Here is a 57,671-nt window from a genome sequence, read left to right as displayed (position 1 = left end):
GCAGACACCCTGACCACTGTGGAGGCTGCTGTGGAGACTGCTACAGATCTTGTTATCCAGGGCTACAGCGGTTCCCTGGCTCCTGTGGTTGCAAACTGTTGGGGGAGAGCCACCCAGCTGGTGTTTTTCTTGCCGGTGGGGGCGGTGGTGCGGCTGATTGCGCCCTTGCTACAGCATAAGGCCCAAGACCCCGGAGTAGTGGCCATTGATGACACGGGGCAGTTTGTGGTCAGCGTTAGCGGCGGACACCAGGGGGGAGCCGATGCTCTCACCCGGCAATGTGCAGCTCTATTAGGGGCTGAGCCGGTGATTACGTCGGCATCGGCAGGCCAACAGTTGCCAGCTCTAGATCTATTGGGACTTCCCTATGGCTGGCAGCGCGGAGCAGGAGACTGGACTGAGGTGGCCGCTGCCCTGACACAACAACGGCCGATCGTTGTGTACCAAACCTGCGGCGGGCACCTGTGGCGACAGCTGTTGTCGGCAGATGCTCCTTTTCATTTTTTAGATCAAGAGACTGCCAGCACAGAAGCTGGATTGGAGCTATCTCCTAAGCTGTGGATTTCAGATCAGCTGCCCCCTGAGCAGAGCTCAGAAAAATCTCTTCAAGTCTGCTGGCATCCACGTACCCTGTGGCTGGGTCTGGGCTGTGAGCGAGGCACCTCAGCAGAGTTAATTGAGACGAGTATGGAGCAGGTGTTGCGCGATCGCAACCTGGCCTGGTCATCCATCGCTGGCATCGCCTCCATTGATCTAAAACAAGATGAAGTCGCCTTCCAAACCCTGGCAGAGCAGTACCAATGGCCCCTACGTTGTTTCAGCGCCGCTCAACTGGCAGCTCTTGCTGTACCTAACCCATCGGATGTGGTAGCCCAGGCGGTGGGTACCCCCTCTGTCGCTGAAGCCGCCGCCTTGTTATCCGCCCAAAGCCAGGAGTTGTTGGTCACTAAACAGGTATTTAAGAGCGATCAGGGAGCCTGCACCGTGGCCGTGGCCCGTGCCACCCAAGCATACAATGCTCGACCGGGTCATCTGTATCTCATTGGCTCGGGTCCGGGGTCCTTGGCCCAGCTCACCGCAGCAGCCCGTACAGCCCTTTTAGACTGCGATGTAGTGATTGGCTATGGTCTATATCTAGAATTGTTGCGACCCTTGTTTCACCCCAACCAGGTGATTGAAACCAGCAAAATCACCCAGGAAGTACAGCGAGCAGAGCGGGCCGTTACCCTGGCTCAGCAGGGATTAACTGTCGGGATGGTTTCCTCCGGTGACTGCGGCATTTACGGCATGGGGGGACTGGTGTTGGAATGTTTGGCCCAGGGAGGTTGGGATGGTCAAACGCCCGGTGTTTCTGTCCTGCCAGGAATTACAGCCCTTCAGGCGGTGGCGGCACGGGTGGGAGCTCCCCTGATGCATGATTTTTGCGCCATTTCTCTATCTGATTTGCTGACCCCTTGGCAGGTGATTGAAAACCGGTTGGAGGCAGCTGCTCAAGGAGACTTTGTGGTGGCATTATATAATCCGCGATCGCAAACCCGCACTCAGGGAATCAAAATTGCCCTGGAGATCCTGGGACGGCATCGATCGCCAGATACTCCAGTTGCGATCGCTCGTTCTCTCTACCGTTCAGGCGAATCAGTCCACTGTCTTACCCTGGCAACAGTGGATGTCACCACCATTGATATGCTCACCGTAGTGCTGATCGGCAATTCCCGCACATTTTTGCATCAGGACCACATGATTACGCCCAGGGGGTATCAGGTTAGTACTACATCCAAGGTTAAGCCCGGATAGTGGGTCGTAGATAAGAACAGGAGGTTGAGTCTATGTTCGAATTTCACGCGTGGGCGACTATCCGCATCAATGACGACGACGACCCAAGGATGGATGTCCTCGCTGAACGCGAGGACCGCGCTATCGAAAGACTGCAAAATGTTATTGACATGAACACGGACAATTTTTCGCACTTCGACTTACGGAGAACGAGCAATCGGCTGATTGTTTTCCTCGCCCATGGCTTGCGTAACCATGCATTTTTGCAAATTAACAATATCTTCCAATGGATTGCCGACAACTTCCCCAACTCCTACGGACTGCTCTATACTTTCGACAGTGACCACGACAACCATTTTGTGGTGCAGCGACTTGCCTCCGGACAACTGTCCGAACATCACGACCAATTGCTTTCTCCATGCATACCAACAATTGAAAAACCACTTGAACCTTAGCAACTACCGTCTGGACCTTCATGGCCGCATAACAAAGCGATACACCAGAGCAGAAAACATTGTGTCCTGCTCGCTTCGCTCGGTCTAACCGGACGTTTTCCACCCCCATTATCTCAACTGTAAAACAGATATTCAGATTTATATGCGAAGCTATCAATGGAATGAGAGTTTAATAAAAGTAGAATTACGTCCTTTTGGCGCTTTTCTATGGCTAGCATATGGTATAGAAGTATGGGTAGATCAACGCAGATTCTTACCCACAGTTGATTATGTTGGGTTCACAACCCATACGAATTTTGAAATTGAGCGACGAGATGGTTCACGCGTTAGTGGTGTAGTTCGAACACTAGCGCCAATCTGGTTCTTGCCACGTACTAAATGCTCTATCACCATCAATCAAGAAATCATTGCACGAGATACTTTTCTGCTTCGTAGGTGGTATTTAAGCTATCTTGCATGGTTTCTCCTAGGGCTGTTTCTTCTTATGGCATTGTTTGGCTTTCTCATGTTCGTACTTCTTATTTACTATTTACAGCAAAGAACATAATAGCTCTCTGAAAGTCTCTCTGCTGCTGGAGTTGAGTCAAAACCAGTGGAAAGGCAATCCCTAGAGTTGTTATTATCTTTTGATGTCCATGTACGCGGCCACTGAAACCCGGCGTTAACTAGCTCCGCGTTGAGTCTTTGCCTTAGGGCTGTGAGCCATCGGTAACGTCGTCAAGGCATCGGGAAAGTTTTTGGGTAGGATGGCGGGAAGATTTACTGGGAGAGGCGATCGCACCCTCTACCACCCTCTACAGAGGTGAAAGAGAGAGAGTGGGGATGAGGGGTAATTCGTTGCTGAATTCAGCAATATCATTCTGCTCAATTCAGCAATACTATTCCAGGGCTAGATGCCTTCCTGAAAGCGTTATCAGTTCCTTTGACGGCAAACTGCCCCACCATCAGGATTGGTGATGGAAAAGGCATCAAATTCACCCGCGTCAAATTCGCCTGTGACCATCAGGCGATCGCCCACACTAACATGGCTGGCCATAAAGTCACCGCAAAGCTCCCAGGCATCGACCCGGAGGTTGCGATCGCCTGTATTCAACTGCAAACCATCTTCCCACACCCGCTCTACGGTTCCAGTAAATGCAGTGCCTGCTGCCTGAGGAGCAGCAGGGACTACTTGAGCATTGCCATCGCTAGGAGCATCAGGAATTACTTGAGCATTGCCATCGCTATCGGTAATCGAAAAAGCATCGAATTCACGACCAGCAAACTCACCATTGACGGTGATCTGGTCGCCAACCATGATATAGCTGGCCGTGGAGTCACCATAGAGATCCCAGGAATCGACCCGTAGAGAGCGATCGCCTGTATCCAATCGAAAGCCATCTTCCCACACCCGTTGCACTGTTCCGGTGAAGGAGTCGCTTTGCTGCGCGTGAGCATCGAATACCACACTCACGACAGCTAAACTACTGACAGTCATTAATGCTGCTGTTGATAATTTCATTAGGATAATCCTCCATTGACTGGGTCTACTGCGTTGAGAATGAAACAACTTTCCTGACAGCCTGGCATCAAGGCAATGCCTGGAGATAGCCAACTGTTCCATCCGTCTGTTCAGCCTGTACTGGCGAACTGAACTCAGTCTAGAAGTCGAGTGGTAAGAGAATAGTAGGAAAACGGTAAGAAAGCTCTTACGATGTCATTGATGGAGCTTCGCACTGCTTGTATGCTGTCGTCTTAGCCAATCTAACGATGGTTGTATTTGGGAAAGGTAACTGTAAAGGTTGTGCCATGTCCAGGCTGGCTTTGGACTGCGATCGCCCCGTGATGACGATGGACAATTTCCTGGGCGATCGCCAATCCCAAACCCGTGCCGCCTATGGTGCGAGAACGCGACTTTTCCACGCGATAAAACCGTTCAAATAAATGGGGCAAATGTTTCGGTGAGATACCGATGCCGGTGTCACTCACGTTGATCTGAATGCAGTGCCCTTGCACCATTGCCCTTAACTGAACCTTACCCTGAGCAGACGTATGTTTGACGGCATTATCCAACAGATTCAGGAACAGACGAATCAGATGATCCGGGCTACCCTGAATCTGAAGGTCGGACGGAATATGAGTCGAGAACTGAAGCTGCTGAAGATCGGCTAGCGGTTGGATTTGTTCTGCGATCGCAGCTAATAAATCACTCAGATCGATAAGTTCCAGATGCATATCCTGATGCTGTTGCTCCAGCCGAGAGAGGAGTAACAGATCGCTACTGAGACGAATCAACCGATCCACTTCCTGTTCAATCCCTTGCAGGGTTTCCTGATATATCTCTGCGGTACGGGGTTGACTCAGTGCCACATGCAATCGCCCCTTCAGCGTAGTTAAGGGAGTTCGAAGTTCATGGGACGCATCAGCCGTAAATCGCTTTTTATGCTCAAATGTTGCCTGTAATGAATCCAGCATCTCATCAAACATCGTTGCCAGTCGCTCTAACTCATCATCCGTAGTGCCTTGATAACGAATGCGCTGAGTCAGATCGCCACTGACGCTCACTTGCTCTGCAATTCGAGTGATTTGACCAATCGGTTTCAGGGCACGGTTAGCCAGAAACAACCCTCCTAAACCCACCATCCCGAGGAGTAGCGGCACCTTCAGCAGATGTTGATTTAACAGGTTTTGTAAGGTGATATCAACAGGTTGCAGAGAGCGAGCCACTGTTAACCATCCGGGGGGTCTGTCTGCGCGGGGCAGTATTTCCTGCGTATACAGTCGCCACCGTCCATTCTCGGTCACAAGTGTTTTAAAACCGGGCTGCAAACCTTGCTGAGTCGGTAACGTGAGTGAATCCCCAAAGTATTCTTTTAAAGAGCCATCCTGTGCCAGCAAATAAATCTCGACGCCGGCATCGTTCAACAATGAGGCAAGAGCTGGGGCTTCCTGACGAGGATCAAACATCAGAGCATCAACTTCATCATCGAGATTTTTCAATGCTTGAATAGTGGTCACTTCTAGCGCATTGTCAATCTGATCAAATAGTGTCTGACGAAACCTAAGATACATAAAGCCATCGGACACGAGCATGGAAAGCCCTGCCAGCAAGCTATACCAGGCAACTAGGCGTAATCGCAAGTTATACCAGGGTTTCCGGTACTTCATCGTTAAAGAGAAAAAGAGACTAATCAGCCATGGAACTCTCACCGTCTGCACTGAGCCGGTACCCTACCCCCCTTACTGTTTGGATCAAGGAGGAAGGGGTATTCCGATCGATTTTGCGCCGGAGGTATCCGATATACACATCAATCACTTTGAAATCCCCGTAAAAATCAAAACTCCAGACATGTTGAGCAATTTGAGTCCGACTGAGAACCTGGTTGGGATGACGCATCAAGTATTCTAGCAGGGAAAACTCGCGGGGGCTGAGTTCAATGGAGCGATCGCCCCGCTTTACCAAGCGTTGAACAGTATCCATCTCCAGATTCCCGACCTGGAGCAAGACATCGCTCTGGAGGGGAGGACGCCTCAACAAGGCCCGCAACCGAGCCAGTAGTTCTGTGAAGTCGAATGGTTTAATCAGGTAATCATCTGCTCCTGCATCCAGCCCTAATACCCGATCCTGTACCGTGTCCAGTGCGGTTAACAGCAGCACCGGGGTCTGCAAGCCTCGTTGACGCAAATCTTTCAATACGCTCAGCCCATCCACTTTGGGGAGCAAGACATCTAGCACGATCACGTCGTAATCAGCAGCGATCGCATAGTTGATGCCTTCACTACCATCGGCAGCAAGATCTACGGCATACCCTGCTTCGTTCAACCCCTGATGGATAAACCTGGAAATCCCCACATCATCTTCCACAACTAATACACGCATACCCAGCTAACTGATGCTCCGCAATTTATCTATGTTCACAGTTTCCCTGAAAAGGAGGTAAATCATCCATGCCTGCTTTGGGGGACGCTCGTCTAAAATCACTTGCCGCCGTTGCTCTGTACCGTTATCTAAGTACAATACTTGCTTCTAAACAAAGGAAAAGTATTAAAATTTATCGGGATGCCAGTAGCAGAATAAAATGACAGCCGATCAAATTAGTAAAACTCTTAGAGACCTGGCTGATCCTGCCATAGCAGAGCACTCACAACGCTTCTTTAAGACAGGCAAAGGAGAATATGGTGAAGGCGATCAATTTCTCGGTATTCGCGTTCCTGTTCTCAGAAAACAGGTCAGACATTATCAGGCAACACCACTGTCAGAAGTTCAAGAACTGTTAAAGTCACCTTTTCATGAAGAACGCTTATTGGCGTTGTTACTCTTGGTGCGTAAATTTAGTAAAGGTGACGACGAAGAGAAAACAACGGTTTATCAGCTATATCTGGACAACACTCAATATATCAACAACTGGGATTTAGTTGATAGTTCAGCCTATCAAATCGTGGGTGCTTATCTGGAAACAAGAGATCGGCAGGTTCTATATCAATTAGCCCATGCTAAAAGCCTTTGGGAGAGACGAATTGCCATTATGGCCACGTTTCATTTTATTCGCAACCAGCAGTTTGACGATACGCTGCAGCTATCAGAGCTATTGCTAAACGATACAGAAGATTTAATCCACAAAGCTGTGGGCTGGATGCTGCGAGAAGTTGGTAAACAAGATGTAGCTACTGCAAAAGCTTTCTTAAAGACCCATTACCAAACAATGCCTCGCACCATGCTGCGTTATGCCATCGAAAAATTTCCCAAACAAGAACGGCAACAATATTTGAGCGGTGTAGTATGAGCGCGCACCTCTGATGCACCATCTACTTTTCCATGGCATCAATCTGCCTCACTGCTGTCAATGCCCCATAGCTGACTCCGGCTGTACCTTCTCCCGGATGCACGCAATCTCCCACCAGCCATAGTTTGGGCATCGGGGTGCGGGTTGCAAACCCAAAGGGGCCAAAGGTGGATAGCCGCTGACCGATGCCGCCTACCATGCCCTGGTGTCGGGCTGTGTAACGTGCAAAGGTGCGGGGCGTGCCGGACTCTACATGGATAATGTGCTGTGGGTCCAGGTTGAAATATTGATTGAGTTTTGCGATCGCATCCCGCTCATATTCAGCCTTTAAAGCCCCATAATCATCACACTTTTGCCACGCCTGCACATCTGTAAATGACGATGCCACAATTGTTGCCTTACCCGCTGGTGCCCGACCATCTCCAGGGCGACTAACCGACACAAACAGCGAGTTATTTTCCCCAATCGGTCCCTCATAGTCATAGAGAAACTGCAGGTGGGGCGGACAGTCCTCAGGAATCGCCGCTTGATCCACACCGATATACACCACAAAGGCTCCTGATGACGGTATCAGTTTATCCACCCGCCGCTGATAACCTGCAGGCGTTTGCTCACCTAGCAGCGCTGTTAAATTTTGCACAGTCACATTGGCTACCACATGATCCGCTGGCTCTAACCAGGTTTCATCGGTTTTTCGATGGCGAACCTGCACAAACCGAGGCCGGTTGTCCTCCATCTGAATCTGCTCAACGGTATGTCCTAAAAAAACTTGACCGCCAAACTGTTTAATCGCTTTAACCAGGGTATTACTGAGGACCTGCATACTACCCTGCAGATGAAACAATCCCTGGGGTGCTTGGGACACACCCAAAGCAGTCGCCGCATATAATAGAGCCGTTTCATCGGCACCTACCTGAGAGTAGAGCTTCAGCTGCAAATCCAAAAACGTTTTCAGCCGCCGATTGCCATAGAGACCGTATCCCTTCAGCAGTTGACCCACAGTTGAAAACGTGTAAGGTACGGTCAGCAGCGTATCAGGCCGCAACGAATTACCCAGCTGCCAGCCATCCCAAAGATTACGTGGCGGCAATACCGGCTGTCTGGCCTGAAACCGCCAGCTGTAGTTAAACAACTCACTCAGCTTTTGCCAAAAGGGTTCACTGCCTGGAAACTGTTGCTGACGTTCGGATTGCCATTGCTGAGGATCGCGCCAAACATTAATTGGTGTCGTTTCTCCAGGTAAAAAGACCGCACAGGCTGGGTCGCACTCCTCAGCTGCAGGTAGCTCCAGACCTAATTCTGAAAAAATGTGATGATGGATACCTCCAGGCTCCAACCCAGCAACCTGAGTAGCACCCACATCAAAGGTAAATCCCTGCCGTCGAAAGGTTGATGCACAGCCACCGGGTACCAGAGCCTGCTCAAAGACACAAACACGATACCCGCGTTTGGCCAGCAGTGCCGCAGCGGTCAGCCCGCCAATACCCGCTCCGATGACAAGCACCTTGGGTTGAGTTTGGGAGCGGCGGGATCGGATCAATGGGGCCATGTTTACATTTGTTAACCTGACCCTAGTGTAGCGGTCTGTGCCTTTTGCTAGAAACCTAGATTCAAAAGTCGCTGCCTGTTATCGATAGCGAGATAGTGCAGCTGGCCTGAAAATACGAGCGTCAGTGCATTTCCCTTGGTGTCGTCAATGACTACAGCGGTTTGATTATCAAGGACAACATGCTCTGCATTTAAAATACGGCGAGGTTGCTGATCGGGTTGGGGCAAGGTTCCTGTCGATAGAGAAAGACCCAAAGTGTTGGTAGCTTTAATCAACAAAAAGATGGGTTCATTTGCATGTGCCTGACCGGTAATAGATTTGGGTAACCACAGCGCATCCCATAAAAAGCAGAGAACAGTTTCGCCATGGCTGTCTGCACTTTGATAAGTACCTAAGAGATAGGCATCATGCAGTGTGTAAACTTCGCTGAAATGACTGAAGGGCTGACATTTGCCATGGTGCCAGGGGAGTGTCCCAATCAAAATGTTTTCGCAGAGCCAGCGTGGCAAGGTGGGTTTGGTGCTAACGAATACCATAGTCAAGTCGTATGGACTAAAGAAACGGCAATGATGGAAATCCCCCAGGCACTTCAAGACCTTTTGCATAGAAGCTTTTCCGGGCTGAACTTTAGCACTTGAAAATCAAGCGTCGAGTTGCAACCTGGATGCGATCTATGGGCACGAAAAAATCCTATGAAGCATGTGCTCATAGCATTATTCCTGCTAACTTCATTGATTCAGTGGCTTCTTAATAAAAACTTTTTGATGAGTTTTATTTCTATCAATGAAATAAAGAGTCTTATAGTTTTTAATGGTTAAATCACCCTACCTACATCTTTGTTCAGTATCAAGAGGACTGTAGGTAACAAACCTGTTGATTGGGGTCTACAGCGAGAACATATAAGAGTGGGAACGTAAGATAGTAACAACATCTCATAGCGATCCCGTGGTTGCACATGTGGACGGGGCCAATAAAAAAATAGGAACAGTCCGACGATTAAAAGATAGGGACTGAGTGTAATAGCGTCGTATTATCCCCGTCCTTTACAGAAACTATGCCGGAATAACATAAAGATAGTGTGGTCCATTTTTAAAATTTGGGCTATGTTGGACACACATACGGTTTATTACTAACGCTTAGTGCTTCAGATCATTCATCTACTCTGACTTCTAAGACTCCCTAAGAATCTTTGTCCCATACATTTATTCTCAGGTATGGTTGGTAATCCTACTTTTAAGCTAAGAGTTTTCCCAATTACGTTAGATGTAGCCTGTTGCAGGTCTCCACGTTTTGAGTCGATTAGTTGTGGATGCCTGAACAGTTGAGTATAGAGGGATAACCTTACTCTATAGGCAAGCTTGTGAAGGCTTACATTGTATAACTTTGACCTAAGTAGGAATTATAAGTTGTAGTCAACGATGAAACTTTGACTAAGGGACAATTTAGTATTATCTTTACATTGGCTAATATTAACTTTACGTTAGCTATACTAGTTTCCCTGTTTAAGCACGTGTCCCCATGTGCTGATTTGAGTCATAGTTTCCTGGACGGTTAGATAAGGCTAGATATTATTTGTGCCCTGTATTTAAGTTTGTGAAAGACCTCGACCTATATCTATAGTGTGTAACCCATAGAAAATTGAGCATCGTACTAGATGGCAACGTTCTAGCTAACTAGTGATGAACTGTTTATAGATAGGCTAGCTCTGGCCGATGCCAGGGTAAGGTTCTTGGTGGCTTTCTCAAGTTTATATTTCTCACTGCCTAAAGGCTCTTGCTCCTGTTAGGAGCGAGTCTGTATGTGGTTTTACATCTGTAGCGAGTAATTTTTCAATCGCTTAAGTGGTTCAGATGTTTGTATTTCTGGTTGGCAGTAATTATGAAAAAGCATTTTTTAACTGTCTTTATGGATGCATCTAAAGGGGTATTTTTAGTTAAACTGGCGTTGATTTTTCTGGTGTTAGGAGAAGCCAGGGATGCGATCGCTCAGTCGACGGACGCCGTTGATGCATCGCTTCCATCGGTGTCTACTCAATCTGATCCAACCCCCTCACCGGCAGGGGTTGAGCCTCTAGGGGGAGACTCCTATATTCTGGGGACTGGTGATTATTTGCGAGTGGATGTCTTCAACATTCCCGATTACAGTGGTGAGTTTCGCGTCTTGTCTGATGGGCATTTAAATATGCCCATTGTGGGGGCTATCAACATTGAAGGGTTATCTCTGCAACAGGCAACAGCCCAGCTTGAGAGATTCCTTGAACCCTATGTGCAGCGTCCTGTGGTCACCCTTAGTCTGCTCGAAGCCCGCCCAATTCAAATTGCCGTATCCGGTGAGGTCAATCGGCCCGGTTCTTATCGCATCTCTACCGATGAAGCTGCCAATGGTGCAGCAACCGACATTCCCACCCTGACTCAGGCCATTGAACTGGCGGGGGGGATCACTCAGCTGGCAGACATTCGGCAGATTGAAGTGCAACGTCGTTTGCCACGCACGCCATTGGCGGATGGACGCAATAAGGAAAATAAATCTCAAGTAGTTGCCGTTAATTTATGGGAGTTGCTGAAAGCAGGCGACTTGAGTGAAGATTTGCAGCTGCAGGATGGCGATCGCATTATTATTCCTACTGCTACCAGTCTAAATGCGGATGAGATTGCCGAATTAGCGACCGCTAGTTTTTCTCCAGACGAGATTTCTGTGAATGTTGTGGGCGAGGTAGAATCGCCGGGTAATATTCGGGTTCCGCCTAATACCCCCATGAACCAGGCGATTTTGGCGGCTGGCGGCTTTAATAATCGAGCCAGACAAGGAACGGTTAGCCTGGTGCGCCTCAATCTCAATGGGACAGTATCCCAACGAGATATTGAAGTCGATTTTTCCCAAGGTATTAACGAAGAAACTAATCCATCGTTACGCCCTAACGACACCGTTGTGGTTAAACGTTCGGGTTTGGCACGGGCGAATGACACATTTGGTGCTGTTTTTTCACCCTTGAATTTCATTTTCCGTTTGTTTGGCATCTAAGAACCGTTGGTTTTTTATTTGGAAGAATGATCTTCAATAGTTTGAATAGGGCTAATAAAAAGACCTTATTCTGTTCCCTCTAGATTGTTACTAATTTTACTTTGTTGTCCTTTCTAGAGAGCATGTGAAATGAAAATTGCTTTGGTGCATGACTACCTGACGCAGAAAGGTGGAGCGGAGCGGGTATTTGAACTGCTTTGCAGACAATTTCCAGAGGCTGATATTTATACGTCATTGTATAGCCCAAGCGATACAATTGATATTGGTGATCGGCCCGTTCATACCACTAAACTACAAGCGATTCCAGGGGCGAGCAAAAATTTTAGGCTACTGGCACCGCTATACTTCCCAGCTTTTGAAGCATTAGACTTGCAAAAATACGATCTGATTATTAGCAGCACAACTAGTTTTGCCAAGTCAGTCATCAAGAGACCTGATGCCTACCACATTTGTTTTTGTCACAATATCACCCGTTTTCTTTGGGATACGCGTACCTATATTGATCAGTACAAAAACTATAAGGCGTTGCTCCCAGTTATTGAACCAATCTTTGACAAGCTCAGACAAGTCGATTTTGTCCATGCGCAGAAACCAGATTTGTATATTTCAAACTCGACCATTGTGACTGAACGTATTGAGCAAACCTATCAACAACCGGCGATTACCGTTAATTATCCAATCGATACGAGTCAGTTTGAGTTTTCGGACCAAAAGGATGATTTTTATCTGGTTTCATCGCGTTTACTCGGGTATAAACGTGTAGACATTGTGGTAGAAGCCTTTAACTGGTTAGGGTGGCCCCTCATTGTTACTGGAGATGGACCAGAGAGAGAACGATTGGAGTTAGCTGCACTGCCAAATATCTCATTCCTTGGCCATGTTAGTGATGAACAGCGCAAGAATTTAATGTCGCGGGCAAAAGCAGTGGTGGTGGCGGCGTTAGAAGATTATGGGCTAGTGCCGATTGAGGCTAATGTCAGCGGTACTCCTGTGGTTGCCTATGGTGCTGGGGGAGTACTGGATACGCAAGTTCCTGGGAAGACGGGTGTTTTCTTTTGCCGCCAATCTCCAGAAGCCGTCCATCGCGCCCTGATTGAGGCTAACTCAACCCAGTGGAACTATCGTCAAATCCGGGAACATGTTCTGAAGAATTTTACAGAGGATGTTTTCTTTGAGAGAGTTTTTAACATTATTGGAGAGGCTTATGAGAAGCATAAGAGCTGCGCTGTACGCTCTCCCGCATAGTGGCTAAGGCCATGAGTGCGTCTAGATAAACTGATGGTGAACAAGGATACACATATGCGGACAACACAACTTTCACCGAGTGAAGAAAAATCAGAGATTGGATATGGGCAGCTGCTGAATATTCTTTTAAGACGCTTTGTCTGGTTTGGTGGCGCTATTGTGGGCACCGTGGGAATTGCGATCGCACTCACCCTCAGAGAAGATCCTGTCTATCAAAGTTCAATGCAGTTATTGGTTGAACCAAACTATCGTCAAACTGTTGATATCACCAATGGACAACAACAAGGACGCCGCTCATCGTCGTCTCAAACGGACTACGCCACTCAATTAAATTTAATGCGGAGTAAATCATTTGTTGAACAAACGGTTGAACAGCTGCAGGGTGACTACCCAGAGGTGTGTGATCCATCCGAACCTTTAGCGGACTGTGCTAATAGTTTTCAAAACGCCTTGACCCTTTCCCAGGTGAGTGAAGGGGATGCCAAAACAGGAATCTTCAAAGCAACATTTAAAGGAGAAGATCCAGAAATTGTGCAGTCATTTCTAGAAAACCTGGGGGATGTTTACTTAAGCTATAACCAGGAGCAGCAAGAACAACGACTTAAGCGGGGTCTAGCCCTGGTAAATCAACAGATAGACAGTGTACAAGAGAGTCTTGCTGTATCTCGTCAAGCCTTAAAAGATTTTCGTGAATCAGAAAACTTGATCGATCCAGAGCAGCAATCACTCACCGTTGCTGACTCGCTCAGACAAATTGAGCAGTCTAAAGTAGAGGTGGAAACTCAATATCTGGATGTGCAGGCTGAGTATACTGCCTTGCAAGAACAGCTGTCAGCCGATCCCCAATCAGCAATGATTGCCTCACGTTTAAGTCAGTCATCGCGCTATCAACAGCTCTTAAACGCCTTGCAAGAAACAGAGCTGGCCCTGGAACAGCGGCGATCGCTTTATGCCGAAGCTGATCCGGGCGTGCAAGATTTACTGAGTCAGCGACAGGGAAATGTATCCCTCTTACAGGCAGAAGTGGAACGAGTGTTAGGGGATGTGCCTGCTCAGGTCGACTTAGATGAAACCGCGTTGCTGACCGAAGGTCAACTCAGTGAAATTGAGCTGGGATTGGTCAGTAATCTTGTCCAGGCTACGGTCGATTTACAAAGCATTCGCGCCCGCAGAAGTGGCCTAGACCAAGCGGCCAATCAGTTGAGAACTGAACTTGCCAAGTATCCCAGTCTAATTGCAGAGTATGATCGGATTCAACCTGAGGCCCAAATCCAGCAACAGTCCCTAGAACAACTCTTGCAGCTACGTCAGGAGTTAAGTAACGAATTGGCCCAAGGGGGCTTTAGCTGGGATATTGTTGAACCCTCTCAGCTAGGTGAGAAAATCTCTCCTCAGCCCAAACAAAATATTATGTTAGGGGTGGTAGCCGGGGTGTTTCTCGGCGGCGCGCTCGCCTTTGGGCGAGAAGCGATAGATACGGTGGTGCGTACGTCGGATGAGTTAAAGAAACAGGTGGCATTACCGCTGCTGGGTGTGATTCCAGAAATCCCCACCCGCAAAGCCGATGCCCTGCTGTCTATGTTGGATAGTGAGCGTGTCCCTAATGACTCTCTATCGATTAGTCAAAGCCAGCCCTTCCGAGATGCTGTCGACTTGATCTATAAGACAATCCAACTCACCCACTCTCAACCCCTGTCTTCGCTCTTGGTGACATCAGCCCTGGTTGAGGAAGGAAAAACAACATTGTCTATTGGCTTGGCATTAAGTGCGGCGAGATCGCATCAACGGGTTCTATTAATTGACGCTAACTTCCGTAATCCATCCCTGCACCAATATTTAGGACTCTTAAATATTCAGGGATTATCAACGCAGCTACACCCTAATCTTTCCCAATGGAACAAAACAAAAATTTCTCCAGTTTCCTTATCTTATTCAGGCACCAGTGTAGATGTTCTATTGGCTGGAGCAGTGCCTGAAGACCCCATGAGTTTGCTCAGTTCCCGGCAAATGCGACAAGTGCTAGAAAAAGCTGAGAAGACCTATGATCTAGTCATTGTTGACGCTCCGGCTATTTCAGGTTTAGCTGATGGTCTCCAGCTGGCATCCATGTGTGATGCCTCAATTCTGGTGAGTCGTTTAGATCGAATTACCCAAACTGATTTAACCCATACTATGGCTATGCTTGATCAGGTGAATACAATTGGAATTGTCGCCAATGGACATCGAGAGAATCATCGTTCCATGAGACTCTATGAACGCAACGGTTCTTCAAAAATCTCTAAAGAACCGGCAATGCTTTGGCGTAGCTAGGGTGTGTCCCTTAAGCAAAAAAATAATTTGCATAATTGTAGCCAATTGGACACCCATTAACAGATTTATTTGTTATAAATCTATCTAAGACAAGTTTTAATCTCAGGCAACAGACTTAACTTGTATCAGGCTTTCTATTCAGAGACTCCACAGACCTATGACAGCATCCACAGTTTTGTTAAAAGCTCCCATCCTATTTCAAGTACCTTCTGCACAGCGTGAGCTTTCTCCATTCGAAAATTGCACGCTAATTTGGGAACAAGATGCATTGATCGTAAAATCCCGCTCTTCAAAAATGGAGCCTGAGATGCCCGCTCTTCAAAACAAAAAATGGTTGAGTGATTGTTTACGGCACTCCCCTGTGAAGCGGGTATATCTTGATCCCAAGTTAGCACCGTCAAAGTTTAAGGCCTGGGCAGATATCTGCAGTGCTAGCAACAAACAGGTATATCTGAGCGTACCTGCGGCTCCTGACCTTCCTCAGCTACGCCAGCCCAAACTCTGGCGAGTGAAGCGACTGGCTGACTGGATGGCTGCCTGCATATTACTCACTGTGCTCAGTCCTTTAATGGCTCTGCTAGCTCTGTGGGTGCGGTTGGACTCACGCGGACCGATTCTATTTCGACAGTGGCGAGTGGGCTATCAAGGCAGACTATTTCAGATCTGTAAATTTCGTAGTATGGAAACGGATGCCGAGTTTCAGCATCATAGGGTAATGGGAAACCAGACTGGTTTACATAAGCTTGAACAAGATCCGCGAGTCACCCGAGCAGGACGCTGGCTACGTAAATTCAGTTTGGATGAGCTACCTCAGCTGTTAAATGTACTCAGAGGAGAAATGACCTTAGTGGGGCCTAGACCCTGGGCTCTGTATGATGCAGTCCGGATTGAACCGGTATTGCGACGACGTCTAAGTGCATTACCTGGCATAACCGGCATGTGGCAGGTGACCACAAGATCCCAAGGGTGTGATTTAACCTCTGTCAATCGGATGGATTTAGACTACCTGCGACAGTGGACCTTTCGGGAAGATCTAAAACTGTTGCTGTTGACACTGCCTAAAGTGGTTACTGGATTTGGTGCATACTAAACCGCCGTGTGGTCAGCCAGTGCCGCAGGATTAGTGAGTCATAAAATTGTCCTTTTGAAGATGTGAGTGATTCTTTATGAGTTTACGGCAGCAGGCAATTCGAGGAGCAATGTGGTCCGCCATAGAAAAATGGGGTGCTCAGCTTGTCTCAACGGCAATCTTTTTATTGCTGGCTCGATTGCTTGGTGCCGAAGCGTTTGGCCTGGTGGCGCTGGCCAATGTGTTCATGTACTTTATGCAAATCTTTTTAGATCAAGGATTTGCCCAAGCCATTATCCAGAAGGATAGGCTGGAGCCGGAACATCTGGACACAGCTTTTTGGACCAGTGTATTGATGGGTGCATTGTTCCTTTTAGCTGTTTTAACTGGAGCTGGAACTGTTGCAAATTTCTATAGTGAGCCAGAGCTAGCGCCGATTATTCGATGGATGTCCATCAGCTTTCTGTTTGCGGGACTAAGTAGTGTGCAGGCTGCAATCTTGCAACGCAATATGCAGTTCAAGGTTTTTGCAGCACGTTCTTTAGTGGCAACAGCCACCTGTGGGGTAGCCGGAATTGGGGCTGCCTTGATGGGTTTGGGCGTCTGGAGCCTAGTCATTAAGGAAATAGTCTTTGGTTCAACAAGTGCCTTGATGCTGTGGAGTTCGAGCGATTGGCGACCAGGATTTAGGTTTTCTCCTCAACATTTTAGAGAACTCTTCTCGTTTGGCATCAATATCATTGGCTTTAACTTTCTAAACTTTTTGAACCGCCGTTCCGATGACTTGTTAATTGGCTACTTCTTAGGAACAGTTGCTTTAGGCTATTACAATGTGGCCTATCGATTGCTGTTAATCATGATTAAACTCCTAACAAATGTCACAGCTCAAGTTGCATTACCTACATTTTCTCGACTTCAAAAAGAACCAGAGAGAATGAGAAATGCTTTTTATCGAGTCACTCGATATACAAGCTTTATTTCGTTTCCTGCTTTTTTAGGGATGGCAGTGCTTGCTCCAGAACTTATCCAAACTTTGTTTGGTGCTGAGTGGTTACCTAGTGTGTCAGTCATGCAGATATTGGCATTAATTGGCATTCTACAATCAGTGCAGTATTTCTCTGGGACAGTACTTTTAGCGATGAATAAACCCCTGTGGAGACTTCGAGTAATCTTCATGATTACGGTGTGTAATGTTATTGGCTTTTTCATAGCTGTACGCTGGGGAATCAACGCAGTTGCCGCATCTTATGTCATCTGTGTATATGTATTTTCTCCTGTATTCTTAGTTTTGATAAAAAAACTTATCGATATAGACTTTAGAAAATATTTCTCCCAATACATAACTCCATTGCTAAGCAGTCTACTAATGATGGCATTCATCCTAGGTGCAAAGCGAATATTTTATGACTGGAATAATGCATACATAACCTTAATTACATACATGGTGATAGGAACATTCGCTTACTTGTTTGGAGTCATGCTTTTATCACCAAATTTGCTTAGTCAGACATACCGTCTCACATTATCTTCTTTGCCAAATTCATTGCAAAAGAGAAAGTAAGCATTCATATTGAGCATAGTAATATGTTTGAATTAATTAAGAGAATAAAATTCGCATTAGGGAAAGAGATTGTTAAGCTTGTATTTTGGGCTGAACCAGCTATTTTAGAAGAGAACAATCGACGTACAATTGCTCAAATCAAATATTGTGGAAAGGCAGTTAGGCTTAATGGTCGTATTGCTATAGTGCAGCCCCAAAAACTAGAAATTCATGACAATGTTCATATTGGTGACAATGCATATATTGATGCTCGTGGAGGTATTGTTATTGATGAAAATACCCATATCAGTCGTAATTTTGTAGTACACTCTGCCAATCATAGATATGAAGGAGATTACCTTCCCTATGATGAAACCTATGAATTTAAGCCAATCACCATCGAGCGAAACGTATGGATTGGAACAAATGTAGTTGTAGTTCCAGGTGTAAGCATTGGTGAAGGAGCAATCATTGGTGCGGGTGCTGTTGTCACCCAAGATGTGCCGTCGTTTGCTGTTTTTGGTAACCAACCGGGAAGAGTTATTAAGTTCAGAGATCAAACACACTACCGATGCCTTGATAATGCCAAAGCATATTCAGGTGCAAAAGGTAAGCCAATATGAATTGAAAAAGTAAAGAGTAAATTTTATGGGGAATTGCAATATTTTTATCTTAATTCAATTCTTCAAGTAAAAATATATTTTCTAGATTTTGTGAATATAGTTTGATATTCAAAGAGACTTTCGGAATTAAAAATGATGTTTACCTCAAAATCTATGCCCACACTTAAAGAGCAAAGTAAAAAGAATCATGACTTAGACCGACAGGACATACATATCTTCTATGAAGCCCGCACACAATATGGAAATTTAGGGGATCTGATTATTAATAAAACTCTCTTAGAAAGGTTAAGAGGCTATGGCCAAGTAGTAATCAATGATCATGGGGTTCCCGATTGGTATTGCCAAGAGCTAGGAATTGAATTAGATGAGCGAGCAAGTTTTTATGAAAACGGATTTAGTCGTTTGATAATCAAATCAAAGTTAAAATCGTTATTTCAGTTGAAATCCCCAAAAACATATCTGTTTTTGGGGCCAGGACATCTTTCTGATAACAGTCGATATTTAGGCTCAAGAAAATGGATATTATATTTTCTATTGCTTCGTATATTAGGAGTTCGACTTTGTCGATTAGGATTTTCTATTGGTGAATTATCAGATCATAATCAAAAAATCGTGAAATGGGTTTCACGTTTTTCATATTTCTATGGGGTTCGAGATAGTATTTCTGAAAGCCTGGCCCACCAAATGAAGATGTGCCAGATACAACATTTTCCCGATCTGGCTTGGTTGTTTCGGTCTGGCTTCCAAACAGCCATAAAGCCTTCTATGGATGGAGAATATATTGTTTTCAGTTTTAGAGAGTCTGCCCATGCTTGTGATACTTCCAATGCCTATCAAGAAAATCTTATTGTTGTATTAGATAGGGTTGTAGATTTGGTTTGTAGACAATGGTCAAAAAGACTAGTTGTGGCTTATCAAGTTGATCGTGATTCTGATTTTTGTCAGCGATTAGTACAGAGATATGTTGGGCCTTATGATGTTGAGTTTGTTGATCAAAAACTCAATGTTCAAGCTGCACTTGAATTATATTCCAATGCACTGATGGTATTTAGCAATCGATTACATGTGCTTCTATTTACCATTATGGCAGGGTCATTGCCGCTTGCTGTTATTGATAGCAACAGACAAAGTAAAGTCACCGGTATTTTCCTAGATGCTGAATTATCATCACTGGTTTTAGATATTCATAGTGATTCAGCTCAAGTTATGAAGCTTAATAGACTGGTTGATGAGATGAATCCTATTAAAGAGAAAATTGAAAGATATCGTAAAAATAGGGAGCTTTTAGGCCAGAATCTACTTGCGCAAATGATGGCTGGCTAAAACCTTAAGTGATTAAGTGGTGTTGATGTCGAAGGATTCTTCAAAACCGACTTTGATTTTGTATCCATAATCAATTGTGAGTTTAGCTATGAGCAGTAAATCCAGAACTGTGTTGTCGATATCTCAAAAAGTTCCACCAGAAACAAATCCAACCGCAATTCGCTCTAGCAAAACACTCAAATATCTGCCAAAAGATTGGCAAATTCATGTGTTGTCTGGCAATCAGGAAGCTAGCTTAGAACAAGCGCATATTCATTTTGCTCGTTCTTGGTATCCAGGCAAACTACTTAGGTTCATTCGGGGCATTAAGTTTGGTAAGCTCTTAGACTGGCTCGTTTGGCCGGATGAAGATATTTTCTGGCTGTTGCCTGCTGTTTTCAAAGGCGTCAATATCATTAAAACCTATGATATTGATCTGATTATTGTTTTTCTCAAGCCTTATTCTGCAGGCATCATCGGCATCTTGCTGAAATGGCTTACGGGTAAACCACTGGTCATTAATGTTTGTGAACCCTCAACCTGTGATGATCTCTATGGGGTTTTTCCAACTAAATTTCACTACTATCTCAGTCGTTGGCTAGAAGACATTTATGTTAGACAGTCCGATGCTATTATTTATGTCTCTCAGCTGAGTCTAGAACTAGTACGCTCTAGACAGGCTAAAGATCAATATTCTAAATTTCATCTTATCCGTGGTGGAGCCGACCCTCAAGATTTTCAAGGGATGATTAGCGGTAACACTGTCTCAGATGATTTTGAAATTGTTTTCACAGGCGGTATGACGGGCTGGGAAGAGTTTTTAGAGCTGCCGAAGCAGGGCTTTGTCAAAAGGCTACGTCATGCATGGATGAACTGGGGCCGGTATTTTAATGTCAATGTAAATCCGGCTAGTTCAAGTCCTATCTTTATCGGTCGTGCTATTAAACAGGTGATTGCTCAGCATCCTAGGTGGAGCGGCAAAATTAAACTAAAGCTCTATGGTAATCAGTTTGAGTCAGCAGCAACAGTTCTAGAAAACCAGAATCTATCTGATGTCGTGAGCGTAACTGGACCGATTCCATATTTTGATGCGCTACAGAAACTGCAAACAGCAAATTTGCTATTTATGCCGTTACCAGACCGTCTTGATGGGACTCCTGGTGATCGGATATCGCTTAAGACCTATGAGTATTTGATGACAGACAGACCCATTTTAGCGGCTGTACCTCCTGGGGAGAATCAAAACTATTTGCGTGAGAAACCGGGTGTTTATTTGGTGAACCCCTTTGATATTGAGGCCATGGCGCGGGTGATTGAGCAGCTGGCTATTAAGCATATGGCGGGTGAAACCTTGGTAGTAGATAGGGTCGAGACACAAAAAAAGATTAGTTATTCTAAGCGAGGAGATGAACTGACCACGCTAATTCTTGATGTTTTAAACCAGGCAGATGATGGCAAGTCCTTTACAGGAACGCTAATAATGGGGACGACAAAAATTTCTGGACAGAGATGAATCTTTTACCAGGCGTGGGTTAGAGAATTACTTAGGAGTATTATTGCATCGATGGAATCTAGTTCTAAGAAGCTACTCATGATTTTCCCGTCCACATTACGTGGGGGTGTGGAGCAATATAACCTCACTGTTTCCGGAGGGGCTGTAAAGCATGGATGGGATGTCCATGCTGCGTTTCCTAATGTGGATGGGACAGCTTCACTAGTTCAAGATTTTTTGGAAAGTGGAGTAACCTATCACCCACTCGCTATCGCTGAAGACAGGAACTGGCTGCCAGGCATTGCTCGACATGTGCCGCGTTTTTTTCGAACACTACGGTTGTTAATAACGCTTAAGCCTGATGTTGTGCAAATTACCTTGCCTGCTCCGGAATATTGTTTTGCGAGTATCCTTGCCTGTGGACTGTTGAAGATTCCAACGGTTGTACGATTTGGACTGGTTTTACCACTGGAGATACCGGTTAATCAGTGGCGAGTTAAGCTTTATAACTGGGTGAGAACGCGCCAGCAACGGTGGGTGGTGATTTCGCAAAACAATCGACGTCTATTGTCTAACCTGTTTCAAATTCCTGAAAGTGAGCTTACTTGTATCTATAATGGTGCCAAATCAGACGCTTCTCAGACTCTCAGCACCACTCAACAGCAAACATGTCGCCAGCAAATTCTCGACGAGCTAAAATTGCCTGATACGGCCAAGTTACTCATTACTGTTGGTCGATTGAATTTTCAGAAGGGCCATTGTGACTTAATTCCAGCGATTCCCCATATTATTCGAGATTTTCCGGATGTGCGATTCATTTGGGTTGGTGATGGCGATTTGCGGGAGACTCTAGAGAATCAACTAAATGAGTATCAAGTTACAGATAATGTTTTTCTTTTAGGCTATCGTTCAGATGTGTCCCGACTGCTGCAAGCATCTGATCTATTTGTATTTCCAACCCACTTTGAAGGGGGACAATCATTTGCGATCGCAGAGGCCATGGCCTCTGGCTTACCAATTATTACCTCAGATGCCAGTGGGATTCCGGAGGTGATTCTTCATCAGCTTCATGGCCTTGTATTTCGCACGGGGGATAGCTGCGACTTGCTGGAGTCTATGCGTTGGGCGCTGAAGCATCCTGACGACATGAGAACTATGGCACACCAGGCCTATGAGCGGGCTCAGGACTTTACTGAAGAGAAAATGATTCAAAATTATATTGAGGTGTGGCAGCATCTTTATCAAGGCTCTCGGCAAGTGCCCCAGAAAATTTTTCCGTTGTTAAATACAGATCGGGCGTAACCCTATGAGAATATTATTAATTTCCTGTCGGTTTCCCACCGATTTACAAAAGGATGTTCAGGGAACGTTTCGGCGGTTTAATTTATTTCTGGACGCCTTTAAGGCGATGGCGCAGCTTGATGTTTTGTTTTATGTGCCTGCTGATGTGGACTGTGATGCGATCGCAGCCCACCAAAAAGCCTTATCAGAACACTGGGACACCCCGATCAATCTGTTTTTGTGCCCCCAACATACAACCACCAGCACGGGATCTAAATGGCAGCAGCAGGTTGCACCTATTTTTAACTTTCGTGCCCAGGGAAACTTTGTCACCACCAGTGCTAACCAACAGACAGAGGCCTTTGCAGCCTGTCTAGAGCGGCAGCCAGACGCCATTTTCTGTCATCGTCTAGAGTCGATGACACCCATTTTAAAGATCCAGCGTCCGCTGCCTCCGGTTTTCTTTGATCTCGACGACATTGAACATATCTCCTTTGCCCGTCAGATTCGTCAGCCACCTACACGCTTAATCACCAAGCTCTACTACTTACAAATTCCAGCCCTTTGGTGGGGAGAGCGGCGGAGTGTACAAACTGCCCTGCGTACGTTTGTTTGCTCTCAACTGGATCAGAATTATCTAACACAGCAACGACTTAAGGGAGTGGTCAGCGTTCCCAATGCTGTTTCAGTGCCGGCAATGTCACCCCCCTGTGGTGAACCGACCTTGATGTTTCTGGGTGGCTATTATTATTTTCCTAATTTGAATGCGGCCAACTTTTTAATTGAGCAGGTCTGGCCTCGTATCCAAAAGGTGAGACCGGATGCCAAGCTGATGATTGCTGGCACCCATCCTGAAAATATTCGCACCTATGGGGACAAGATTCCAGGGGTGGAATTTACCGGTTTTGTAGATCACCTAGATGAGCTGTATGCCCGCACCCGCATTGTGTGCTGTCCCATCCGCTCAGGTGGGGGCACCCGCGTCAAAATCATAGAAGCTGCCGCCTATGGTAAACCCATTGTTGCGACTCCCATTGGGGCCGAAGGACTCTCTCTGCAGGATGGAGAGGATGTGTTGATTAGAAAATCGGCTGATGAGATTGCCCAAGCCTGTTTGGATTTGTTGAGTAATGAGAGCCTCTGTCAGCGATTAGGGGCAGCTGCCCACCGTAAAGCGACGCAACAATACGACCGCGCCCATGTCATTCAGCAGATTCAGACCCACGTAAGGGATGCTTTTGAGCAAGATTCAACAGTTAATGTGCATTCATTGGCCACTTCTTAATTCACCGTTTTCTTAATTATGGACATCCCTCTGGAAATATCTCTGAACTCAGATCCACCGCTGATTAGTGTGATTATTCCCACCTATAATCGCCCGGCTTATTTAAAAGAAGCGATCGCCAGTGTACTCAACCAAACCTATACCAACATTGAAGTCATTGTTTCGGATGACTGTAGTCTTGAGAGCCCTGAGTCCATTATTGAAGCATTTCAAGATCCACGACTACGGCTGCGACGCAATGCTAGAAACATTGGAGTTGGCTTAAATACCACCTATGCTTTTGTTGAATCTAATGGTAAATACGTTGCCAGCCTTAATGATGACGACAAATGGGACGAACGCTTCTTAGAAAGATTAGTATATCCCCTGGAAATAGATCCAAATTTAGTATTGGCTTTTTGTGATTACTATGTGATGGATGACCATGGTGGCGTTAACTGGGCAGCCACTCAAAAACAAACCAAAAAAGAAAAACGTCACCAGCTACAGGAAGGAATTTATCAGCCTTTTTGGAAGATCGGTCTGGTTGATCAAGCCGTGTTTACCGCCTCCGCCGCACTCATCCGGAGAGATGCAGTAACCTGGGATAAACTGTTTGAAGCCGGTGTGTTTTGGGACTATTACATTGCCTATTTAGCCTGTCGCTCCGGCAAAGGAGCTTACTATTGTCCTGAGCGATTGTCCTACTACCGCGTCCATGCTCAATCTGAAAATATGATGAGTGGCAATCGCAACATTCAAGCCAAAATCCGTAAGGGTAAAGCGGCGACATTTTGCCACAAGCGCTTTATGGAAGATGAAAATCTCCAGGCCCATCGCTCCTATTTTCAGCAGGAGCTGGCCCATGCTAACACTACCTTAGGCATTGGTTTTCTCAGGCTGGAACAACCTTTAGAAGCCCGCAACTATCTGTATCGCGCCCTCCAACTCCAGAAAATTAATTTACGTACGCTGGTGGCATTGAGCGTCAGCTACCTGCCGCAGTCCATGGCAAACTCATTAGCTCACATCCGTAATCCTGGCTTATTTGTCAGACTGCGATAACAGCTGGTACCCGCTAACCAACCGAAATTTATCTCCATCCCTGTAACCAATCGGATGCTACTAAACGAACAACAGCGAGTCTCCTATGGGGATAACCAAGGGTCATTTGCCTGGCTGAGATTTCGTCCTGCCTTAGCCTGGACCAGTATTCTCGGTCTGGTTTTAATTGTTGCCCTGGCGATTCTGGCCGGTGTCGGTAGCCTGTTGCGTTTGCTTTATCCGGCGGGAGTGACGGCTGTTGGTTTGCTGTTATATCTGCGATATCCCTTACTCTACATTGGTTTTACCTGGTGGATTTGGTTTCTGACTCCCCTGGTACGTCGTCTGATTGATCAACAGAGCGGTTGGCAAGATCCTAGCCTGGTGTTGCTAGCGCCGCCGCTGGTGACTCTAATTTCAGCAGTTACTTTGATCCGTCATTTGCCAGGAGCCCATCGGCAGGGAGGATTACCGTTTATTCTCTGCTTTAGCAGTGTTTTTTATGGCTTTTTAATTGGGCTGGTGCAAAACTCTCTGGCGGGTACCATTGTGGCCCTACTCAACTGGCTGCCGCCGTTATTGTTTGGCTTTCATTTATTTGCCCATTGGCAACAGTATCCTGTTTATCGCTACACGATTCAGCGTACATTTCTCTGGGGTGTGCTGGTGATGGGTGGGTATGGCGTGTGGCAGTATCTGGTGGCCCCAGATTGGGATCGCTTTTGGTTAACCAATGCCGTGGATACTAATGTGTTTGGCTATGCCGAACCCCTGGGGATTCGGGTGTGGAGTACGATGAATTCGCCACAGCCCTTTGCTGCGGTCATGATGGCTGGGCTGATTTTGCTTTTAAGCAATCGCGAAAGTTTAAAGTTTGCCGCTACTGGCGTTGGTTATCTCTCTTTTTTACTGTCCTTGGCCCGATCAGGCTGGCTGAGCTGGGTGGCTGGTCTCATGCTGTATATGCCTTCGCTCAAATCACACCTGCAAGTACGACTGCTAATTACCCTGATGAGTATGGCGCTGGTGGTAGTACCGCTGGCGTCAATGGAGCCCCTGGCCAGTGAGATTGCTCCCCGTTTGGAATCCCTCTCCAATACCCAGGAAGATGGTAGCTATCAGGCTCGCTTAGAGGGCTATAACGAGCTACTGGGGGAGGCCTTTACGGAAGGGATTGGTCGAGGTCTCGGGGTAGTGGTGGAAAGTGAATATTTAGGTAGCCATGATAGTGGTATTTTAACCATGCTATTTTCTTTGGGCTGGATGGGAACCATTCCTTATGCAACAGGAATGTTTTTGATCTTCTTTCAGCTGTTTCAGGGTGCCGAAGCGCGGTTTGATACCTTTGCTAGTGCGGCTCGTGCGATCGCATTTGGCATTTTTGCCCAGATTGGCCTCAATGTTTCTATGGTTGGCGTTGTGGGGATGGTGCTCTGGGGATTCCTGGGCGTCGGGTTAGCCGCATCTCGCTATTATGCCCATCGCAGTGCTTGAGCATGAATGCCAAAAAAATTGTGTTTTCCCAGCAGAGAATCCATTCAATTCTATTTTTAAATGCTTAAAACCTATGATTGCCAGAAGACTGATCAAAAACACAAAATATCGAACCGGGCACATCATGGGACGCCATGAGATTTTGTTTCAAATGCTGCCCTTTTCTGAGAAGAACCGATGGAAAAAAATATCTCCCGATAAGGACATTTGCATAGAAGGATTCCCCAGGTCAGCCAACTCCTTTTTTTCTAAAGCATTTCGACTGTATAACCCCACTGCTAAAGCGGCGCATCATATGCATGCGCCGTTGCAGGTGACCAAAGCAATAGAATACGGCATTCCCTGTGTTGTCCTGATTCGCAATCCCATCGATGCCATTGCCTCAGTTTTAGTGGTCGACCGCACCCTCTCGACACGGTTTGCAATTCAAAGTTATATTAATTTCTACGAACGAGTTTGGCCCGTTCATGCCGATGTAGTTGTTTCAGACTTTAAAGAGACCACCCAGTACCCGCACCAAGTTGTTGCCAGAGTAAACCAGCGCTACGGGACTTCATTTCAGATGGAGCCGATTACGCCTGAAGTAAAAGACACTATTTTTAGCCAGCTTAAGGAAACCCAAAAAACCCTGAAACAGCCTGAACACCTGGTGGCCATTCCCACCGCAGCTAAAGCTCGGATCAAACAAGACGTGCTTCAAGAACTCGACAAACATCCCCTCTTAACCACTGCCAATTTAATCTACCAGCGATTTTTAGCAATCTAAACCCATGAAATCTTTGTTGTCTCCTTGGATTCGGCGTCGTCAGTATTGGCTTATGCTTTTAGTCAGTACTATTGTTGCCTGTAGTACTGCGTTACCTGGCCAGTCCCAAAGCCTATCTGAAACAGCTCGTTCTGCTGATTCTTTTATTGATTCTGTGGGTGTTGTTGTCCACCTCAATCGCACTAACAGTGCCTACAATGACTTTGAGTCAATTATTAAGCCACGACTGCAACAATTGGGAGTTCGCCATATTCGAGACGGAGTTAAGTTGAACGATCAGGTGACTCAGCAAAAATTTACCGATCTCGCTACCCTGGGTATCAAATCAATGCTGGTGATGGACCCCAGGGATCAGGCCGATGCGTCAGTTGCCGTCGATATTGTCAAAGCATTACCCACCGCCATTGAAGGCGTTGAAGGGCCAAATGAGTGGGATGTCTGGGAGGATTTAAACTATAAGGGACAGCCATTTCCCGACGGGGTGAGGAGGTTTCAAGCTGAACTCTATAATGCGATTAAAACAGATCCAGTTACAGCCGGTCTGGATGTCCTGAGTCCAACGGTAGCGCTCTGGCTCAACGCCAGCAAGCTGGGTGCGGTTGCCTGTGATTATGGAGCCATGCATAGCTATCCCGGAGGCGAACCTCCTACGGCTGGTCTGGACTGGCATTGGATTCCATCTACCAGACAGATTTGTCCCGCCAAGCCGATTATTGCCACTGAGTCGGGCTGGCACAATGCAGTGGCGGCCGAATCGGGCCAGCCGGGTGTGTCCGAAGCTGCCGCTGGTAACTATGTCCCCCGTCTGTGGCTAGAATATTTTAACCGAGACATTCAGCGCGTTTACCTCAATGAGCTCATTGACAAATGGGAAACCGATGACAAAGAAGGTAATTTTGGTTTGCTGCACCGGGATGGTACCCCCAAACCGGCCTTTACTGCTGTTCAGAACCTCATTGCCTTACTTCAAGATAGTCCAGGCGGATTTTCTCCAGGCACGCTCAACTACACCATGGCTGGAGAACTGGCCGATGTTCATCACACCTTACTACAAAAAAAAGACGGACGATTTTATCTCATTCTTTGGCAGGAAGTCCCCAGTTTTGACTTAGTCAACGAGCGCGATATTGCAGTGCCTTACCAAACCGTGACAGTTTCTTTAGATACGGCGATCACATCGGCCAAGCTCTACCAGCCCCTACAGTCAACCACCGCTACTGCCCAATATAACAATCCCCGCTCGATTGTCTTAAATGTCAGCGATGCTCCCCTGATGATGGAGCTTTCTCCGGCGTAAGCGTGAGTTTGTTGAGTTGCGTTTTTTATCCAACATGTTGCGTTCTGTGCCAGTGATTTTTAAGACTGAACCTAAGGAGTAAACAATGGCGAAACCATTTATTAGTTTATTTATTCCCAATCTTGATGGCGGTGGGGCCGAGCGAGTCATGTTGCACCTGGCTGAAGGATTTGCCGCCCGTGGATTTGCCGTTGATCTGGTGGTTGCCCAGGCAGCGGGAGCTTATTTATCCAAGATTCCAGAAACTATACGACTGGTTAACCTAGATGCCAAGTCACCAGTTTTGTTATTTAAGACGCTGGCCCTCAAACAATATTTGCAGCAAGAACAGCCTGCTTTCTTACTCTCGACGCTGGATATATTTAGCTCCGCCACCTGGGCCAAGCGATTGGCAGGGGTGAACACCCGCGTGGTGATGTGTGTCCAGACGAACCTTTCCCAACAATTTCAGGATCGCCATGCCATGGTGATTCAGAAGCTGAAGTGGTCTGTAGTCAAGCGTTTTTATCCCTGGGCCGATGCCATTGTGACCGCATCGGAAGGGGTAGCTCGTGACCTAGAGCAAAATGCCAAAATTTCAATGGAACAGATGACGGTGATCTACAATCCAGTTGTGACACCTGATTTCACCCAAAAAGCTCAGGAAACCGTGGCTCATCCCTGGTTTAAGGCGGATCAACCGCCTGTTTTATTGGGGGTGGGTCGAATTGTTAAACAAAAGAGTTTTGCCACCCTGATTCGGGCTTTTGCCCTTGTGCGCCAGCGTTATCCGGCTCGGCTGATGATTTTGGGGGATGTGGATGCCCGTGAACCTAGTGTCAAACCTGAGCTGGAGGCCTTGATTGAGAAGTTTGGCTTGCAAGACGATGTTTTGTTTCTAGGGTTTGTGGAAAATCCCTATGCCTACATGGCCCAGTCCAGCGTCTTTGTGTTGTCATCTATCTATGAAGGGTTTGGCAATGTTGTCGCGGAAGCGATCGCAGCGGGTACCCCGGTGGTCTCTACTGACTGTGAAAGTGGTCCAGCGGAGATTCTCAACAAGGGCCAGTATGGTGAACTGGTGCCGGTGGGGGACCATGAGGCCATGGCCAATGCCATTTTGGCAACCCTGAATCAGCCCACGGATATTCAGGTGTTACAGGCGCGATCGCAAGCCTTCACCATTGATTGCATTGTGCGTCAGTACCTAGACGTGTTGAACGGATTACAGGCAATTCAACGTCCAACCGCCGGAGCCATATAATGCGAGTCCTACACATCCTCAATCACATTCAGAAAGTCGGGAATGGGATTGTCAATGTTGCAGTAGATTTAGCCTGTCTTCAGGCCCAGGCCGGGTATGACGTGAGCGTTATCTCTGGCGGTGGCGAATACGAGAGCCTGTTATCCCAGTATAAGGTGAAGCATTTTCGGCTCAATCAAACCCGCACCTGGGGTAACTTAGCACGGGCCGCCTCCCAATATCGTAGGATTGTCCAGCAAGTAAAGCCAGATATTGTCCATGCCCACATGATGACCGGGGCTGTGTTAGCACGGGCCCTGAAGCTATGGAGTCGCTACGGGTTAGTGGCCACCGTACACAACGAGTTCCAAGAAAGTGCCAAATTCATGGGCTTGGCGGATCGCGTCATTGCCGTCAGTCAGGCCGTTTCCCAGTCTATGCAACAGCGAGGAATTCCCACCCGCAAGTTGCGGGTTGTCACCAACGGTACCCTAAAGAGTCCCCGTGTTGGCGCACTGACAGACTGTTCACCAGCAGAGCTCCATCGTCCAGCCATTACAACCGTGGCGGGCATGAACTCCCGCAAAGGCATTGCAGAGCTAATTACGGCGTTTGAGCGAGTCGCCCGAGATTTTCCAGATGCTCATTTGTATTTAGTCGGCCATGGCCCAGAAAAAGAACAATTTCAGGCCCAGGCCAGCCAGACCCATGTAGCCGATCGCATCCATTTTGAAGGCTTTCAGTCCGATCCACGAGCCTATTTATTATCCACAGATGTGTTTGTCTTAGCCTCTTATCGAGAACCCTTTGGTCTAGCCATTTCAGAAGCGCGGGAAGTCGGCTGTGCCATTGTGGCCAGCCGGGTAGATGGCATTCCCGAAGTCCTGGAGCATGGTAAAGCCGGATTGTTGGTACCACCAGGAGATAGTCAAGCCTTAGCGACAACCATTGCCGATTTGCTCAAAAATTCTACTCAATTAAACTACTGGAAAATCCAGGCACAAAAGAATCTTGACTGGCTTAATGTGACCCGTGTTGCCACTGAAACATTGGGGGTTTATGGCGAACTAAAATCTAATTGACTGAGGTTAATCACTCTCTTCTTTGCGATCTATGCCCATCCTCTATTGTTAGTGCTAATGTCTAGCTAAACAGCATAGTTTCACGTTGGTATTTTATTGAGCTGTTAGCCCCTAAACCTGTATGACATACACCCGTAAACAGATAAAACAGCCCTTACAAAAGCTGAAACTTTTAGAAAGCTTGAGGGGGGTAGCTGCCCTACTGATCGTCGCATTTCATGCTACGGATCTATTCAGCCTCAAATTTAATCAACCCTTTTTACTCTCCTTCTTTGAGTTTGGAGATGCAGGGGTTGATTTCTTTTTTGTCCTCAGTGGATTTTTTCTGGCCTTATCAAGTTTTAAGTACATCGGGCAACAGAATAGAGCCAAGGATTTTTTATTAAAGCGCTGTGTGCGCATCTATCCATTTTATTGGGCTGTCAGTCTTTGTATTATTCCTATTTACTTTTTAATCCCCTCCTTTGGGAAAGGGTATGAAACGGATACGGGGGTCATGATCAAATCACTGTTGTTAATTCCCCAGTCCCATGCCCCCATTCTCTCAGTCGCCTGGTTTCTAAGTCATTTAGTTTTCTTCTATATAGTATTTACCGCCGTGATTGTGCGGCCTGGAGTTGGATCTAAGCTGGTATTATCTGGGCTCTCAGTCTCAGTATTTTTTATGTTGGCTGATGTCATCTCCGGATTCCAGCTGCGCGAAAATGCCCATTTTCTATTTGATTTTATATTCTCATACTATAACCTTGAATTTGCTGGAGGCTGTCTGCTGGGGGTGCTCTTTAAACGCCTGCAGTTAAAAAGAAATGTAAGCTGTTGGCTGCTGCTGACCGGTTGTTTTGGCTTTATTGTTGCTGCCCTGTTAGACGTCTATGGGCTGCAAACAAGTTCGCAAACCTCGGGTATTGCCCACTACTATGAATTTGTTACCTATGGGGTCTGTTCACTGCTAATTGTAGCAGGGGCTGCTTTTTTAGAAAAGAGTTCCAGACTGGCGATTCATCAGGGATTTGTATTGTTGGGTGCAGCCTCGTTTTCTATTTACCTGACCCACTATCCGATCTTGTCGGTCCTGACAAAAATTATCGAGACTTTAGGCATTAGCAGCCTAGGATTACGCTCATTGAGTATGCTATTGGCTTGTGTTGTGGCTGTGGCGATTGGCTGTGGCGTTCATTTTGTTGTTGAGAAGAGGATCGTTTCACTATTTAGCACTCGTCTAACCTATAAAAGAGCATGAAAATTCTGTTTCTAGACCAGAGCGGTAAGCTGGGAGGAGCTGAACTGTGTTTGGCGGATATCGCACAGCCGTTTCAGTCAACTAGCCTGGTAGGGGTGTTTACAGAAGGTACATTTCCAGAGTATTTACGCCAGGTCGATATTCCCGTTAAAGTGTTGGCAGACCAGCCCCTGCAGGTACAAAAAGACAGTGGTTTACTGGCCGGGTTAAACAATCTAAACCGGCTAATTCCCTTAGTGACTCAGGTCGCTAAACTCAGTCGGCACTATGATCTGATTTATGCCAATACCCAAAAGGCTTTGGTTGTGGGGGCGCTGGCCAGCATACTGAGCCGTCGCCCCCTGGTGTATCACCTCCACGATATTGTCTCTCCAGACCACTTTAGTCCTCTAAATCGTCGGATCATTACCACCCTGGCAAATCGGGCTGCTTTGGTGATTGCCAACTCCCAAGCCAGTCGGGATGCTTTTATTCAAGCCGGTGGCCAGGCGGAGCGAGTCCATGTTGTGTACAACGGCTTTTCTCTAAAGACCTATAGCAACTGTGCCGATGCTCGCGAGCAGCTGCGGCCTGGGCTACTGGCTGAGCCCACATCATCGACTTTTTTGGTCGGACAGTTTAGTCGGCTGTCGCCATGGAAAGGGCAGCACGTGTTGATTGAAGCACTACAATATTGTCCGGAGAATGTAATCGCTGTTTTGGTTGGGGATGCCTTATTTGGTGAGCAAGACTATGTCCAACAGCTGCATCAACAGATTCAAACCCTAAATCTAGAGCATCGCGTTAAATTTCTCGGGTTTCGCTCAGATATTCCTCAACTGATGGCGACCTGTGATTTAGTGGCCCACACATCCATCGCACCTGAACCCTTTGGTCGTGTCATTGTGGAAGCGATGTTGTGTGGCACGCCAGTGGTAGCAGCAGCAGCTGGCGGGGCCATGGAGCTGATTGACCATGGTCAGACAGGCTGGCTAACGCCCCCAGGAGATGCTAAAAAACTAGCCGAGATCATCAAGACTTGCCAGGGTGAAGCGAGCCAATCACAAAGGATGGTGCAAAAAGCACAAACCCTGGCTCAAGAACGGTTTAATTTAGATGCTACAAATTTGAAAATTGCCCAGTTACTGCAAGGAATAGCAAATAGATCAGTCACGGCTAAGATCTAACCGCCTCGGCTGAGACCGTTTTCATTTGCTGCAAACAGGTTTTTCGACTCCAGCCATAAGCTCCAAAACCGACGCAGAGATTTGCGATCGCAGCGGCCACAAAAATGCCCGTCGGCCCAGCAATGCGCCCCCCCAGATAAGCCAGAGGAATATAGCACCCGACCATATGGGTGGCCGTGATAATAATTGACGGCATAGGTTTACCCATGGCATTAAAGGCAGAACTGGTGACCTGCAGTATGCCTGCGGCCCCATAGCTGACGGGAACCAGCCACAGATATCGCGATGCGATCGCAATCACCATTGGATCGGGGTTAAAAATAGCCGCCAGGGATTGCGCCCCTAACCCCAGCAACACCGCCATCAACAACCCCCAACCAAAGCAAAAGCGATATCCCTGACTCAGTGCCTGTCGCACCCGACCGATTTGTTGCGCCCCCCAGTTCTGGCCAACAAACGGTCCCATGCTGGCAGCCAGCGCCATCACGGCAATCAAGGCTAACGACTCCACCCTGGATGCCAACCCAAATGCCGCTACCGCAGTGGCTCCGTGGCTGGCCAGAAAGCTCGTGATCACCCCAATTGAAATCGGAGTGATCATACTCGCTGCCGCTGCCGGTAACCCCACTGTCAAAATATCGCGCCAACACCAGAGGGTCTCCCGAATGTCAGGGATTTGGGTGGATAGCAGATTCTCTTTGAAGCGTAACACCAGCAAAGCCGCTACCAGTGAGACAGCTCGGGCGATCACGGTGGCCAGAGCGGCTCCCTGTAGCTCTAATCGGGGAAACCCTAAGGCCCCATTGATCAGTAGCGGATCTAACAGAATATTGGTGCCCGCTGCCACCGTCATGATGATACTGGGCGTTAGGGTATTGCCCGCGCCGCGAATGGCGCTATTACCCACCATCGGCACTACCAAAAAGACAATGCCAAAGTACCAAATCTGCATATACTCACGGATAAAAGGCAGAATATCGGGTCCTGCCCCCAGCGCCTTAAACAGCGGATCGATGGTAAACAATCCGATACTGGCAAAGAGAAACACTGCTGTTAAGGCCAGGGTAAGGCTGTTGGTGGTAAATCGTTGCACCCGACGGATATCCCCTTCGCCGATGGCGCGCGCAATCACCGAAGTCGTACCAACGCCTAACCCAAAGGCCAGATTGCCCAGGGTTAGCACCACCGGAAAGGTAAAGCTCATGGCGGCTAGTTGAGCAGTGCCCAGCTGTCCGACAAAGTAGGTATCCACTAGATTAAACGCGATCAGGGCAAATAAACCCCACACCATCGGCAGGGTTAGTTTTACCAACTGGGGACCCACTGGGCCTGCGGTCAAGTTACGCGCCATAATTATCGATTGACACTACTCATGTCAGGATACCGTTCTCCGACGGCAATACCTTGAGGTGCAACCGCTTCAATCTGTTCAATCTCAGCCGACGTTAGTTGAATGTCCACAGCCGCGGCATTTTCTTCTAGATATTGACGACGTTTGGTGCCAGGAATGGGAACAATATCGTCTCCTTTGGCTAGCAGCCATGCGATCGCCAGCTGACTTGCACTCACACCCTTCTCCTGGGCAATGGTATTGACCTGCTCCACCACTGCCAGATTCTTAGCAAAATTCTCTCCTTGAAACCGGGGTGAATAGCGACGATAGTCGTCTGCCGCGAGATCGTCAATCTGCTTAATCTTACCGGACAAAAAGCCCCGTCCTAGAGGGCTGTAGGGAACAAATCCAATACCCAGCTCCCGTACCGTGGGTAGAATTTCATCTTCTGGATCGCGGCTCCAGAGAGAATATTCGGTCTGGAGTGCCGTAATTGGATGGACTGCGTGGGCTCGGCGGAGGGTAGCCGGTGCCGCTTCAGACAGGCCTAGATAGCGGACTTTGCCCTGCTGCACCAGCTCGGCCATAGCTCCGATGGTTTCTTCAATGGGGACTGTGGGATCGACCCGGTGCAGGTAATAGAGATCGATGGTGTCGATGCCCAGTCTTTGTAGCGAGGCGTCGCAGGACTGACGCACATACTCAGGACTGCCGTTGACGCCGGCAAAGCCGCCTTCAGGGGTGCGGACGACGCCAAACTTAGTGGCAATGATTGCCTGATCCCGTCGTCCTTTGAGGGCCTTACCGATTAGCTGCTCGTTGGTATGAGGACCGTACATGTCAGCGGTATCGAGAAAGGAAATGCCCAGCTCCAGGGCGCGGTGGAGGGTTGCGATCGCTTCTGCCTCATCTCGACCGCTATAAAATTCGGACATGCCCATACAGCCTAAACCGATGGCAGACACTTCTAGCTCGGAGCCTAATTTGCGAGTTTTCATGGGTTTATTCTCCAGTCAGGTGGATATTACGTTCTGCGAATACTTGTTTAACGGCGGTCATGCCATTTAGCGCGGCGGGAAATCCGGCATAAACGGCCATTTGCATCACAACTTCAACAATTTCCTGGGCAGTACAGCCGACATTGAGAGCGGCATGGATGTGAACTTTAAGCTGGGGTTGGGCGTTACCTAATGCGGTTAGTGCAGCCAGTGTAGCGATCTCTCTAGATTTTAGGTCTAGACCGGGGCGTGTGTAGATATCGCCAAAGGGAAATTCGATCACGTAGCGGGCCAGATCGGGAGCAATGGGCTGCAAGCTGTCGATCACGTTCTCACCGGCTTTGCCGTCAATGATTTTGAGCATTTGCCAGCCCTGCTGGTAACGCTCAGAGCGGGCAGACTGAGTCATGGAATTCATGGTGTCTTCTGGATTTATTGGGGTACAACAGTCTTGGACAAGTTTTCTTCAATCTCTTTGTAATGCTGAATTTTCCAGTCAATGACAGCGAGATTTTCCTGTAGCTCCTGCAAGTGCTGAACAACATTTTGTCGATGGTCTTCTAACAGGGCTCGACGGGCTTGGACGGCGTCGGGCTGTTGGCGTAGTAGAGTGGCATATTTCTGAATCTGACGAATGGGCATGCCAGTCATGCGCAGTTTGGTGAGGAACTGTATCCAGCGAATATCTGGCGCTGAGTAACGACGATGACCATTGCTGGCCCGATGAATCGGGGCAATCAGGTCACAGCGCTCGTAGTAGCGCAGGGTGTGAGTGCTCAGACCGGTGGCTTGGGCGACTTGTTGGATAGTGAGTTCCTGTTCCATAACCATAGGTTAGGAGTTAGAGTGGACTCTAAGTCAAGGGAAAATTTTATGGTTGGGCGTGCTACTCAGAAATGGGTAGCCTCACATAAAAACGAGTTTCTCCAGGAGATGAATTGAAATAGATGTCTCCGCTGTGTTTTTTGACAATACGATAAGCCATGTCCAGACCTAACCCGGTGCCCTTACCCACTTCCTTGGTAGTGAAAAAGGGTTCAAAAATTCGCGGTTGAATCTCTAGGGGAATGCCGGGACCGTTATCGGAGATTTCTACCAGCAGGTGATTGCCTTCCCGGCTAGTCCGTAGCTCAATGGTGGGAGATGGGCAGTTAATAAGGATATCAATGGCATTATCAATCAGATAGGTCCAAACCTGGTTTAATTCACTGCCGTAGGCTTGAATCGGGGTTAGGGTGCAGTCGTAGTGACGCTGAATCGTGATGTCGGCTTGTTTGAGGCGATAGGTGAGAATAGTCAGGGTGCTTTCTAACCCGTGGTGAATGTCAATAGTTTGTAGGGGAGCCTGATCCATAAAGGAATAGTCTTTAATGGCAGCTACTAGCTCACACACTCGATCGACACTGGTGTGAATCGTGTGGAGTAATTCAAAGCTGGTCAATGAGTGGGTCAGCCACTGCAGCACAGTATCCAAAGTGTCGGAGGGGATGTGACTAGCAAGATAGTCCAGTTTTTCGGGCTTGAGCCCTGCGGAAACTAGGGCGGGAGCAAGAGTCCAGGGATTTGCGATCGCATGTTGCTCCAGCCAGGCCACCAGTTCATCTTCGCGATCGCTGCGGGTGAGCGGATCAAGGACTGTAGAACTCGTATTCTGAATCACCCCCTGGTGCAGTATAGCCAGCTGTTGTTGTTGGTTTGGTGTTCGGGCAGGAGACTGTACACCATAGGCTGTTAGTGTAGGTAAGAGCTGCCGGAGTTCTCGGGCACTTCGTAGAGCAGCTGTAGCTGGATTATTCATCTCGTGGGCCAGCCCTGCAGCCAGAGTTCCCAGGGCCGTCAGTTTTTCCTGTTGTTTATAGAGAGTTTGCACATCCTGCATCCGCTGGGCCATAGTGCTAAGCACCCCCATGGTGACAGAGGGACACTGGGACAGCAGCTGCCAAAAGTCTGCTTTGGGTAGCTCAAAAATATGACAGGGAGTAATCGCACGACCGCTGGCCCAAAAATGCTCTTCCCCAGTCAAAATAGGCAGTTCACCAAAAAAATCGAGGGTTTCATAGGTAGCCAGCACCAGTTCATGGCTTTCCATATCTTGGTAAACCCGCAGCTGACCGTTGAGCAAGACAAATACACTGTCCGCCTCATCACCGGCGTGACGAAGAATCTCTCCAGATTCTAACCAGGTTTGTTGACCTTGGGCAATGAGCCATTGAATCTGTTCAGGGGGCAGTTTCGAAAAGACTGAAACCTGCTTCAGGATTGCGTGTAGATCGGCCATAGCGATTACCCTGGTACCCATCAAAGAAGACATATATCTTGTCGCCCCTTACAACTCTTCCCATCTACTTGTGACTAGAAAGTGCCATTTCAGGAGTGACCTCTGCAGGCATTTCCGGTGGAATCGGAGAGAGATCGCGACAGTTATCTTTAAACCGGCAGAAAAAGCTGACAATGACGATATAGAGGACAGGGACAACAAACAAGCTCAACACCGTGGAAACAATCATGCCCCCAAAAACGGCGGTGCCCAGAGACTGACGGCTGGCGGAACCGGCCCCTGTCGCAATCACCAGAGGGAAAATCCCCAATAGGGTGGAAATAGCCGTCATAATAATCGGTCGCAGTCGCTGTTGGGATGCTTCTACGGCAGCTCGTACAATAGATAGCCCTTCATCCCGCAGCTGATTGGCAAATTCCACAATCAAAATGGCGTTTTTACTGGCCAAGCCGATCAGCATCACCAGCCCCACCTGACAGTACACATCGTTGGGCAAACTCCGTAGAGAAACTGCCAGCAGGGCTCCTAACATAGCCAGCGGCACCGCCAGCAGAATAATCACCGGGTCAACAAAGTTTTCATACTGGGCCGCCAGTACCAAAAAGACAAAGATAATTCCCAAACCAAAGATAATTGGAGCCTGACCGCCGGATTCTAGTTCTTCTAGGGAAATACCGGACCATTCAAAGGCCATGGAGTTGGGCAGGACTTCATTGGCAACCCGTTCCATCGCTGCGATCGCTTGTCCAGAACTGTAGCCGGAGGCTGGAGAACCGTTGATTTCAATCGAGCGAAATAGATTGTAGTGGTTAATGGTTTGGGGACCTGTAGTGGGTGAAATGCTCACCAGGGTATCCAGGGGGATCATCTCACCCGTCTCAGAACGGACATAGAGATTACCAATATCATTAGGATTAGAACGAAATTGCGCATCGGCCTGAATGTAAACCCGATAGGTCCGGCCAAAGGCATTAAAATCATTCACATAGCGGGAGCCCAAAAAGCCCTGCAGCGTATTGAGAATCTCATCGATATTCACCCCCATGGCTTTTGCCAGACTGCGATCAATATCCACCTCTAGCTGGGGTGCATTGGCCGTATAGGTGGTAAAAACATTTTGCAGTTCTGGGGCTGCATTAGCGGCAGCCACCAGTTCATCCTTAGCCTGCAAAAACGTTTGCAGATCGTTATTGCCCTGGTCCTGTAGCTGAAAGACAAACCCGCTGATGCTGCCCAAACCCTGAATTGTTGGAGGATTAAAAGCAATCACATTGGCTTCTTTAATCTGGCCAAACTGCGGCCAAACCTGATTGAGTACGGCCTGTGCTGACTGGTTTTCTCTAGGACGATCACCCCAGGGAATCAGGGGAGAGAAGATGACGCCGTTATTGGGGATATTGCCGCTAAAGCCAAACCCTCCTAAAGAAAACGTCCCTTCTACTTCGGAAATATCCAAATAAGTCTGGTCCACCTGGTCAATAATGTCGCTGGTATAGTCCACTGACGACCCTTCTGGCCCCTGAATCAGGCTGATTAAATACCCCTGATCTTCTTCTGGCAGAAACGCCGTGGGCACCGTGGTATAGAGCCAGGCAGCCGTACCCAGGGCCGCCACAAACAAAATCAGCACGGTTGTCTTTAAGCGGGTCAGTCGTCCCAGGCTCGACTGATAGCCCCGGCGGGTGGCATCAATACCGCGATTGACCCAGGCAAAAAAGCGTCCCGGCCAACCACCGGGCTGTTGCCCTGAGCGAATCAACAGCGCCGAGAGAGCCGGGGTCAAACTGAGGGCATTAAAGGTGGAAATCGTAATGGCAAAGGCAATGGTCAGGGCAAACTGTCGATAAAGTTGGCCCGTCGTACCGGGGAAAAAGGCCACTGGAATAAATACGGCCAACAGCACCAGCGAGGTGGCAATCACCGCCCCCGTTAGCTCCCGCATGGCTTCAATGGCTGCCAGGTGAGGCCGCATTCCCTTTTCCTGAATTTTGCCAGCAATGTCTTCAACCACGACGATGGCATCGTCTACAACCATGCCTGTGGCCAGAATCAAACCAAACAGGGTGAGACTATTGATGGAAAAATTAAACGCCTTAATAAAGGCAAAGGTGCCGATCAGCGCCACCGGAATCACCACCGCAGGCACAATTGTGGCGCGCCAGTTTTGCAGAAACAAAAACAAGACTAAAACCACCAGCGCCACCGCCTGTAGCAGGGTATTGACCACTTCCTTACGGGACTCCACCACGAATAAGGTGGGGTCGTAGGGAATGGCATAGGTTAGCCCTGGCGGAAAGTCTGCTGACAGTCTGGCCATGGTTTCTTTAACGGCGTTTGCCGCTTCCAGGGCATTGGTGCCTGGCGTTTGCACAATCCGATAGCCAATGGCTCCCTGTTGTCGATAGCGGGCAAAAGTACCGTAGCTTTCGGCCCCGAGTTCTGCACGACCAATATCCCGAAAGTAAACCAGATTGCCGTCTGCTTCAGCTTTAATCACCAGGTTTTCAAATTCGCTGACATCCTCTAAGCGCCCCTGGGTGCGCAGGGTGAGCTGGTAGGTCAGCCCGTCTTCTGTCGGCGGCTGACCAATGCTGCCTGCCCCCACCTGCAGATTTTGTTCCTGAATCACCTCTACTAAGTCCTCAGTGGTAATCTCCCGAGCCGCCATCCTGACCGGGTCAAGCCAGAGGCGCATGGCATAGCGACGCTCACCAAAAGGCTGAATCTGGGCTACCCCCGGAATCCGGCGCAGGGCATCCAGCACATAGAGGTCGGCATAGTTACTAATAAAGTTGTCGTCGTACAGCCCTTCTTCTTCGCTGTAAATAGCCATGCCCACGACCACACTGCTGGATTGTTTACGCACCGTCACCCCTGTACGCTGTACTTCCTGGGGCAGCTGTGGGGTGACAATCGATACCCGATTCAGCACATCGACGGCAGCAATATCCAGGTTGTACCCCTGGCGAAAGGTCACAGTAATGGAACTGGTACCATCGTCACTGCTGGTGGAGTTCATATAGCGCATACCGTTAACGCCATTAATCTCTCGCTCTAGCACGGTGGTTACGGTTTCTTCCACCACTTCCGAACTAGCACCAATATAGTTAGCGCTGACCACCACCTGTACCGGGCTGATGTCAGGGTACTGTTCCACGGGCAGCGTTGGAATCACGATCAGCCCCACCATAAAGATGATGATGGAGAGCACCATGGTGAGGACAGGGCGGCGGATAAAGGTTTCGACGAACATTGTGAGAGGGGGAGGGGGCGAGAGGGGGAGGATAGAGACGGAGGATGGAGAACGAAGGCGGGAAAAATCTCCTAGGGGCGGTGTCTTGTGCGTTCGGCTGAGCGGTTCGGCTGAGCTCACTGTCGAACCGCTCAGTCGAAGCCTCACTATCGAAGCCTCACGCTGACGTCCTGCCCCGCTATGGCGAAATTATGTAAAGATCTTTTTTCTACATCTCACAGGTAATCAGACGATTGAGAAAATAGTTGGTCATGCGAGAGCCATAAGGAGAGTTCCACCAGCGGGAGGGGTGACAGCCTTTAGGGGCATTAAGGGAGAAATCCAGCCCGTCGCATTTGCGCCAGCGGTTGCCTTCGGGTTGTTGATCGGTAACACCTTCGCGCCAGCCCAGGGCCGCACCCCAGCGTTGGGTGAGCTGCAGGTCTTCTCCGATGGTGCTTTCTAAGCTACCGCCGAGGTCCTGATAGATTTTTAGCTGGATGCTAAAGCCAAATCGACCTTCACTATAGGTGGTCCATAGCCGGTCGATTACCTGGAGCTCACCACAGGAAAAGCTGCGAATCTCACGGGGGCTGAGATCTTCCAGGTCAGACACTCCAGCAATATCGGCAATTAGCCTGACGGTTTCTTTGTCGGCGGCAAACCATTGTTGATTGGCTAGCTGCTCGTGTAATGTCTCATATCGATAGAGGTCGCCCACCACCATCAGACGGCGTTCGATCTGGCGGACCTGCTGGGGGAGTGCAGCTAGCTGACTGACTTCTTGCCGTAGGGCAGAGAGTTCTCCCATCATCTGTTGGATAGCAAGCAGTTCTGGGCTGGGGGAGTTTTCAGTGGAGTCAGGATTTTGAGCTGTAGGGTCTGATTGAGAGTTGGGGGAGGTCATAGTATTTTCTGTCTTTAATTTGGGGTGACGGCATCATCTGGGACAACGGGGGCTCCGTCGGCCAGGCGTAAAATACCGGCGGTGATAATGGTTTCTCCGGTGTCGATGCCGCTGATAACGTGATAGCGGTTATTTTCAATTATGCCAAGCTGTACGGGACGTTGAACAGCGACAAATTCACTGTCAGTTTCTGGGGAGGGTTCCATAACAAATGCAAAACTCTGACCGCCAACGCGGGAGATGGCAGTAGTGGGAACCATGACGCCAGGGGTCTCTGTCCAGACAACGTTAGCGCGGACAAACTGTTCATCCCGTAGCTGTCCGTTGGGATTGGGAAAGGAGGCTTTAGCCAGAATTGACTGTGCTCCTGCTTCCACCCGTTCAGCAACAAAGCTAATGCGACCGGTGACCAGGGGAGCACCACTGGCCTGGGTGCGAAGTTCTACCGGTAGCCCTGGTCGTAACTCATTGCTGCGTTCCACAGGAATTGATAGACGTAGGTCCATGGCTTGATTGCTAGTCAGGGCGGTGATCATTTCTCCGGCTCGGATATAGTCACCAACTTCGACTGGCAGATCACCTACCACTCCGTCGATAGGGGCAACAACCTGGTAGTCGGATAGGTCTTCACTGGCGACAGCAGCATTGGATTCTGCCCGCTGCAGGGCGGCATTTGCTTCGGCCAGGTTGGCGCGGGCGGTTTGAATCCGCCGTTCGGCTGCGGTTAGGGCCGCGATCGCAACATCCTGATTACGCCCCACTTGATCTAGCGACTGTTCAGCCAGGGCTCCCGCCGCCACCAGAGATTGCGTGCGGGTATATTCGCTATTTTGCAGCTCTCGCTCAGCAATGGCGCTATCTCGCTCGGCCTCGGCCTCCAAGATTTCTGCCTGGGCGGCACTACGGGCAGCCCGCGCCACTTCAATATCGGCAACAGCACTGCTAACTATGGCCTGGGGCCGCTCCGGGCTGAGCTGAATAATCGGAGTACCCGCTGCCACCCGGTCGCCTGCTGACACCAACACCTGGGTGATTCGTCCCTCGACCTCGGGCCGTAGCATCACCCGTTCCTGAGCTTCTAAGGCTCCAACAAATTCTGAAAACTCTCTTACCGGAGCAGAGCGAGCTGTTTCAGTTTCAACCGCAGTGGCCTGGGCTGCGATCGCAACAGGTGTCGGATCTTGCTGCAATCGACTCCAAATAAACCAGCCTCCCACTACCCCTAGAAAGCCCGCTAACAGCCAGAGCCACCACCGAGGCCGCGTAGGAGCCGGGGACAGGATAGGAGACTCGGTAGGGGGGATGGCAGATTGTGTTTCCATGGCTGTATTTGTCCTGGTCTCGTGTGTGGTATTACAAGAATTTTGTTATGACAAAAAAACAGGTGACGACTCGTGCCATAGCCAGGTATGCTTGCTAACCCTGGACGGTAGCCGGATCTTTTAACACATAGCCCACGCCTCGCACTGTCTGCAGTAGGTCTGCTGCATTACCAAGTTTCCGACGTAGAGATCCTACATAAACTTGGACAATATTTCTGCTATCGCTCAATACAGAATCGGGCCAAATTTCATCCAAAATTTGTTGAACAGTCATCACTTGTCGGGGATGAGCTATCAAATACCTAAGCAGGTCAAACTCTTTAGCCGTTAGATCAATCGCATGTTCGCCATAACGAACTTCCCTGACGCGGGCATCTACATGTAAATTAGCAAGAATAAACAATTCGTCTGTTTTTTTCCAGGAAATTCGCCGCAGTTTCGCTCGCACCCGCGCCATAAATTCTTCCATGGCAAAGGGCATGGGCAAATAATCATTGGCGCAGACGTTTAGACTGGCGATGCGATCGCTATGATTATCTTTTCCCAACAACATAATTGGTATCTGGTTGAGGGAAAGAGATAGACGACGACAGGGAGCCAAATTAGGATTATTGTCCTCCGGTAAAACCATCACCAGCAGATCAGGACGCAGCTGCTGCACCACAGCTGGAGCGGGAATGTCCTCTAGCTGGCTGACGCGATATCCCTGCGCAGAGAGTTGGGTGTCTAGAGAACGAACAAGGTCAGCCCGGATATTAATTAAAAGAATGTGGGGTTGCATAACGCTACTTACATGACTCAAATAACGAAACGATGCGTCTCATATAATTTATAGACGGTACGTATCGTTTTTGTCAAAAAAACGTCAATGACTGATGACACCAGCTGTTTAGATGCCAACAGGATTTATCCTAATGGGCGGCACTAGTAAGCATACAAATAGGTTGCTGTCTTGCTGGGGGTGGATAGGCTATTGCCAGGAAACGTTACAGTACTGGATGAACCAAATTCTTGAACATTTTTGATTTTGGAACAAAAGCGATGAACCAGCAGCGCTACGCTCAATTCTATGAAACGAGTGAATATAGCCAGTTTTACAGCGTAAAGCGACAAGACCAGGCAGGCATAGTCGATGCAATTTTGTCCCACCAGAGCGGTCACTGCTTCACTGAGCCAGCAACCGCCGATATTGTGCTGGGCCTAACCCTAGCAGGTACAACCGCCGCTCGCTGGCGAATCGGTCCTAAATGGCGCGAAATAGACACCAGACGTATAGGCCATATTGGCGTCTCTCCTCTCAATGAAGCATATGACCTGGATGTACCAGACCCTCACACCGTTCTTGTTTTAGCCATTAATAAGTCTCGTCTTGATGTGATTCAGCAAAGGAGTCGTATCGATTGTTTCGATATCATGAGTGTGGGATCTCAAGCCTACATTTCTGATCCAGAATGTGCCAGCTATGCCAAGAGTATTTGGCGTGCCCTGGAGCAACCAGACACCCTTACCCAAATTCAGACAGAGGGGTTAGTGGATGCTTTATTGGGGCGTTTATTGGTGCGATATGCTGGCGATGCTGCCCATGAGCCGGTGCAGGCAGAAGCGATCAATTTGAAAACGCTAGAATCATTTATTCGCGAGCAGATCTCGACGCCGCTAACAGTTACGACTCTGGCACAGGTTGCTGGGAGAGATGCGCATAAATTTAGTCGCATCTTTAAAGCGCAGACAGGTGTGACTCCGTATCAATACGTTCAGTCTGTGAGAATTACGATGGCCTGCGATATGCTTAAAACCACCAACAGTCTGCTTTCGGACGTTGCTTACCAACTTGGGTTTGCTGATCAAAGTCACTTCACTCGTGTGTTTCGTAAACACATGGGGATAACCCCTGCCCAATATCGCAAAGGATCAAATGCGGAATAGACAGCCTGAAAATGTTTATCTAACAACGAGGCCGACGGTTTCTTTAAGCTGGCCGTTGAGGTGCGGCTTGCAGGGATTACTGAGGTAATGGCAATAGGTTAGGCTGGGCAACAAGATGAATAAATTAATGTCCCATGGGCCATGAACTGTATACGCTTGCTTATCTTACCGAATACCCCAAAATTAATCGGATTCTTCAGGGTGTGATCGGTATCTTTGAGAAGGTTTTTCCGAGACGAATTCGTGGCTATTATTTAGAAGGCAGCTTTGGAAACCAAAGTACGGTGACCAATAGCGACCTTGATATGTATGTCATCTTCAAGGAAAACTTTAACAGTCCTGAAGAAGCAATGGCCGCGTCGAGCTTAAGCCGGTCCTGCGCACTAATCAGCCCCGTGCTTTTGGAAATCAAATTAGGAGCAGAGTATTATCTTCATCGAGCTGAACAGGCAGGAACTGCCTTGAATTTCAAATACTCTACTCAGTTTCTTTATGGCGAGGATATTCGTAATAAGATTCCTACTTTTACTGCTGATGACTGGATACAGTGGGCAATAAAGGCACCTCAAGAATCTCTGAGAGTTATACGCTCGGCAAAGGTTTTGATCTTTCCTTTACAACACCCCGATGCTCAAGCAGAGTTTTATGGTTATGAGCGCCAAATGATTCCTGGTTCTGATGGTGTTGAGCGTCCTAGTAGTAAATGGCTGGTTGCGACTGTAAGCTGGATAGCAACGGCTCTGATAGCTTATCGGACAAAGCAGTATGTCGACAGCAAGGGCAAGGCAGCTCAGCTATATAAAACACAAATTAATGACAAGTGGACCGCTCTGGTTGAGCAAGTATATGAACAGTGCCGAAATCATTGGAACTATCTTATCCCTGATGGAGAACGAGAACGGCAGATATTGCGATCGCTGTGTCGAGATACGCTTGAGTTTAGCAATCATTACTTAAGTGTTTATCACGATTTTGTATTGCGTGAGTTATGTGAAGGAACCCCTAAGCAGCAGCTTCTCACTGTCAAGAGCCTTGATCAAGTGATTTATCCGGACGATCAAGAGATTTCCAATGCTTTAGAAAGACTACAACAATCAAACCATGGGGAGCTTAGAAAAGCAGCTTATGAAGCCGAAGCTAAAATCAAGCAGGCTTTAGCTGTAGAGTAACGATAGAGTACTTAGAACAAACTGATGTAGCTGATTAACTGAATCTGATTGAGTAAGCCGCAAAGGTATCGGCAACTATTGATCAGAACATTTTCCTAACAAGAAGTGAGGCCGAAAATCTCGACCGGGAGCAGCCCATATGAACACCAAATTGAAGCAATGGGATCTCGTCATTATCTGTGTCTTTGAAAAATAACACCCTTGCAATCCTTGACCCATAAAACAAATATCTTTCAACCTAAAAAGAGATACCCCATTTAGACGTATCAAATCCAAACTCCTGATTTAGCTTTAACAAATCATCCCTTAGTTCTCTCAATATAAATTCTTTTTGACCCTCGGTAAGTCTCTCCTTTACAGATAAAGATTGACTACATAGCTTTCTAACCACCTTTTTGGGAGTCTGTGGTAGGTAGTGAACGGCAGGTGCTACATACTTCCATAGGGGACCGTCAATCGTTTTTCCTTTCGATTGGTTGACAGGCTGAACGGATGAATAGTTAAACTCGGGATTAATTTCAAGGAAGTTACAAACCTCATTCATGAGCTGTTGCAGATTGTTCTTCAAGTCCTCAAAATCAAGCAATAGAATCGAATCTTTAGGAAAATGCTGATAATATTGTTCAATTTGCATAGCATATCGAGATGTGTCGATCATATTGGGCCGAAGCTCGATTGAACCCGGTATATATGTATAGTTATCCTTGGTGGTTTTTGAAGAAATCACATGGGCATAGTGGGATTCTATCCTTTTGATAGGATTTCTCATGATATAAATAAACTTAAAACTGGCCCCTTCTATGGCGGCTATTCTTTCTGCCGCATTGGGAAATTTTGGGACTTTAGTGTAGTTAGTTGAGCCTTCTAATGCCAATTTATGTACCTCAGGGTTAAAATCCCATAGATTTTCATACCAGGTCATTCCCTTTGCAAAGTTCTCATCGCTGGCAAAGAAGTTTGGCTCTTTAGGATAACTGCGAGCAATTTCAGGATGCTCATTCAGATAGCTAAATAATGTGGTTGTTCCACTTTTCATAGCCCCAATGATAAGACAAAATCTATCAATTTTTAGTGACATCTTACACCTCGCACATCAAACAGTTATTAACAATTGAGCAGGAGTGAGCTTTATTTTTAAAAAGCTCATAAGTGGTTGAACTCAATCTTCTATAAGATCTGATAACTAATTGGGTCAACCTACTTAATGGCAAAAAATAAGCCTATTTATGGCTATAGGTAGACCAGCACAACTCAACGTTTTTAGGAACCAGTCAGGCCAACTAAAACCTCATTACGAGAAAGCTTTGAACAATCAAAATATTTTATCTAATTGGGCTTGTAGAAAAGCCGATAAGAATCTAAGGCGGAATCGAAATCGCTTGAAGTTACTTTTTTTACTATCTTCTGGCAAGGAAATAACTTCCCAAGTATTGCCCCCATCCTGGGACTTCAATACGTTTTCTCCAGCATACCCATAGATTTTTTTATCCTGAGTAAAAGCAGGTGAAAATACAATTGGCTGTCCAGTGTTAAAAAAGTTAGGACTAAAATCAGACAGTTGATAGTTGGCGTCAATCAGCTCATCTGCTATTGGGAAAAAACTATCACCTCTATCTTCAGATTTGTATAATCCTTTTCCATGAATGCTCAGAATTATTAGCTGATTTTCCCCATCACTGGGTGATATAGAAACAGCTGATATTTGGGCATGGGCATCCACACCATCTATATTTAACTCTAACCAGCTATTACCTTGATCTTTCCATATGAACGCACCTGAGGTCGTTCCAGCAATAAGCATCTTATCAGTAGTAGAAATGGCTAAACTGGTTATATTGCCTTCAAAATCACCTACTGAAACCCAAGAGCGGCCCTCATCAATGGACTTGAAGACTGTTTGACCACCACCCGCATATAGTGTTTTATCAGACGAAAAATTCGGTGATATTTGAAAAGATTTAATTCCAGAATTTATGCTACCGATGGGCTGAAAACTGACGCCCATATTGGATGATTTAAATATTTCCCCTGTCTTGTAATTACCAGCAAATAGGACACCATCACTCCCATAGCTTGGGGAAATTACCATGTGGAGTGGATCTAAGTTTTCTAAGTCTAGTGAGCTTTTGCGCCATTTCTCAGCATCATTATTAGAATGCCAAAATCCATGTCTTGTTACAGTAAATAGATGTCTATCATTGACGTAGTCTGGCGAAAAACCGATATTGAACATACGGGCAATGCTGTTACCTGGGGCAATGTACTTATGCAGATCTTCTAAGCCATTACTTACATTTTTCCAGGTGGTTCCTGCATCATGAGATATGTAGACTCCTGATACATATGTGGCAACTGCAATCGTAGAATCGTTTTCATAGTTTGGGGATAACGCTATCCCAGTAATAATGTTTGACGATAAAGTATCTAATTGCCGCCATTTCTGTTCAGGCAGCTCTGTTCTAAACAAGCCATCGTAGCCAGCTAGATAAATTTTTCTCTCTGTATCGAGAGAATTGGCCATCTCTAGGTTGCTGAACTGAGGTCTGTTAAACTTAGTTGCCTGGTCGTCTTTAGAGAGACCTTGGCTGTAATTTTCCCAATTTCCTCCTAAGTCCTCTGAAATAAAGACTCCACTATTACTCGTAGATGAAAAGATCATATAGCCGCCATCATCTTCAGGATGGAGCATTAAAGACTGAATCGCTTGTTCGGGAAGACCATCACTAATTCCCACAAGTGGATCTATTTTTTTAGGACCTTTCTGAAATTCTCCTTTAAATATCCCAAGCTTTTCAGTTCCCAAGAAAACAGTATTATCAGATTCGAAATATGGCGAGAATTCTATGGCAGTAATTCCCCCTGCATTAGGAATATCCAAGCGTTGTTCCCAATCTTCTCCGTCATTATTGGAAATAAACACTCGACCCATTTGATCACCAGCCATCAAATGATTTGAGTTTTCAGGTAAAGAAGAAATTGCAGTTATCTTAGCATCAGGAGCAGCAAGCACTTGACGCCAGGTTTCTCCTCCATTCTCTGTCTTGTACAGTCCCCCTTCAATACCCGCAGCAAAAATAACATTGGGAGCATTATCAGAGATCTCAACAAAATCAATTTCTAGGGTTTTTAAGCCCTTATTAACTTTTGACCATGCCGTGCCACCGTCCTCTGACTTATACACACCATCTCCTCTGGAGGATACATAAAGAATATTTGCATCCTCACCAGAGATATCTACAGACGTTAACGAGTGCTTATTATTGAGGCCATTAACGATTTTATGCCATTGTTGGCCGCTATCTTGCGATTTTAATAACACCCCTCTAGTAATAATGAATAGCGTCTGATCTTGAGAGTAATTTGGAGATATTTCTACGTCATGAATATCATCATGGGGAGTATGGGCAAAAGCGGCTTGCATACTGCCAATAAAAACCAGCAAGTATGCAACTAAAAATCTTGTTGCAATATCCATTTTTATGATGTCACCAAGGTGAACTTAAAGAGATTGAACAAAAATAAAGTCCCAGGTTGAGGCTGTAGATGGGTGGATGGTAACTGTCCCACTGATACCGTTGGCTGAGCGAAGTCGAAGTCAACACTGCCAGCCAGCATCCCCTTCGACTTCGCTCAGGAGACGCTTACGGTGGATGAGTGATGGGGTAATGGGAGAATTATTTAAGCGCGGTAGCCTAACTCAGATCTTGCACTAAGGTTGGTTGTGAAGCTCAAACCCACGTTGGGTTCAAAACCCAACGCTAATTGAGGGCTGTCCACTCAAGGGACAAGATTGGCTGAGCAGCTCCAAATATAGAGCTTTTAGGGCTTCTTTAACCGCTTGAGCGGTTTTGAGCCAGTTAGCCTTGCGACTTTGAGTCCAAGGTGGGTTAATGCTTCCTTGCCAGGTGCAAGATCTCAGCTAAGCTAGTTTTGCTAGGCAAGGATCAAGATAGACAAACCAGTAATAAAGGAACAAATCCTGTCCTGTGGAAGATTAACCCTGGTAACGTGAGCGATAGAAAACCTATCAGCACGAATACAAATATCGAACACCCTATTTTTAAGGTTTTCGGACTTTAAAGCGAGTATTTAATTTCAAGGTGTAATACACATGCTCTACACCAAAGATGTCCGTTGGAGATGCTGTTTAAAAGTTCCTTTGTGAAGGTAACTTTATCAGTCTAATATTCACTGCGAAGAGGCAAGTGGACAGTCTAACTAACTGACACATCGTCTTCTGCTAAGAGCAAAATCTCTGTGTAGGAAGCAACATCTTGAAAAATGTGTGTAGCCATCCCGACGAGGCCGCTGAGAAATGTCTACTTAGGAATGGGAATCAAACAGTTTCAACTTTGCTAATGTTCGGATAGCCCTCACCCCAGTCCTCTCCCAGGGGGCTACCGTGTATACATAAGTCAGAAACAATGGCTGAAAGTATTAGAAGTCGGGGTTGGCCCTCACCCTAAATCCCTCTCCCTAAGGGAAAGGGACGTTGACTCTCGAGGAGAGCTATGAGCTAACCGATGATTTTTTTTTCAGGTTAAATTCAGCTCACAGATCATATAGCTCGTCACACTGAGAACTACATGGGACAACAGCAAGCGCTACCTCTCTTCTATCTCAAGCCAGATTCAATGATGTCAACACTGTTCTTATGGAAGTAGTGGGTCTGTCCTTTGCTCGCGTAGTCGGCGGCGTCATCCAAAATGTTTTGAAACTAATTCAGGAGTTTTCACTATGAACCCCCTCAAAAAACAACGTGCCCGACTCACAAACGTCATTCTCTGTATAGCTACTTTACTCGCTCTCATTGGCTACACTAGCCTGGATAGCCGTCAAGCAGATGCGATTTCTCCTACGATCACAATCGACACTTTTGCCGCGCAACCGGCGCTGGTGGATACTGTAAACAGCCACTGGATCGAAGCGCCAGATGGCATCATCGTCATTGACACACTGCGAACTCTCGTGGAGGCAGAACGGGCGGTTCGACAAATACAGGCTCTTGACCAGCCTGTTCTGGCGATTTTCATCACCCATGCTCACACCGACCATTATGGTGGCCTATCGGTTTATCGGTCCGCCTTTCCAGAGGCGGATGTCTATGCATCTGCGACAACTATCCGCTCGATGAATGAAGACAGCCGAGGATTCAATGCTGCGCGGAAAGCAAGACATGGGGACATCTTTCCAACCCAGGCGGTTATCTCTGACAACCTGCCTGACAATGTGATTGCCAATGGCGATATCCTTGATATTGGCGGTGTCACTATCGAAATCATTGAGCTTGGTGCTAGCGAATCAGAGGCAGCCTCGCTGATTTATCTGCCCGACCATGGCCTACTGTTTGCAGGAGATTTACTAAACAATGGCTTTATTCCTGCTCCGCTAGAAAGCCTGGCATCATGGCTGATCCAGCTAGACACGATCGCAACCCGCTTTCCCCCTGAGACTATTGCCTATATTGGTCACGGTCGCGAGGCTATGCTGAGGGATCTTATTGCCCCACAGCGCGCAAGCCTCACCCATCTTGATGCTGCTGTGACGACAGCAATTGCAGACAATATTCTTGACGCGGACGAAGCTGAACAGATCGCCTTTGACTTCGAGGCCACTTATCCACATATGCATGGGGTTGGTGGCAACACTCGCATTGAAGGTCTGCAGGCCGTTGCAGGGTTTATCGCTGAGCAAAAAGGGGCAACAGTACAAACAGACGCACAATTTAGATAAGCCGTTGATAACAACTTCTGATCACTTTTGCACGCCCATAGAGAATAGTTTATCTATCAGATAATTTAGTTAACGCTCATTTGAGCAGCAAACTTAGAGCATGGCGGATATAGCTTGTCCAAGATTCTTTAGGTGGGAAGATCAATGCATAGAGCATAATGCCGCTCATCGTATCAAAAACTAAGCCTGCATCCAGGCTCATTGCAATTTCATGTCTTGCTTTTGCTCGTTCAATAACCACTGCGAAGGCTTGGCGTCGTGGTTGTAGATATTTCTCCCAATAAATTTGAGCAAACCCAGGATTGCTCGCTGCACTACTGATAATCATTGAAACAGCCTGCCGTCCAAGTGGGGTGAAGGTTATTTGGGCCGCATTTTCAATCAGTGCATCCATGTCGCTCCAAAGGCTCCCTGTATCAGGAATCAAAACCTCTTCTCTCATACTTTCAATAGCATCAGCAACCAGTTCATCTTTGCTCTTGTAACGCCTATAAATGGTCGTCTTCCCTACTCCACCACGAGTTGCGATCGCATCAATGCTCATCTTCTCAAAGCCAACTTCCGCTAAAAGCTCTAGTGTGGCTTTCAGCATTGCCTGGTGAGATTCTGCGCTACGAGGTCTTCCTGATGATTTTTTTCTAGAATTATTCATAGATGCTATTATACTATTACGATACAGTATCGTATCGTAATAGTATGAGTCAGAAGCCTTGCTACATGGATAAGCACAGCATCCAGACCCTACAAGAGGGTTTAAAGGAGTACTATGCCCTCAATCCACAGGTCACCGATCCGTCAACACAACCTTCAGACTTCGGAAAAATCTTGCGAGCACATGACGTAGGACATGTGATTTATGGGTGCGATACGGAAATGTACGATGAGCTCAAAATTCTACCTCTCTTTTGGTGGACAAGTGAGTGTACGTTTCAGGTGTATCTCAAAATGAGAAACTCTCCTGCTGTTGATGTTATGTACGAAGACATGATCAAAGAGAAGGGAATGCTTTGGTTATATGGAGCAGTTTTGAGAGTGCTTCCTGGGGTTATCGTAGAACTAATCCCGATCTGGTTTAAGACTCGCAGGCGTCAAAAACTATTGCCATTTCTCGAATTTGAGCCGTTACTTGACCGTTCTCTTTTAGATATTCGCCAAGAGTTTGATTTGCTGCCATTTATAAAATAATTTACGTGCATATATCAACCGGCGATGGTAAATGCTAGCTATTCAGAGCCCTGATTGACTGTTTAGCCAACTGAAACAACCGCTGAGTCAGACGTTCCAAAATCGGATCACCTGTGATCTCTTCTAGCCAGTCATAGCCGCCAATATTGCCAGCATTCACTTCGCTTAAAATCCACTCACCATCATCATCCATTAGAAAATCGTAACCTAAGGTATACACGCCTCGGCGGCTATAGTGATCATAGGTTTCTGCAATGATCATGCGCTCACGCTCGGTAACAGGTGCCGTATAATAAGCAGCCCCAGCTGTAATATTGTGCACCCAGGTATCTGTTTTCGCCTTACGCAATAGCGCCCCATAGATTTCGCCATCGACCACCAACACTCGTTTGTCGCCTACATCAATATTTTTCAGAAAGCGGACAAACTCATAGTCACTACTGGAGTCAATATGTTTTAGGTGGGCAATAGCCGCTCGCAGGGATGGATACGTCAAACACCCTTCCTGAATATTGTCAGTAAAAACGGTGTCACCCACTTGCCAAATTTTGTAAACACCCTTGCCGCCATAGCTTACGTTCATTTTGGCAACTATGGGATTAAACCGCTGGAAAAAGGCTTCAATCTCGTCATAGTCAGCGGAAAAAATATGGTCCGGTAAATAGGCTTGCCCATAGGATTCTAGAAAATCTTTTCGTCGGGTATAAGCAACTTGAGAAGGTTGATTAACAAACCGTACTGTTGTCTCCAATTGACTGAGATGGTCAAAAAAATCAGCTGGAACCGGCTCATCAGCGCGGTTGAAAATTAAATCTAACTCGGACGCAGGTAGAGCAATACGCGGCTGTCTATCCAATTGGAAGAAGGCCTCTTTGCTGAGGTGTCCAGAAATGGGTACGGATTGAAACTGGCTGGAGCCATCAATACTAGATACGGGAGCATGGAAAAACTCAATCGCTGGATTGGCTGCAAACAGTTGATAGAGGCCAATCGTCGTATCAAAATCAGGGTGAGTGATGGGATCAGTAATGCACAGTAGTTTCATGAACAATTATCAGTAGTTGGGAGTGAAGCGACTATTCCACGGTCCCATTGATATTGTTTTGATTCTGATTAAATGACTACTAACGTTTACCCCATCATTGTGTTAACCAAAAAGTTATGAGGTGATGACAAGTGATGTGATAGCGTTGATCTCCAACCCATCGATGTGTCTTTAACGTTATGAACAAAAAATTCTCTCTTATTATCCATGGTGGTGCTGGCGCATTAGACCACATTAAACGAGAGGGAAAAGAATCAGAAATTATGGATAGTGTGTACAGCATTTTGGAAGGGGGTCGCCAAATCCTAGCAGATGGAGGAACGGCGTTAGATGCTGTGGAGTACTGCGCTATCCGGCTAGAAGACGATCCTCTCTACAATGCCGGCAGAGGATCGGTACTGAATGAGTATGGCGAGGTCGAAATGGATGCGGCCATCATGGACGGTGTCACCCTGGATGCAGGAGCCGTTGCTGGTCTTACCGCCATCAAGAATCCGATTCAATTGGCCCGCCAGGTATTGACCAAAAGCGAGCATGTGATGCTCATTGGTAAAGGAGCCCGTGAGTTTGCCCAGCTGCACGGATTTCCCCTGATGCCGAACGATTATTTTTTTGTTGAGTCTCGGGTGCAACAGTGGCGCGAGGCTCAGAAACTAGGCGGCATGATGCTTGACCACGAAAATGCCACGTCCCCTAAAAAACTAGGAACTATCGGTGCAGTGGCCCGAGACCGACAAGGCAACCTGGCGGCAGCCACATCAACCGGTGGCATTGTGAACAAACGCTGGGGCCGTGTGGGCGATAGCCCTGTGATTGGGGCTGGAGTGTTTGCAGATAATGAAACCTGCGGGGTATCGGCGACAGGCTATGGTGAACAATTTCTGCGAACTGTTCTATGTAAGATGGTTTCTGACTTTATCTACTTTCAAAGGTTAGATGCCCGTGCAGCTGTGAGTGCTGGCATTGATTACTTGGTTCAAAAAGTGGATGGGTTGGGGGGAATTATTCTGATTGATAAAAATGGCCACTGTGCGGCCAGGCATTCTACGTCAGGCATGATTTATGGATTGATCGAAAAAGAAGGTGAAACTTACTGTAGTTTTGTGCAATCGCCTGAGTATTTTGCGGTTGGATGAACCACACACGAGAGAAGCTAAGGAATCAGAATTTATTACCGTTCAGCTTTTTGCCCTCATCCCCCAGCTCCTTCTCCCGGGGGGAGAAGGGGAGTCAGAGTCAAAGTCCCTCTCCCTGAGGGAGAGGGATTTAGGGTGAGGGCCAACCCCAAATTCTAATACTTTCTTCCTAAGTGAGTTGCTTAGCGATCGCACTTCTATCTTCTATCCCAGGTCAACCACAAGGGATTGCCCCTAGGAGGGTGTCCGTTTTTAATCGGGGTTGCTCAGGGGAGGCTTACCGTCAGACTAAAACAAGTAATAATCTTTTACTTGACGACTACTATCCATAGGACGTATGTTCTTTTCAGGGCTGTGATATCTGTTGCTGCCTGACTTCAGAACTCAATATTTGGCACTGCCAGCAGGTGCTGCGAACACCTACTGACAGCTAACCTCCCGGATTTCCAAGCAATCCCGGAAGCTTTGGTCATTATGGCTCAGCGCTCCGATTTGCACAATCTTCTAGGAGCCGCTGGGTATTGGGTTCTGGCTCCACCGTTGTTATTTGGAGACCAGATCCCATGTTTCAAGACAATAGCCAGGGCGCAGGCGCGTCCAATGTTCCGCCTGCTAACTTGCCGCTGCCCGAGCATCAATACGAAAACGTGAACCACACGTTATTTGGCAGTTTGATCGCTATCCGTAACACCATCGCGCTGCTCCATAAGCTCAATTATGCTGAGCCCAACGACTGGAGTAAACCTTTGCCCACCGGGCGACCCAACGAACTGATGGCGATTATGACCAAACGGGTCAGGGTGGATTAACAGATTTGACAGGCTGCTGGCTTCGACTCCGCTGGCTGAGCGCAGTCGAAGCCAGCAGATCTATCAGCCAAAAAGTGAAGTCTGAACAGTTGAAGGGCGAGCAGCTAAACAGTTGTGATGCAAACAGTTGAGGGCTGAGCGGAGTCGTATAGCCCTGTGGGCATGGGCAAGCCTAACGCGAAGCGTCTCCCCACGGAGATAGCCCGATGCTAAGGGATATGCATGAAAATAAGAAACTGGTTTGAAGCTTGGCGATATCTGGTTCCCCTTGGCAAGGCTATCGTGTACATACATCTAGGGATCTAGCCTGAAAAGTGGCTCCAGACGCTGTATTTGCCCTCATCCTAAATCCTTCTCCCCCAGGGAGAAGGACTTTGAGGGAAGTCCCCCCTTCTACTGTGTATACATATCTAAAAGATAATGGCCTAAGCTGATTTCTACTGTCATGAGGCTCAATTAGTGATTGAGCTAGACGGGGCTATTCATCAGTCTCAGGTTGAGCGAGATGCAGAAAGAGATGCTTGGATGCAGGCAAACGGCTTGACCGTTTTACGATTTGCCAATGCCAGCGTTCTGGACGATTTACCAACAGTACTCACCGCAATTGATAGTCATTTGCTAAAGTCCTGCTTCCCGCAGGAGAAGGATTTAGAGTGAGCGCCAGAGTCAAAGTCCCTCTCCCTGGGGGAGAGGGATTTAGGGAGAGAGCCAACTCGAGTGCTAATACTTTCAGCCATTGTCTCTGACTTATGTATACACCGTAGCTTGGCAAGGGGAACCGTCAGGGAGGGGTCTCGACATCTAGCGCTAGCGATCGCAGCCCCCTCCGCCTGCGGCACCTCCCCTTATTAAGGGGAGGATTTTGCTCAACTATTTCTTGTCTGGGATTTTATTTATGTGCAATCGCTTCAGCCCAGCCGAACCGCAAAGTCGAAACCGGATTAATCGAGTACATTATTTAGCCGCAGCTCTGCCGTTCTATTGCTTACCTCCAAGTCCCAAAATATTGCAGACCTCAGGTTTTTGCTCGGGGAAGTTTACGAAGTAGTGGCGGAGCCAGTTACACCCTCTGGCTAGCAGATCGTCGAGACCATTATCGATGGGCCAAACTTCAAACGAGTCATTTGTAGCTGACCTCACAATTAGATGCTGTTGATCAGGAATAAACCGGGCATCGTAGCCGAGATATTCGGCTAGGAGCTTGCCATCGACGTCGTAAAGTCGGGTGATGCGATCGCTGTCTGAAGAGGTGAGAATACGCTGGCCATCGTTACTAAAGCTGGGGTCACGCCCCTGGAGAGGGAAGAGTTCTTGACCATCTCGGCTATAGACCCAACTAATGTTATCGCTATCTGAAGAGATGAGAATGCGCTGACCATCATTACTAAAGCTGGGGAAAATCCCCTGGAGTGTGGCGAGCTCCTGACCATCTTGACTGTAGACCCAACTGGTATTGTCGCCATCTGAATAGGTGAGAATGCGCTGACCATCATTACTAAAGCTAGGCAAAATTCCCTGGAGTGTGGCGAGTTCCTGGCCATCTTGGCTGTAGACCCAACTGGTATTATCGCTGGATGAAGAGGTGAGAATACGCTGACCA

46 protein-coding genes and 1 pseudogene (1 of these 47 running past the window's edge) are annotated in these 57,671 nt (G+C 47.4%); 28 read left to right on the top strand and 19 right to left on the bottom strand.

The genetic code is table 11. The features are described 5' to 3' along the window. Positions 1 to 1,794, top strand: the 3' portion of a protein-coding gene (gene cobJ / locus N836_RS42260; RefSeq protein ID WP_023070596.1) for a precorrin-3B C(17)-methyltransferase. It extends 129 nt beyond the left edge of the window; 1,794 of the gene's 1,923 nt are visible here — the last part of the coding sequence; its start codon lies beyond the left edge, outside the window; the stop codon is at positions 1,792 to 1,794. A 32-nt stretch (positions 1,795 to 1,826) separates the two neighbouring features. After that, positions 1,827 to 2,228: an Imm7 family immunity protein gene (locus tag N836_RS72765; RefSeq protein WP_023070595.1), complete on the top strand. Its 402-nt coding sequence runs from the start codon at positions 1,827 to 1,829 to the stop codon at positions 2,226 to 2,228. Between the two features lie 913 nt (positions 2,229 to 3,141). Here the strand turns inward: N836_RS72765 and N836_RS76890 are convergent. The 3 genes from N836_RS76890 to N836_RS42245 all read right to left on the bottom strand — a co-directional run bounded on the left by N836_RS76890 (position 3,142) and on the right by N836_RS42245 (position 6,087). Beyond that, a complete protein-coding gene (locus tag N836_RS76890; protein WP_023070593.1) occupies positions 3,142 to 3,729 on the bottom strand; it encodes a hypothetical protein in 588 nt (195 codons plus the stop codon). A 242-nt stretch (positions 3,730 to 3,971) separates the two neighbouring features. Further along, positions 3,972 to 5,375 (bottom strand): sensor histidine kinase, encoded by a 1,404-nt coding sequence (locus tag N836_RS42250; RefSeq protein ID WP_023070592.1) that lies wholly within the window; start codon positions 5,373 to 5,375, stop codon positions 3,972 to 3,974. Between the two features lie 19 nt (positions 5,376 to 5,394). Beyond that, positions 5,395 to 6,087: a winged helix-turn-helix domain-containing protein gene (locus tag N836_RS42245; RefSeq protein ID WP_023070591.1), complete on the bottom strand. Its 693-nt coding sequence runs from the start codon at positions 6,085 to 6,087 to the stop codon at positions 5,395 to 5,397. Between the two features lie 199 nt (positions 6,088 to 6,286). Here N836_RS42245 and N836_RS42240 point away from each other — a divergent pair, with 199 nt between their 5' ends. Next, positions 6,287 to 6,991, top strand: coding sequence for a DNA alkylation repair protein (locus N836_RS42240; RefSeq protein ID WP_023070590.1), 705 nt, complete (start codon positions 6,287 to 6,289; stop codon positions 6,989 to 6,991). 22 nt (positions 6,992 to 7,013) lie between these two features. On the opposite strand, the gene crtD is transcribed toward N836_RS42240, so the two are convergent. Both crtD and N836_RS42230 read right to left on the bottom strand, forming a co-directional pair. Beyond that, positions 7,014 to 8,540: a C-3',4' desaturase CrtD gene (gene crtD / locus N836_RS42235; protein ID WP_023070589.1), complete on the bottom strand. Its 1,527-nt coding sequence runs from the start codon at positions 8,538 to 8,540 to the stop codon at positions 7,014 to 7,016. Between the two features lie 47 nt (positions 8,541 to 8,587). Further along, complete coding sequence (locus N836_RS42230; protein WP_152532037.1) at positions 8,588 to 9,145, bottom strand: hypothetical protein; 558 nt, start codon at positions 9,143 to 9,145, stop codon at positions 8,588 to 8,590. 1,273 nt (positions 9,146 to 10,418) lie between these two features. On the opposite strand from N836_RS42230, the gene N836_RS42225 reads away from it, so the two are divergent. The 18 genes from N836_RS42225 (at position 10,419) to N836_RS42140 (ending at position 32,998) form a co-directional block, all read left to right on the top strand. Further along, positions 10,419 to 11,561 (top strand): SLBB domain-containing protein, encoded by a 1,143-nt coding sequence (locus tag N836_RS42225; RefSeq protein WP_023070587.1) that lies wholly within the window; start codon positions 10,419 to 10,421, stop codon positions 11,559 to 11,561. Between the two features lie 129 nt (positions 11,562 to 11,690). Continuing rightward, a complete protein-coding gene (locus N836_RS42220) occupies positions 11,691 to 12,806 on the top strand; it encodes a glycosyltransferase (RefSeq protein WP_023070586.1) in 1,116 nt (371 codons plus the stop codon). A 54-nt stretch (positions 12,807 to 12,860) separates the two neighbouring features. Continuing rightward, positions 12,861 to 15,116 carry a GumC family protein gene (locus N836_RS42215; RefSeq protein WP_023070585.1) on the top strand — a complete coding sequence of 752 codons (2,256 nt, stop codon included), beginning with the start codon at positions 12,861 to 12,863 and terminating at the stop codon, positions 15,114 to 15,116. Positions 15,117 to 15,273: 157 nt separating this feature from the next. Continuing rightward, positions 15,274 to 16,206, top strand: a complete 933-nt coding sequence (gene hepC / locus N836_RS42210; protein WP_023070584.1) for a heterocyst development glycosyltransferase HepC — start codon at positions 15,274 to 15,276, stop codon at positions 16,204 to 16,206. Between the two features lie 76 nt (positions 16,207 to 16,282). After that, complete coding sequence (locus N836_RS42205) at positions 16,283 to 17,746, top strand: MOP flippase family protein (protein ID WP_023070583.1); 1,464 nt, start codon at positions 16,283 to 16,285, stop codon at positions 17,744 to 17,746. A gap of 23 nt (positions 17,747 to 17,769) precedes the next feature. Next, on the top strand, positions 17,770 to 18,348 hold the full coding sequence (locus N836_RS77830) for an acyltransferase (protein ID WP_023070582.1): 579 nt from the start codon (positions 17,770 to 17,772) through the stop codon (positions 18,346 to 18,348). A 153-nt stretch (positions 18,349 to 18,501) separates the two neighbouring features. Next, positions 18,502 to 19,671 carry a polysaccharide pyruvyl transferase family protein gene (locus tag N836_RS42195; RefSeq protein ID WP_031291459.1) on the top strand — a complete coding sequence of 390 codons (1,170 nt, stop codon included), beginning with the start codon at positions 18,502 to 18,504 and terminating at the stop codon, positions 19,669 to 19,671. An 88-nt stretch (positions 19,672 to 19,759) separates the two neighbouring features. Next, positions 19,760 to 21,163 carry a glycosyltransferase gene (locus N836_RS42190; protein ID WP_023070580.1) on the top strand — a complete coding sequence of 468 codons (1,404 nt, stop codon included), beginning with the start codon at positions 19,760 to 19,762 and terminating at the stop codon, positions 21,161 to 21,163. Positions 21,164 to 21,214: 51 nt separating this feature from the next. Next, positions 21,215 to 22,444 (top strand): glycosyltransferase family 4 protein, encoded by a 1,230-nt coding sequence (locus N836_RS42185; protein ID WP_023070579.1) that lies wholly within the window; start codon positions 21,215 to 21,217, stop codon positions 22,442 to 22,444. Between the two features lie 4 nt (positions 22,445 to 22,448). After that, entirely contained in the window at positions 22,449 to 23,708 is a 1,260-nt protein-coding gene (locus tag N836_RS42180) for a glycosyltransferase (protein WP_023070578.1), read from the top strand. Between the two features lie 18 nt (positions 23,709 to 23,726). Next, complete coding sequence (locus N836_RS42175; RefSeq protein WP_023070577.1) at positions 23,727 to 24,752, top strand: glycosyltransferase family 2 protein; 1,026 nt, start codon at positions 23,727 to 23,729, stop codon at positions 24,750 to 24,752. 54 nt (positions 24,753 to 24,806) lie between these two features. Next, entirely contained in the window at positions 24,807 to 26,225 is a 1,419-nt protein-coding gene (locus N836_RS42170) for a glucose-6-phosphate isomerase (RefSeq protein ID WP_023070576.1), read from the top strand. A 73-nt stretch (positions 26,226 to 26,298) separates the two neighbouring features. Beyond that, entirely contained in the window at positions 26,299 to 26,991 is a 693-nt protein-coding gene (locus N836_RS42165; RefSeq protein ID WP_152532036.1) for a hypothetical protein, read from the top strand. A gap of 4 nt (positions 26,992 to 26,995) precedes the next feature. After that, entirely contained in the window at positions 26,996 to 28,288 is a 1,293-nt protein-coding gene (locus tag N836_RS42160; protein WP_023070574.1) for a hypothetical protein, read from the top strand. An 85-nt stretch (positions 28,289 to 28,373) separates the two neighbouring features. Beyond that, positions 28,374 to 29,531, top strand: a complete 1,158-nt coding sequence (locus N836_RS42155; protein WP_023070573.1) for a glycosyltransferase — start codon at positions 28,374 to 28,376, stop codon at positions 29,529 to 29,531. Then, complete coding sequence (locus N836_RS42150; protein ID WP_023070572.1) at positions 29,531 to 30,592, top strand: glycosyltransferase family 4 protein; 1,062 nt, start codon at positions 29,531 to 29,533, stop codon at positions 30,590 to 30,592. Before N836_RS42155 ends, N836_RS42150 begins: the two co-directional genes overlap by 1 nt. 121 nt (positions 30,593 to 30,713) lie before the next feature. Next, entirely contained in the window at positions 30,714 to 31,832 is a 1,119-nt protein-coding gene (locus tag N836_RS42145) for an acyltransferase family protein (protein ID WP_023070571.1), read from the top strand. Next, the gene (locus N836_RS42140) at positions 31,829 to 32,998 is read left to right on the top strand and encodes a glycosyltransferase family 4 protein (protein ID WP_023070570.1); all 1,170 of its coding nucleotides are present in this window, start codon (positions 31,829 to 31,831) and stop codon (positions 32,996 to 32,998) included. Before N836_RS42145 ends, N836_RS42140 begins: the two co-directional genes overlap by 4 nt. Here the strand turns inward: N836_RS42140 and N836_RS42135 are convergent. From N836_RS42135 to N836_RS42095, 9 genes are all read right to left on the bottom strand, one after another. Further along, entirely contained in the window at positions 32,988 to 34,349 is a 1,362-nt protein-coding gene (locus tag N836_RS42135) for an MATE family efflux transporter (protein WP_023070569.1), read from the bottom strand. The genes N836_RS42140 and N836_RS42135 overlap by 11 nt on opposite strands. Positions 34,350 to 34,351: 2 nt before the next feature. Then, entirely contained in the window at positions 34,352 to 35,329 is a 978-nt protein-coding gene (locus N836_RS42130; RefSeq protein ID WP_023070568.1) for an aldo/keto reductase, read from the bottom strand. Positions 35,330 to 35,333: 4 nt separating this feature from the next. Next, positions 35,334 to 35,738, bottom strand: coding sequence for a carboxymuconolactone decarboxylase family protein (locus tag N836_RS42125; protein ID WP_023070567.1), 405 nt, complete (start codon positions 35,736 to 35,738; stop codon positions 35,334 to 35,336). Positions 35,739 to 35,761: 23 nt separating this feature from the next. After that, positions 35,762 to 36,160 carry a MerR family transcriptional regulator gene (locus tag N836_RS42120; protein WP_235071014.1) on the bottom strand — a complete coding sequence of 133 codons (399 nt, stop codon included), beginning with the start codon at positions 36,158 to 36,160 and terminating at the stop codon, positions 35,762 to 35,764. A 55-nt stretch (positions 36,161 to 36,215) separates the two neighbouring features. Next, on the bottom strand, positions 36,216 to 37,607 hold the full coding sequence (locus N836_RS42115; protein WP_031291452.1) for an ATP-binding protein: 1,392 nt from the start codon (positions 37,605 to 37,607) through the stop codon (positions 36,216 to 36,218). Positions 37,608 to 37,671: 64 nt separating this feature from the next. After that, positions 37,672 to 40,860, bottom strand: coding sequence for an efflux RND transporter permease subunit (locus N836_RS42110; protein WP_031291450.1), 3,189 nt, complete (start codon positions 40,858 to 40,860; stop codon positions 37,672 to 37,674). Positions 40,861 to 41,068: 208 nt separating this feature from the next. After that, a complete protein-coding gene (locus N836_RS42105) occupies positions 41,069 to 41,746 on the bottom strand; it encodes a GUN4 domain-containing protein (protein WP_023070562.1) in 678 nt (225 codons plus the stop codon). 14 nt (positions 41,747 to 41,760) lie between these two features. Further along, entirely contained in the window at positions 41,761 to 43,068 is a 1,308-nt protein-coding gene (locus tag N836_RS42100; RefSeq protein ID WP_023070561.1) for an efflux RND transporter periplasmic adaptor subunit, read from the bottom strand. 94 nt (positions 43,069 to 43,162) lie between these two features. After that, positions 43,163 to 43,849: a response regulator transcription factor gene (locus N836_RS42095; RefSeq protein WP_023070560.1), complete on the bottom strand. Its 687-nt coding sequence runs from the start codon at positions 43,847 to 43,849 to the stop codon at positions 43,163 to 43,165. Between the two features lie 260 nt (positions 43,850 to 44,109). Between N836_RS42095 and N836_RS72760 the strand changes: the two genes are divergently transcribed. Beyond that, positions 44,110 to 44,994: a helix-turn-helix domain-containing protein gene (locus tag N836_RS72760; protein WP_023070559.1), complete on the top strand. Its 885-nt coding sequence runs from the start codon at positions 44,110 to 44,112 to the stop codon at positions 44,992 to 44,994. Positions 44,995 to 45,128: 134 nt separating this feature from the next. After that, positions 45,129 to 46,163: a hypothetical protein gene (locus N836_RS42085; RefSeq protein WP_023070558.1), complete on the top strand. Its 1,035-nt coding sequence runs from the start codon at positions 45,129 to 45,131 to the stop codon at positions 46,161 to 46,163. A 238-nt stretch (positions 46,164 to 46,401) separates the two neighbouring features. Here the strand turns inward: N836_RS42085 and N836_RS42080 are convergent, their stop codons facing one another. Further along, complete coding sequence (locus N836_RS42080; protein ID WP_023070557.1) at positions 46,402 to 47,241, bottom strand: sulfotransferase family protein; 840 nt, start codon at positions 47,239 to 47,241, stop codon at positions 46,402 to 46,404. Positions 47,242 to 47,475: 234 nt separating this feature from the next. Next, the gene (locus N836_RS42075) at positions 47,476 to 49,638 is read right to left on the bottom strand and encodes a WD40/YVTN/BNR-like repeat-containing protein (protein WP_023070556.1); all 2,163 of its coding nucleotides are present in this window, start codon (positions 49,636 to 49,638) and stop codon (positions 47,476 to 47,478) included. 1,262 nt (positions 49,639 to 50,900) lie between these two features. Here N836_RS42075 and N836_RS72755 point away from each other — a divergent pair. Further along, positions 50,901 to 51,896 (top strand): MBL fold metallo-hydrolase, encoded by a 996-nt coding sequence (locus N836_RS72755; RefSeq protein ID WP_023070555.1) that lies wholly within the window; start codon positions 50,901 to 50,903, stop codon positions 51,894 to 51,896. A gap of 76 nt (positions 51,897 to 51,972) precedes the next feature. Here the strand turns inward: N836_RS72755 and N836_RS42070 are convergent, their stop codons facing one another. Continuing rightward, positions 51,973 to 52,548, bottom strand: coding sequence for a TetR/AcrR family transcriptional regulator (locus N836_RS42070; protein ID WP_031291448.1), 576 nt, complete (start codon positions 52,546 to 52,548; stop codon positions 51,973 to 51,975). Between the two features lie 65 nt (positions 52,549 to 52,613). Here N836_RS42070 and N836_RS42065 point away from each other — a divergent pair, with 65 nt between their 5' ends. After that, a complete protein-coding gene (locus tag N836_RS42065; protein ID WP_023070553.1) occupies positions 52,614 to 53,081 on the top strand; it encodes a hypothetical protein in 468 nt (155 codons plus the stop codon). 34 nt (positions 53,082 to 53,115) lie between these two features. On the opposite strand, the gene N836_RS42060 is transcribed toward N836_RS42065, so the two are convergent. Next, positions 53,116 to 54,126, bottom strand: a complete 1,011-nt coding sequence (locus N836_RS42060) for an ATP-grasp domain-containing protein (protein ID WP_023070552.1) — start codon at positions 54,124 to 54,126, stop codon at positions 53,116 to 53,118. Between the two features lie 179 nt (positions 54,127 to 54,305). On the opposite strand from N836_RS42060, the gene N836_RS42055 reads away from it, so the two are divergent. The 3 genes and pseudogenes from N836_RS42055 to N836_RS42045 form a co-directional block, all read left to right on the top strand. After that, positions 54,306 to 55,262 (top strand): isoaspartyl peptidase/L-asparaginase family protein, encoded by a 957-nt coding sequence (locus tag N836_RS42055; RefSeq protein WP_023070551.1) that lies wholly within the window; start codon positions 54,306 to 54,308, stop codon positions 55,260 to 55,262. A gap of 563 nt (positions 55,263 to 55,825) precedes the next feature. Next, the gene (locus tag N836_RS42050) at positions 55,826 to 56,071 is read left to right on the top strand and encodes a hypothetical protein (protein WP_023070550.1); all 246 of its coding nucleotides are present in this window, start codon (positions 55,826 to 55,828) and stop codon (positions 56,069 to 56,071) included. A 444-nt stretch (positions 56,072 to 56,515) separates the two neighbouring features. Beyond that, positions 56,516 to 56,728 (top strand): annotated as a pseudogene (locus N836_RS42045) (endonuclease domain-containing protein); the annotation flags it as partial. 321 nt (positions 56,729 to 57,049) lie between these two features. On the opposite strand, the gene N836_RS0136910 reads toward N836_RS42045, so the two are convergent. Next, a partial coding sequence (locus N836_RS0136910; protein ID WP_031291444.1) for a WD40 repeat domain-containing protein occupies positions 57,050 to 57,671 on the bottom strand: 622 nt, incomplete at its 5' end.

Origin of the sequence: Leptolyngbya sp. Heron Island J, assembly GCF_000482245.1 — a bacterium.
Taxonomy (GTDB): Bacteria; Cyanobacteriota; Cyanobacteriia; order Phormidesmidales; family Phormidesmidaceae; genus Leptothoe.
The sequence above is the reverse complement of the archived record's forward strand: the minus strand, read 5'-3'. Positions and strand labels throughout refer to the sequence as shown.

Excerpts from the sequence above, each read along its gene's own strand:
- N836_RS42145 (WP_023070571.1), top strand. The coding sequence starts at position 30,714 with ATGACATACACCCGTAAACAGATAAAACAGCCCTTACAAAAGCTGAAA.
- N836_RS42050 (WP_023070550.1), top strand. The coding sequence starts at position 55,826 with ATGTTTCAAGACAATAGCCAGGGCGCAGGCGCGTCCAATGTTCCGCCT.
- N836_RS42160 (WP_023070574.1), top strand. The coding sequence starts at position 26,996 with ATGAAATCTTTGTTGTCTCCTTGGATTCGGCGTCGTCAGTATTGGCTT.
- N836_RS42205 (WP_023070583.1), top strand. The coding sequence starts at position 16,283 with ATGAGTTTACGGCAGCAGGCAATTCGAGGAGCAATGTGGTCCGCCATA.
- N836_RS42150 (WP_023070572.1), top strand. The coding sequence starts at position 29,531 with ATGCGAGTCCTACACATCCTCAATCACATTCAGAAAGTCGGGAATGGG.
- N836_RS42175 (WP_023070577.1), top strand. The coding sequence starts at position 23,727 with ATGGACATCCCTCTGGAAATATCTCTGAACTCAGATCCACCGCTGATT.
- N836_RS42130 (WP_023070568.1), bottom strand. The coding sequence starts at position 35,329 with ATGAAAACTCGCAAATTAGGCTCCGAGCTAGAAGTGTCTGCCATCGGT.
- N836_RS42195 (WP_031291459.1), top strand. The coding sequence starts at position 18,502 with ATGCCCACACTTAAAGAGCAAAGTAAAAAGAATCATGACTTAGACCGA.
- N836_RS42105 (WP_023070562.1), bottom strand. The coding sequence starts at position 41,746 with ATGACCTCCCCCAACTCTCAATCAGACCCTACAGCTCAAAATCCTGAC.
- N836_RS42240 (WP_023070590.1), top strand. The coding sequence starts at position 6,287 with ATGACAGCCGATCAAATTAGTAAAACTCTTAGAGACCTGGCTGATCCT.
- N836_RS42180 (WP_023070578.1), top strand. The coding sequence starts at position 22,449 with ATGAGAATATTATTAATTTCCTGTCGGTTTCCCACCGATTTACAAAAG.
- N836_RS42185 (WP_023070579.1), top strand. The coding sequence starts at position 21,215 with ATGGAATCTAGTTCTAAGAAGCTACTCATGATTTTCCCGTCCACATTA.
- N836_RS42250 (WP_023070592.1), bottom strand. The coding sequence starts at position 5,375 with ATGAAGTACCGGAAACCCTGGTATAACTTGCGATTACGCCTAGTTGCC.
- N836_RS42165 (WP_152532036.1), top strand. The coding sequence starts at position 26,299 with ATGATTGCCAGAAGACTGATCAAAAACACAAAATATCGAACCGGGCAC.
- N836_RS42120 (WP_235071014.1), bottom strand. The coding sequence starts at position 36,160 with ATGGTTATGGAACAGGAACTCACTATCCAACAAGTCGCCCAAGCCACC.
- N836_RS42075 (WP_023070556.1), bottom strand. The coding sequence starts at position 49,638 with ATGGATATTGCAACAAGATTTTTAGTTGCATACTTGCTGGTTTTTATT.
- N836_RS42115 (WP_031291452.1), bottom strand. The coding sequence starts at position 37,607 with ATGGCCGATCTACACGCAATCCTGAAGCAGGTTTCAGTCTTTTCGAAA.
- hepC (WP_023070584.1), top strand. The coding sequence starts at position 15,274 with ATGACAGCATCCACAGTTTTGTTAAAAGCTCCCATCCTATTTCAAGTA.
- N836_RS42215 (WP_023070585.1), top strand. The coding sequence starts at position 12,861 with ATGCGGACAACACAACTTTCACCGAGTGAAGAAAAATCAGAGATTGGA.
- N836_RS42085 (WP_023070558.1), top strand. The coding sequence starts at position 45,129 with ATGGGCCATGAACTGTATACGCTTGCTTATCTTACCGAATACCCCAAA.
- N836_RS42140 (WP_023070570.1), top strand. The coding sequence starts at position 31,829 with ATGAAAATTCTGTTTCTAGACCAGAGCGGTAAGCTGGGAGGAGCTGAA.
- N836_RS72760 (WP_023070559.1), top strand. The coding sequence starts at position 44,110 with ATGAACCAGCAGCGCTACGCTCAATTCTATGAAACGAGTGAATATAGC.
- N836_RS42095 (WP_023070560.1), bottom strand. The coding sequence starts at position 43,849 with ATGCAACCCCACATTCTTTTAATTAATATCCGGGCTGACCTTGTTCGT.
- N836_RS42100 (WP_023070561.1), bottom strand. The coding sequence starts at position 43,068 with ATGGAAACACAATCTGCCATCCCCCCTACCGAGTCTCCTATCCTGTCC.
- N836_RS42065 (WP_023070553.1), top strand. The coding sequence starts at position 52,614 with ATGGATAAGCACAGCATCCAGACCCTACAAGAGGGTTTAAAGGAGTAC.
- N836_RS42055 (WP_023070551.1), top strand. The coding sequence starts at position 54,306 with ATGAACAAAAAATTCTCTCTTATTATCCATGGTGGTGCTGGCGCATTA.
- N836_RS42155 (WP_023070573.1), top strand. The coding sequence starts at position 28,374 with ATGGCGAAACCATTTATTAGTTTATTTATTCCCAATCTTGATGGCGGT.
- N836_RS42060 (WP_023070552.1), bottom strand. The coding sequence starts at position 54,126 with ATGAAACTACTGTGCATTACTGATCCCATCACTCACCCTGATTTTGAT.
- N836_RS76890 (WP_023070593.1), bottom strand. The coding sequence starts at position 3,729 with ATGAAATTATCAACAGCAGCATTAATGACTGTCAGTAGTTTAGCTGTC.
- N836_RS42080 (WP_023070557.1), bottom strand. The coding sequence starts at position 47,241 with ATGTCACTAAAAATTGATAGATTTTGTCTTATCATTGGGGCTATGAAA.
- N836_RS42110 (WP_031291450.1), bottom strand. The coding sequence starts at position 40,860 with ATGTTCGTCGAAACCTTTATCCGCCGCCCTGTCCTCACCATGGTGCTC.
- N836_RS42220 (WP_023070586.1), top strand. The coding sequence starts at position 11,691 with ATGAAAATTGCTTTGGTGCATGACTACCTGACGCAGAAAGGTGGAGCG.
- N836_RS42190 (WP_023070580.1), top strand. The coding sequence starts at position 19,760 with ATGAGCAGTAAATCCAGAACTGTGTTGTCGATATCTCAAAAAGTTCCA.
- N836_RS42125 (WP_023070567.1), bottom strand. The coding sequence starts at position 35,738 with ATGACTCAGTCTGCCCGCTCTGAGCGTTACCAGCAGGGCTGGCAAATG.
- N836_RS42225 (WP_023070587.1), top strand. The coding sequence starts at position 10,419 with ATGAAAAAGCATTTTTTAACTGTCTTTATGGATGCATCTAAAGGGGTA.
- N836_RS42230 (WP_152532037.1), bottom strand. The coding sequence starts at position 9,145 with ATGCAAAAGGTCTTGAAGTGCCTGGGGGATTTCCATCATTGCCGTTTC.
- N836_RS42135 (WP_023070569.1), bottom strand. The coding sequence starts at position 34,349 with ATGGCGCGTAACTTGACCGCAGGCCCAGTGGGTCCCCAGTTGGTAAAA.
- N836_RS77830 (WP_023070582.1), top strand. The coding sequence starts at position 17,770 with ATGTTTGAATTAATTAAGAGAATAAAATTCGCATTAGGGAAAGAGATT.
- N836_RS72755 (WP_023070555.1), top strand. The coding sequence starts at position 50,901 with ATGAACCCCCTCAAAAAACAACGTGCCCGACTCACAAACGTCATTCTC.
- crtD (WP_023070589.1), bottom strand. The coding sequence starts at position 8,540 with ATGGCCCCATTGATCCGATCCCGCCGCTCCCAAACTCAACCCAAGGTG.
- N836_RS42170 (WP_023070576.1), top strand. The coding sequence starts at position 24,807 with ATGCTACTAAACGAACAACAGCGAGTCTCCTATGGGGATAACCAAGGG.
- N836_RS72765 (WP_023070595.1), top strand. The coding sequence starts at position 1,827 with ATGTTCGAATTTCACGCGTGGGCGACTATCCGCATCAATGACGACGAC.
- N836_RS42245 (WP_023070591.1), bottom strand. The coding sequence starts at position 6,087 with ATGCGTGTATTAGTTGTGGAAGATGATGTGGGGATTTCCAGGTTTATC.
- N836_RS42070 (WP_031291448.1), bottom strand. The coding sequence starts at position 52,548 with ATGAATAATTCTAGAAAAAAATCATCAGGAAGACCTCGTAGCGCAGAA.